General features: G+C 39.5%; 38 protein-coding genes. 22 read left to right on the top strand and 16 right to left on the bottom strand.

All coding sequences use genetic code 11. The features are described 5' to 3' along the window. Window positions 1-112: 112 nt before the first annotated feature. The 3 genes from PHV30_02610 to PHV30_02600 all read left to right on the top strand — a co-directional run bounded on the left by PHV30_02610 (window position 113) and on the right by PHV30_02600 (window position 2,930). Window positions 113-1,174, top strand: coding sequence for a hypothetical protein (locus PHV30_02610; protein ID MDD5455908.1), 1,062 nt, complete (start codon window positions 113-115; stop codon window positions 1,172-1,174). A 218-nt stretch (window positions 1,175-1,392) separates the two neighbouring features. Continuing rightward, a complete protein-coding gene (cmoA, locus tag PHV30_02605; GenBank protein MDD5455907.1) occupies window positions 1,393-2,100 on the top strand; it encodes a carboxy-S-adenosyl-L-methionine synthase CmoA in 708 nt (235 codons plus the stop codon). After that, window positions 2,100-2,930, top strand: coding sequence for a class I SAM-dependent methyltransferase (locus PHV30_02600; protein ID MDD5455906.1), 831 nt, complete (start codon window positions 2,100-2,102; stop codon window positions 2,928-2,930). Before cmoA ends, PHV30_02600 begins: the two co-directional genes overlap by 1 nt. A 78-nt stretch (window positions 2,931-3,008) precedes the next feature. Here the strand turns inward: PHV30_02600 and PHV30_02595 are convergent, their stop codons facing one another. Continuing rightward, window positions 3,009-3,635 carry a hypothetical protein gene (locus PHV30_02595; GenBank protein ID MDD5455905.1) on the bottom strand — a complete coding sequence of 209 codons (627 nt, stop codon included), beginning with the start codon at window positions 3,633-3,635 and terminating at the stop codon, window positions 3,009-3,011. Between the two features lie 152 nt (window positions 3,636-3,787). On the opposite strand from PHV30_02595, the gene PHV30_02590 reads away from it, so the two are divergent. The 15 genes from PHV30_02590 to PHV30_02520 all read left to right on the top strand — a co-directional run bounded on the left by PHV30_02590 (window position 3,788) and on the right by PHV30_02520 (window position 14,926). Then, window positions 3,788-4,657 (top strand): hypothetical protein, encoded by an 870-nt coding sequence (locus PHV30_02590; GenBank protein MDD5455904.1) that lies wholly within the window; start codon window positions 3,788-3,790, stop codon window positions 4,655-4,657. A 390-nt stretch (window positions 4,658-5,047) separates the two neighbouring features. Next, the gene (locus PHV30_02585; GenBank protein MDD5455903.1) at window positions 5,048-5,524 is read left to right on the top strand and encodes a flavodoxin; all 477 of its coding nucleotides are present in this window, start codon (window positions 5,048-5,050) and stop codon (window positions 5,522-5,524) included. A gap of 312 nt (window positions 5,525-5,836) precedes the next feature. Continuing rightward, the gene (locus PHV30_02580) at window positions 5,837-6,112 is read left to right on the top strand and encodes a type II toxin-antitoxin system RelB/DinJ family antitoxin (GenBank protein ID MDD5455902.1); all 276 of its coding nucleotides are present in this window, start codon (window positions 5,837-5,839) and stop codon (window positions 6,110-6,112) included. Further along, on the top strand, window positions 6,112-6,393 hold the full coding sequence (locus tag PHV30_02575) for a type II toxin-antitoxin system YafQ family toxin (GenBank protein MDD5455901.1): 282 nt from the start codon (window positions 6,112-6,114) through the stop codon (window positions 6,391-6,393). The genes PHV30_02580 and PHV30_02575 overlap by 1 nt, the downstream gene beginning before the upstream one ends. Before the next feature lie 373 nt (window positions 6,394-6,766). Next, window positions 6,767-7,915, top strand: coding sequence for an XRE family transcriptional regulator (locus PHV30_02570; GenBank protein MDD5455900.1), 1,149 nt, complete (start codon window positions 6,767-6,769; stop codon window positions 7,913-7,915). After that, entirely contained in the window at window positions 7,902-8,390 is a 489-nt protein-coding gene (locus PHV30_02565; protein ID MDD5455899.1) for a DUF4411 family protein, read from the top strand. Before PHV30_02570 ends, PHV30_02565 begins: the two co-directional genes overlap by 14 nt. Before the next feature lie 496 nt (window positions 8,391-8,886). Next, entirely contained in the window at window positions 8,887-9,585 is a 699-nt protein-coding gene (locus PHV30_02560) for a Bax inhibitor-1/YccA family protein (protein MDD5455898.1), read from the top strand. A gap of 143 nt (window positions 9,586-9,728) precedes the next feature. Continuing rightward, on the top strand, window positions 9,729-10,988 hold the full coding sequence (gene leuC / locus PHV30_02555) for a 3-isopropylmalate dehydratase large subunit (protein MDD5455897.1): 1,260 nt from the start codon (window positions 9,729-9,731) through the stop codon (window positions 10,986-10,988). Window positions 10,989-11,017: 29 nt separating this feature from the next. Next, complete coding sequence (gene leuD, locus PHV30_02550) at window positions 11,018-11,509, top strand: 3-isopropylmalate dehydratase small subunit (protein ID MDD5455896.1); 492 nt, start codon at window positions 11,018-11,020, stop codon at window positions 11,507-11,509. 192 nt (window positions 11,510-11,701) lie between these two features. Beyond that, window positions 11,702-12,172 carry a cyclic nucleotide-binding domain-containing protein gene (locus PHV30_02545; protein ID MDD5455895.1) on the top strand — a complete coding sequence of 157 codons (471 nt, stop codon included), beginning with the start codon at window positions 11,702-11,704 and terminating at the stop codon, window positions 12,170-12,172. 51 nt (window positions 12,173-12,223) lie between these two features. Further along, window positions 12,224-13,042, top strand: a complete 819-nt coding sequence (locus PHV30_02540; protein MDD5455894.1) for a MotA/TolQ/ExbB proton channel family protein — start codon at window positions 12,224-12,226, stop codon at window positions 13,040-13,042. Next, complete coding sequence (locus PHV30_02535) at window positions 13,042-13,719, top strand: flagellar motor protein MotB (protein ID MDD5455893.1); 678 nt, start codon at window positions 13,042-13,044, stop codon at window positions 13,717-13,719. Before PHV30_02540 ends, PHV30_02535 begins: the two co-directional genes overlap by 1 nt. 11 nt (window positions 13,720-13,730) lie before the next feature. Continuing rightward, window positions 13,731-14,531, top strand: coding sequence for a hypothetical protein (locus PHV30_02530; GenBank protein MDD5455892.1), 801 nt, complete (start codon window positions 13,731-13,733; stop codon window positions 14,529-14,531). A gap of 33 nt (window positions 14,532-14,564) precedes the next feature. Beyond that, entirely contained in the window at window positions 14,565-14,780 is a 216-nt protein-coding gene (locus PHV30_02525) for a hypothetical protein (protein MDD5455891.1), read from the top strand. Further along, the gene (locus PHV30_02520; protein MDD5455890.1) at window positions 14,777-14,926 is read left to right on the top strand and encodes a hypothetical protein; all 150 of its coding nucleotides are present in this window, start codon (window positions 14,777-14,779) and stop codon (window positions 14,924-14,926) included. Before PHV30_02525 ends, PHV30_02520 begins: the two co-directional genes overlap by 4 nt. Here the strand turns inward: PHV30_02520 and PHV30_02515 are convergent. The 3 genes from PHV30_02515 to PHV30_02505 are packed head-to-tail and all read right to left on the bottom strand — an operon-like array spanning window position 14,918 to window position 30,312. Further along, entirely contained in the window at window positions 14,918-16,033 is a 1,116-nt protein-coding gene (locus tag PHV30_02515; GenBank protein ID MDD5455889.1) for a hypothetical protein, read from the bottom strand. The two genes, PHV30_02520 and PHV30_02515, sit on opposite strands and share 9 nt — an antisense overlap. Beyond that, a complete protein-coding gene (locus PHV30_02510; GenBank protein ID MDD5455888.1) occupies window positions 16,030-17,532 on the bottom strand; it encodes a hypothetical protein in 1,503 nt (500 codons plus the stop codon). The genes PHV30_02515 and PHV30_02510 overlap by 4 nt, the downstream gene beginning before the upstream one ends. 3 nt (window positions 17,533-17,535) lie before the next feature. After that, window positions 17,536-30,312 (bottom strand): hypothetical protein, encoded by a 12,777-nt coding sequence (locus PHV30_02505; protein MDD5455887.1) that lies wholly within the window; start codon window positions 30,310-30,312, stop codon window positions 17,536-17,538. Window positions 30,313-30,479: 167 nt separating this feature from the next. Between PHV30_02505 and PHV30_02500 the strand changes: the two genes are divergently transcribed. Beyond that, window positions 30,480-31,991, top strand: a complete 1,512-nt coding sequence (locus PHV30_02500; protein MDD5455886.1) for a YcaO-like family protein — start codon at window positions 30,480-30,482, stop codon at window positions 31,989-31,991. Between the two features lie 5 nt (window positions 31,992-31,996). Here PHV30_02500 and PHV30_02495 read toward each other — a convergent pair whose 3' ends face one another. After that, entirely contained in the window at window positions 31,997-33,280 is a 1,284-nt protein-coding gene (locus tag PHV30_02495; GenBank protein MDD5455885.1) for an alpha-amylase family glycosyl hydrolase, read from the bottom strand. Between the two features lie 123 nt (window positions 33,281-33,403). Here PHV30_02495 and PHV30_02490 point away from each other — a divergent pair, with 123 nt between their 5' ends. Both PHV30_02490 and PHV30_02485 read left to right on the top strand, forming a co-directional pair. Then, window positions 33,404-34,240, top strand: coding sequence for a hypothetical protein (locus tag PHV30_02490; GenBank protein ID MDD5455884.1), 837 nt, complete (start codon window positions 33,404-33,406; stop codon window positions 34,238-34,240). A gap of 93 nt (window positions 34,241-34,333) precedes the next feature. Next, window positions 34,334-35,134, top strand: a complete 801-nt coding sequence (locus PHV30_02485; protein MDD5455883.1) for an undecaprenyl-diphosphate phosphatase — start codon at window positions 34,334-34,336, stop codon at window positions 35,132-35,134. 2 nt (window positions 35,135-35,136) lie between these two features. Here the strand turns inward: PHV30_02485 and PHV30_02480 are convergent, their stop codons facing one another. From PHV30_02480 to budA, 11 genes are all read right to left on the bottom strand, one after another. Next, the gene (locus tag PHV30_02480; protein ID MDD5455882.1) at window positions 35,137-36,183 is read right to left on the bottom strand and encodes an AI-2E family transporter; all 1,047 of its coding nucleotides are present in this window, start codon (window positions 36,181-36,183) and stop codon (window positions 35,137-35,139) included. A 39-nt stretch (window positions 36,184-36,222) separates the two neighbouring features. Beyond that, a complete protein-coding gene (gene secF / locus PHV30_02475; GenBank protein ID MDD5455881.1) occupies window positions 36,223-37,140 on the bottom strand; it encodes a protein translocase subunit SecF in 918 nt (305 codons plus the stop codon). A gap of 10 nt (window positions 37,141-37,150) precedes the next feature. Then, window positions 37,151-38,473, bottom strand: a complete 1,323-nt coding sequence (gene secD, locus PHV30_02470; protein ID MDD5455880.1) for a protein translocase subunit SecD — start codon at window positions 38,471-38,473, stop codon at window positions 37,151-37,153. A 21-nt stretch (window positions 38,474-38,494) separates the two neighbouring features. Beyond that, entirely contained in the window at window positions 38,495-39,583 is a 1,089-nt protein-coding gene (gene tgt / locus PHV30_02465; GenBank protein ID MDD5455879.1) for a tRNA guanosine(34) transglycosylase Tgt, read from the bottom strand. Further along, window positions 39,570-40,151 (bottom strand): hypothetical protein, encoded by a 582-nt coding sequence (locus tag PHV30_02460; protein MDD5455878.1) that lies wholly within the window; start codon window positions 40,149-40,151, stop codon window positions 39,570-39,572. Before PHV30_02460 ends, tgt begins: the two co-directional genes overlap by 14 nt. Continuing rightward, window positions 40,144-42,555 (bottom strand): DUF3536 domain-containing protein, encoded by a 2,412-nt coding sequence (locus PHV30_02455; protein MDD5455877.1) that lies wholly within the window; start codon window positions 42,553-42,555, stop codon window positions 40,144-40,146. The genes PHV30_02460 and PHV30_02455 overlap by 8 nt, the downstream gene beginning before the upstream one ends. Next, a complete protein-coding gene (locus tag PHV30_02450) occupies window positions 42,555-43,808 on the bottom strand; it encodes a homoserine dehydrogenase (protein MDD5455876.1) in 1,254 nt (417 codons plus the stop codon). The genes PHV30_02455 and PHV30_02450 overlap by 1 nt, the downstream gene beginning before the upstream one ends. Window positions 43,809-43,823: 15 nt before the next feature. Continuing rightward, on the bottom strand, window positions 43,824-46,073 hold the full coding sequence (locus PHV30_02445; protein MDD5455875.1) for a DNA translocase FtsK 4TM domain-containing protein: 2,250 nt from the start codon (window positions 46,071-46,073) through the stop codon (window positions 43,824-43,826). Window positions 46,074-46,179: 106 nt separating this feature from the next. Then, window positions 46,180-48,123: a radical SAM protein gene (locus tag PHV30_02440; GenBank protein MDD5455874.1), complete on the bottom strand. Its 1,944-nt coding sequence runs from the start codon at window positions 48,121-48,123 to the stop codon at window positions 46,180-46,182. Between the two features lie 335 nt (window positions 48,124-48,458). Beyond that, window positions 48,459-49,652, bottom strand: coding sequence for a hypothetical protein (locus PHV30_02435; protein MDD5455873.1), 1,194 nt, complete (start codon window positions 49,650-49,652; stop codon window positions 48,459-48,461). Between the two features lie 323 nt (window positions 49,653-49,975). After that, entirely contained in the window at window positions 49,976-50,683 is a 708-nt protein-coding gene (gene budA, locus PHV30_02430) for an acetolactate decarboxylase (GenBank protein MDD5455872.1), read from the bottom strand. Between the two features lie 112 nt (window positions 50,684-50,795). On the opposite strand from budA, the gene PHV30_02425 reads away from it, so the two are divergent. Beyond that, window positions 50,796-51,289 (top strand): LysM domain-containing protein (locus tag PHV30_02425; GenBank protein MDD5455871.1); only part of this gene is annotated, 494 nt, incomplete at its 3' end.

Below are 51,289 nucleotides of genomic sequence, written 5' to 3'. Positions count from 1 at the left end.
ACGCTTATCTGTAAATATATGTTAACGTAATAATTGTGTTTCTATTTTTTGCAACTAATAAAAATTGAGTTCGATAATTATAAGATTAAACTTTTCTGGAGTTATAACGCTAATGCAAACAAAACTCATATCCGTTGTTAATGAAATAAGAATTTCCATGCTGCTCAGGCGGGGGTTGGAAAGGCTGAAGCTGGGAGCCAACATTTTTACAGGACCTAATGCCAGAAAAATAATGGAAGAGTTTGTTGCGCTGGGACCGGATAAAACAAAATTGCTATTAAGCTGTATACAGTTTCCGGATACCTCAAGAAGTCTTTCCTTCCTTGCTTCGGGCAAACCTTTAATAGACAGGTCAAATCCTGAAGCTGAAGCGCGAACTTCAGCCATGGTTTCTATTCACAGTTGTCTGAGCAACTTGTCCGCGCAAGCCGGAAATATTATTGAGTATAAACTGGCGCGAGACTTTGAAAAGCTAGGTTTTAACGAAAATGTTCCGTTAAATGCTGCCCCCAACTTGAACCAGGATTTAATTTCTCCGCCCATAACAGAGGCAGAAGTATTAGCTGTTAATCAATCGGTAAACGCACCAATTGTTATCCCTGACTACTATCAAATTATTGTACCGGTAAAACCGGGCTTTGTAGATAAATTGCGGCCAATTATAGCAAGATGTAAAGTGTTTATCAAAGAAAATATGCCGTTTATAGACAGGTCCTTTTCTCCGGACACTACAAAATTTATTTTCAAAAAATTGACTTATGCTGACGAAAGACAATATTCCCCGGGCCGTGATATCAACAGGCCTCAACCAACGCCAAGCGAAATGCTGGACATGTTTATGAAAATATATAATGATGAACAATTGGCTGCTAAACTTGGCAAAAGCCTGCCACAACTACAAAAATATTTAAGGAACAAAAAAGCTGTTTATTACAGAGGCAGTTATTTCGGGGCGAATATGAAACCTATAGATGTTGGCAACAAAATCTCGATTCTCGGTCCGTCCTATGGAAATCATTCATCCTTTACAGCCAGAGGCCCGGTGATCATAATCGGCAATGGTTCCGGCAGTAAGGTTAAAAGTAAAAAATGGATCTATCTTTTAAATAGCAGAACTTATGGTTACACATTAGGCGCTAAATTTATTATCAATAATAACTCTGTAATTGATTGATAAAAATAAATTTCTAAGTCATTGCGAGCGAAGCGCGGCCCTCCCTCGCCCAAGGGCTTCGGCGGGCAGGCAATCCTCCTATTACTTTAGAGGATTGTTTACCAGCCCTAGCACTGCGACGGCTGGCCACGTCGCCAACGCTCCTCGCAATGACTATATTTTCAGACAGATGAGCAGGAACTTTACCCATAAGTTATTTTATGTTATAACCTTGAGCCATGAAACAGGACAAAATATACCGCAAGCCGCTGTCTGATATCCCGCCATTTTCCTTTAATCAGGAAGTCGCTGATGTGTTTGACGATATGATCAACCGATCCGTACCCTGCTATAAGGAACTGCAGTATTTGCTTGGCAAATTTGCTCTGAAATTTTATCAGGAAAAAACACAAATTTATGATCTTGGCTGTTCCACAGGTGAAACTTTGTACCGTATAGCATCACAGTCTCAGAAAAAAATGAAACTTACAGGAGTAGATTCCTCCGCGCAAATGCTGGCAAAAGCCGGGGTGAAATGCCGGAAATTTCCATTTATAAAATTTGTCGAAGCAGATCTCTTATCATTTGAGCCCGAACCCTGTTCGGTAATTATCATAACTTATGTATTACAGTTTATACCTCCGTCCAAAAGATTGAAACTTCTAAAAAAATTATTCGATTCTTTACTTCCCGGAGGCATAATACTGCTCAGTGAAAAAATTCTGGCCGACCATAATCAGCAGACATTTTTTAATCTTTATGCACAATTTAAGCTGGACAATAAATATACCGAACTGGAAATACGCCAGAAAAGAGAGGCATTGGAAAATGTACTAATAAGTTATACCATTAAGGAAAATATTGGTCTGCTGAAAAAAGCCGGATTTAAGACCGCTGAGCCTTTTTTTCAGTATCTTAATTTCTGCGCTATGCTGGCAGTAAAATAATGGACAAGGAATATATCGCTGCAAATTCTCATTTTTTAACACAAGACACCCGCGCCAAACGCTGGGCAGTTCCTTACACTTACGAAACAGTAAATGTCCGGGCAAAAATTTTACTGGACAATAACAAAAAATATATAAAAAACAAGCGCGTACTCGATCTGGGCTGCCACTTCGGCACTTTTGCTTATATAGCTTTGCAGTTGGGAGCCGGCTTTGTGCAAGGTGTGGATATTGAGCCAGTCTTACTGGAACAGGCCTGTGAATACTTTTCAGTATATAAAGTAAATAAAAGTAAATATGACTTTAAAGTCGGAAATATCATTGAATATCTGGAGACTCTGCCGGAAAAAAGTTTTGATACTGTCCTTTGTTTCGGCCTAATGTACTACATACCGGATAATTATCATCTGCTGTCATTATTAAAAAAAATAGCTAAAAAAGCCATAATTCTGGATACTTTTACTGCTTATTATTGCGCTGTGCAGGGCAAAGACAGCAAAGCTGTATTGAAATCTGTGACCGCGGATACTTTCAAACTGCCGCTTATGCTGCATAATCTTACCCAAACGGAAAAAAGTTCGTATGCACTGCCCGGAACAGTAACCAAAGGCAACAAACAACTCTCACTTCTATCCTGCCCTACCATAACTTTGCTGGAAACCTATTTCAAGTCACTTGGTTTTAACTATTCCGGAATAAGCTGGGACAAATATCTGGAAAATCCCGGACTAAACTGGCGGGTACTGAGCACCAATCAGGGCAAAAAAGAGTCGCACTGGACCGATGTCTATAGTAGCGAAATAAGGGTAAGCTACTTATTGGAAGTTTAGAGGATTGGAAGATTAGAAGTCTAGCTAAACCCTAAGTTCTTCTATTCTTCTTAATATCCTGAACACCGAACAAAAAGATTAAGCCGGAATAGTTATATTGTATTTCAATGCATTTTCTAAAAGCCACTGCAGATTGAATTCCGTATACATATCCTCTTTGTGATGCCCATCAATGGATTCCAGACCTTTTTTAAGTTCTTCCAGCAAACTTTTTGCGTCGCTCAAACTTACCACAACAGCGCCGCCTTCTTTGTATGTTGTCTTGGGAATCTGAATAACCAAACACCCGGAATCCTTAAGCAATATGAAATTTATTTGCCCTCTGGCGTAATAATGACGATCTACCCATTTCATCAAAGCTTCCACTTCTTCAATCGAGGCATCATCTCGGGTATTTGCCTTTTCGATCATATTCTGTAAATAGATCTCAGCCGCGTCTTCTTCGTGATGATGGCCGCCGGTAAAAGGTTCGATCTTATCTTTAAGTTCTTCTAACAAATTTTTTGCCGTACGAAGACTGACCAAAGCAGTACCACCTTCTCTATTACCGTTTTTATAAACTTCTATGGCCAGGTTTTTGGATTCTTTCAATAGGATAAAACTTATTCTGTCCTTAGTATAAAAATACCGGTTCGTCCAGTTCATTAATTTGTTCACTGCATCGAGCAGCATTTCGTCAGTCATGGCAATTATTTTGTTAAACATTTTTATCTCCTTAAATTTATTGATTTCTGTTTATCTATTTATCTATCGTTATGATTTTGAAAAAGTTGCATAAAAATTACCGATAGTGAAAATAAATTAGTGAAATAAATAAAACTCTCAATCGATAATTGGTTGATAGACAGGAGCATTATATGAAACTTTTAACAAAAATCATTTCAGTTACCGATAAGTTACAAATTTCCAAATTTTTACAGCAGGAACTTGATATGCTTGCCACAGGCCTTAATATTTTTACAGGTAATCACGCAAAAAAAGTATTGGGAGAACTTGTAGCGCTGGGGCCTGAAAAAACAAAATTATTGTTAAGCTGTTTAAAAACAACAGCTAAATCCAAAGACCTTTCATTTCTGGCTTTTGAAAAACCTTCAATAGACAAAACTTCTGCATTAAGGGAAGCCAAAACTTCAGCTATGGTCTCTATACACAGCTGCATCAGTAACCTGTCCTCATTGACGGGTGATATCATTCTGGAAAAACTGGCGCGCGATTTCGGGAAACTGGGATTCAGCGATAAAATAGATATAGAGATATTAGATAAGAAAAAAATAGACGATCTCAGGCTTAATCTGGCCAATACGGTCCGGGAGGCTTGTGCAGATTATCCCTCAAAATCTAATGCTATGTGGTATGTCTATATACAAGACAACTATATTAATAATGAACTTACAAAGATAAAGCAGTCTTTAATGAGCAGTCCAGCCTTAACTGACGGAAGTTCCATAAATGAAATAGAGATCATTAGAACAGTCAAAGGAGAAGTCTTAATTTTAACCAAGATTAAATTTGATAAAGATGAGACGGACCCTAATAAACTCAAAATAGCCAATGAATACGCCATGAGCGCAGCCAGAATGATAAAGGCGATCAATCCTCTGCTTAAAGTATCGGTGAGTGACAAATATACAAATTTGATAATCGGAGGCAATTACGATCATTTCGGCAGCAGTTTCAGCTTCTATTATGATGAGTGGTATGCCAGTACTATAGTTCTGGAACTGTAAAACATATCCAGTTCTTTTAAAAAGAATTCAAACTTTATACGAGAGGAACCGAGCTCATTGCCGCAGGTTCCTCTCGCTCTCTCTTCCTGGCTAGCACCTGTGCTTCTGCCTCTTAAATGGTGACGGCTCATTACACTGACGGGACAACTCGTCTTCCTGACTCGATGCCCCTGCAAAAACATCCTGTTTTTGCCACGCTTCATTTGCCGACCATTTTACGAGGCTTTTCGCAATGGTGCGTAAAAATGCGAATACAAAAAAAATTCTACGTTGTTCCAGCAATGCGCCTGGAAAAATGCAAAATTCTGGCATATATAAATAATGAGATATAAAACTTTAAGGTTTGGATATATTATAATATTGGAAATATCTATAATAAAAGGAGAAAAAATGAAAACATTAGTTGTTTATTATTCCAAAACAGGAACTACAAAAAAACTGGCTGAAAGGCTGGCCAAAGAGCTGAAAGCCGACATTGAAGGACTCATAGATAAAAAGAAAAGATCGGGAATAATGGGCTGGTTAATAGCCGGACGGGACGGAATGAAAAGGATAGCTACTGATATTGAGCCGATAAAAAACAAACCGGCGAATTACGACCTGGTGCTCATCGGCGGACCTCTATGGGGATTTACAGGAGTAGCTCCGGCCACCAGAACATATCTTTTGCAAAACAAAGATAAGATAAAAAAGGCTGCTTTCTTTATGACCAGAGGTGGCGGATCACCCAGTGATCCTGCCCTAAATGATCTGAAAAATGTTTATGGCAAAGCGGTTGCGGGGACATTGGATATCAAGCAAAGCAAAATCGACAGCCCAGAGACAGCTGAGCAGATCAAGGCTTTTGTGGGTGTTCTGACAAAATAACGAACCCCTCCGTCCGCCTACGAGGATAACTCATCCCCAGCCCTTCTCTTGCAAAGAGAAGGGAGCATACCTCCCCGTCATGCTGCGCATGCCACCCCTCCTTTTAAAGGAGGGGAAACTAAGGCTTTTGGAAAAGCATTAGGAATTCTTTTAAAAAAGATTCAAAACTCTATTCTCATTTCTTTGTCATTGCTACAAAGAAAAGAGAAAAAAGAAAATGCCGGTTGAATGAGAAAAATTACAAAAATAAAATGTTTACATGTACGCCATTTGGGGTACAATATAATATATAAAAGTTAAAGGAGAGCTATTATGACAAAAACAATAACACAAGCAAAATCGGCAAGGGTCAGTACCAGGATTGATCCCGAATTAAAATATGATACCGAAATAATTTTAAATGAGTTGGGCCTTACCCCATCTGAGGCCATCATATTGTTTTATAAACAAATATTGCTTAAAAAAGGTATCCCTTTTGAAATCAAATTGCCGGAAAAAACTCTAAAATCTATAATAAATATTGAAAAAGGTAAAAATCTTACGAAATACAAAAATAAGCAGGGAATGTACAAGAAACTAGGTATATAATGCTTGCACTTGTTGTTGAAAATACGTTCCAAAAAGATATTAAAAAACTAAAGAAAGCCGGCACCTATAACTTTAAAGAATTCGATAAAGTATTAGACTGCCTATTAAATAAAAAGTCATTGCCTGCTAAATATAAAAATCATAAGCTTTTAGGATATTACAATGGTTATTATGATTGTCATATCAAAGACAACTGGGTGCTATTGTATAAAATCGATACTAAACACAATCAATTAATTCTAGCCAGGACTGGAACGCATGCTGATGTGCTGGGAATGTAACTCATCCTGTCTATGCTAACCCCTCCGTCCGCCTATTCCGCCCAAAACGGATTCGGCGAGACACCTCCCCTTTTCAGGGGAGGAAACCGGGATTAAATTCTTTTAGGAAAAGAATCTTAAACCCGTCTGTCCTGACGGGCTTACGCTCCATTCGTTGACAATTCTACGGCTCTTTCGCAAGGCGCCCAGTTAAATGCGAGAAATTGATGAGTTTGAAGATATAAATTTAATAATGATATTTTTAACTTGTATTCAATACAAGATCAAATACCTAAATTCAGATAGCTATAGCATAAAAATATATCTAAATAAATCCGAACTATAAAAAATCATTAACAATTGTTATACTATATAATAATTTAAGGATTTCACAATGAATAAAAATCTTCCTGTTAATATAAATATTTTAAAATGGTCGAGAGAATCTATAGGACTAACAATAAAAGATGTTGCAAATATAATTAAAAAGGATATTCAATTAGTTGCAGCATGGGAAAATGGTGCTGAATCACCCACCTATTCACAACTTGAAAATCTTGCATATAATGTTTATAAAAGACCTGTTGCAGTTTTTTTCTTCCCAGAGATACCTGATGAAGATAATCCTAAAACTGACTTTCGAACTCTTCCCAGCACCATAGTTAACTCGCTACCACCAGAAATTATAAAACTTTACAGGAAGGCCAAAATTTTTCAATTAAATATTGAGGAACTTTATGAAGGAAATTCTTTAAATCAGAATAGAATTCTTGATAAATTCCATATTAGTGATGCTAAAAATATATCTAATTTTGTAGAAAATATTCGTGATTTTCTTGGGATTTCCTATGAGGAACAATTTTCGTGGCAATCTCACGATATAGCATTAAAAGAATGGAGAGAACTACTTGAAAGAAAAGGAATCTTTATTTTTAAAGATGCTTTTCATAATGAAGATTATTCTGGCTTTTGTTTATACGATAAACTTTACCCAATTATCTACATTAACAACAGCATGCCGTTTTCTCGTCAAATTTTCACTGTATTCCACGAACTTGCTCACCTTCTATTTCACAAGGGAGGGATAGATTTTAGAGAAAATAATCGATTAAATTTTATTGAAAATGAGTATGCTAATTATGAAACTGTCTGTAATAGATTCGCAAATGAGTTTCTAGTTCCTACCAAGGTATTTATCAATGAAAATTTAATCGTTTCAGAGAAAAATATAAGTATATTAGCCCAAAAATATAGTGTGAGTAGAGAAGTAATATTAAGAAATTTTCTGGATTTAAAACTCATAGACAATTCTTTTTATAAAAAAATGACAATGAAATGGATTGATGACCTTAAACTAATTAACCAGAAAAAAACACCTGGTGGTAATTATTATTACACCAATATAAGTTATTTAGGTGAAAACTATATTAACCTTGCATTTAGTAAGTACTACCAAAACAAAATAAGTATAGAAAACTTATCGGAATATTTAAATACTAAAGTAAAAAATATTGAAAGTTTCGAACATTATGTCTATAACTAACAGTATTTATGTATTTGATACATGTACATTATCTAATATTTTTAATCATTACTACTCTGCCAGATTCCCCACATTTTGGGCGAAATTTGACTTAATGTTGAAAACTAAGAGGATAACATCTGTAAGAGAAGTAAAAAATGAACTTGCTTTAATGAATCATATCGTTATGTTGGATGATTGGTTGAAAACAAATAAAGATTCCTTTCCTGCACCTACACCAGATGAGCTATCTTTTATAACAAAAATTTATTCGGTAAAACATTTCCAACAAAATCTTGAAAGAAAAAAATTGCTTCACGGTGGCCCTTTTGCAGATCCCTTTGTCATTGCAAGAGCAAAATCCATTAATGGTACTGTAGTTACTGAAGAAAAGAATAAAAAAAATGGAAGAAATATTCCTAACATTTGTGAACATTTTAAAATCCCTTGTATTAATTTTGAAGATTTTTTACGTAGAGAGAATTGGACATTTTAAGTTCTATATATCAAGTAAATATAACTTAAATTAACTGTTATCCAAATTAATTTTCAGCGATTCCCCCTGCACCGTTGCGAAAGCATCGTAAAATAGCCGACGAATGAAGCGTGGCAAAAACAGGAAGTTTTTGCAGGGTCACTGAGTCAGGAAGACGAGTTGACCCGTCAGCGGAATGAGACATTGCCATTTGAGAGGCTGAAGTATAGGTGCTAGCCAGGAAGAGAGCGAGAGGAACCTGCGGCAATGAGCTCGGTTCCTCTCGCATAAATTTGTGTTCTTTTTTAAAAAGAACTCCTTGATTTTCTCATTCAAAAAAAATCAATATCTGCTATAATTAAATTTACGTTTCTGTAGGCGCAGTTGCGAAATGATGATTTCAAGGAAATGAGGAAACGAGCGACGCAGTCGTATTAAGACATACGTCGAGGAGCGAGAGACGAAATTGACACAGAAAGCGCATTTTGCAACAAGCCAAAAATAAGGAGGAAAATATATGGTCAACAAATCCAACACTCAAGTGGCCACACTTGAACAAAAATTCTTCAACCGCGTATACAGCTGGATGACATTCGCTTTGATTCTCACCGGCGTTACCGCCCTTTATGTGACTGCCTCTCCCGGCATGCAGGCACTGGTGCTGGGTAACCCGATAATACTCTTCGGGCTGATTATACTGGAGCTGATTGCTGTAGCCAGTCTGGCAGGAGCCATCAATAAAATGTCCCTGGCAACAGCGACTTATGTTTTTGTAGGGTATTCAGTCCTAAACGGGTTGACCCTTTCGGGAATTTTTATGCTATATACCGGAGCGTCTATTGCTCTGGCTTTTTTTATTACAGCAGCTACTTTTGGAGTTATGACCGTCTATGGCTACACCACTAAGTCCGACCTGACCCAAATGGGCAAGCTAATGTTTATGGGACTTATCGGTATTATCATTGCTTCTCTGGTAAACATTTTCCTGCGCAGCCCGATGATGGACTGGATCATTTCTTATGTGGGCGTGGCAGTATTTATAGGGCTAACGGCATATGACACACAGAAAATTAAAGCCATGCTCAGCACCGTGGGCAACGATGAAGTGGCTTACCAGAAGTATTCCATTCTGGGCGCGCTTACGCTCTATCTGGACTTTATTAACCTGTTTATTATGATCCTCCGGATCGTAGGCAACAGGAATAGGGATTATTAACGCCTCACCCTGTCGCTAACGCGACATCCCTCTCCACCTGTGGAGAGGGAAAAACCTTTTAACCTTTCTCCGCTTGCGGAGAGAGGTGTCCGAAGGACGGAGAGAGGCGAGAAATGAATAGGGAATTAGGAGGAGTTGAAAAAATGGGGCAGACAATAACGCAAAAAATTTTAGCGGCACACGCAGGGAAAAAAACAGTTGCACCCGGAGAACTGATACAGGCTAAAGTTGATATAGTTCTAGGCAATGATATCACAGCACCGGTAGCAATTAAAGAATTTCGCAAAATCGGAGTAGACAAGGTTTTTGCTAAAGATCGTATTGCCTTGATACCTGACCATTTCGCGCCTAACAAAGATATCAAATCTGCCGAACAGGTGAAAATCCTCAGGGATTTTGCCCGGGAAATGGGCATTGTACATTTTTATGATGTCGGCGAAATGGGCGTGGAACACGCTCTGTTGCCCGAAAAAGGCATTGTAGGCCCCGGAGACCTGATCATCGGCGCTGACTCGCATACCTGCACTTATGGAGCACTTGGTGCTTTTTCCACTGGCGTAGGCAGTACGGATATGGCTGCGGCTATGGCCACCGGAGAAGCCTGGTTCAAAGTACCGGAAAGTATACTCTTTAATATAACCGGTAAAAAGAAAAAATGGATCACCGGCAAAGACTTGATCCTTTATATTATCGGGAAAATCGGCGTGGATGGAGCCCTGTACCAATCCATGGAATTCAGCGGCGAAGGGCTCAAGCAGCTGAGCATGGATGACCGCTTCACCATAGCCAATATGGCTATTGAAGCCGGGGCAAAAAACGGAATTTTCCCTGTTGACTATGTTACCCTGGGTTACGTAAGCGGCAGGACTTTGAGGCCGTATCAGGTATATGCCAGCGACCCTGACGCTCTGTATATAAAAAGTTATGAAATTAATATGGATGACATTGAACTGCAGGTTGCTTTTCCACATTTACCGGAAAACTCCAAAAATGTATCGGAAGCTGCCGATGTAAAAATAGATCAGGTAGTGATCGGCTCCTGTACCAATGGCCGCATAGAGGATTTGAGGATCGCGGCCGCGATTATGAAAGGCAAGAAAGTATCCAGGGATCTTCGCTGTATAGTGATCCCTGCCACACAGCTTATTTACAAACAAGCCTTAAAAGAAGGTCTGCTGGAGATATTTATTGATGCAAACGCCGCTGTTTCAACACCCACTTGCGGACCTTGTCTGGGAGGACACATGGGGATTCTGGCCAAAGGTGAAAAAGCGCTGGCCACTACCAACCGTAATTTTGTAGGCCGCATGGGAGACGCCGGAAGTGAAGTTTATCTGGCCGGACCTGCTGTAGCCGCAGCATCAGCTATTACCGGATATATTACAGACCCTGGTAAAATTTAATCCCGTTTCGGGAATATGGAGGAATAAATATGTTACTTAAAGGAAGTGCCTGGAAATTTGGTGACCATATAGATACTGATGTTATTATACCGGCCCGCTATCTGACCACTTCCGACCCTATGGAGCTGGCCAGATATTGCATGATAGACGCTGATAAAAACTTTGTACAAAAAATCAAAGCCGGGGATATTATGGTGGCCGGAGTTAATTTCGGCTGCGGTTCCAGCCGGGAACACGCTCCCATTGCCATTAAAGCCGCGGGAATAAGCGCGGTTATTGCCGAAACCTTTGCCCGCATATTTTACCGTAATGCCATAAATATCGGCCTACCTATTCTGGAAAGCCCTGAAGCTTCCGAAAAAATCAAGGAAGGCGACAAACTGGAAATAGACATTGCCAAAGGGGAAATAAAAAATCTGACCAGAAACGAAACTTACAAGGCTGCACCTTTCCCGGAATTTATGCAGGAACTTATCACAGCCGGTGGGCTTATTGAATACACTAAAAAGCCGAGCAAATAAAAACTTAACGTGGAGCGCGCGTCACCCTGAGCTTCGCCAGCTATGCGACTGGCGAATGGACGAAGGGTGAGCATCAAGTTTAGGTCATACTTCGTCAAGCTCAGTATGACAATTTCTCATTCACCATAAAACACCATACAAGTCGGGCTTTTTATTGACATTAAATTTACTATTTGTTGTAATAATATTGTAATGAATATCGAGCAGATACAGCAACAAATTCCTTTATATAATATATTTGAAGGACTTACCCCCCAAGACATTTGTGATGTGGCCAATATCATCCAATATAAGACATTCAGGGAACATGATGAAATAATCACTGAAGGTGATGAGCAAAACAAGGACCTGTATCTGATAGTCTCCGGAACAGTGGTAGCCAAAATTTCAACACAAAAGGAAGACAGCGCCAACATTAATGTAATGGGCAAGGGTCAGATTTTCGGAGAACTTTCGCTTTTAACTGATGTTAAGAGGTCTGCAACCATTGAAGCCACTTCAGTGGTGGAAATTTTCTGTCTGTCCAGGGAAAAACTTGAAAATGTGGCTGCTCATAATAATCATGTGGGTCTTATCATTTACAAAAATATAGCCAAAATCCTGGCGGATCGTATCAGAAATACCAACAAGTTACTAAAACACACCATTCTGTGGGGATGGTGAGCTGCCCCGCGGGCAAGTAGCTTGATGAACTAGAATATTTGGGGGAAGAGCATGGCGACTCAGAGCGGTTACGCAAACAGACAGTATTCCCGTGATTTTTTTACATTACTGGGTATTTTTTCCGGCTTTACTCTTCTTTTTTATGCAATCAACAACGGTGGAGGGATAGGTCAATTTTTAGACCTCAACTCTTTTCTCATTACTTTCGGCGGGACAATAGCCGCAACTTGTATAAGTTTTCCTCTTCATCAGGTAATCAAAGTTTTTAGTGTCTTTCTCAAAATTTTCAGTAAACGTGTGCGAAGCCTGGAAGAAATAATTGAAGCAATTGTTAAACTGTCATTTAAAGCAAAGCAGGGTGGCAACCTGGGACTGGGCAAAGAAGAAAACAAAATCGGCGATCAATTTTTAAAACGAGGTGTTTCAATGGTTGTAGACGGCCTGGAAGCGGAAATGATCGATGACCTGCTAAGCGCTGAAATTGAGGCACAAAAAGAACGTCATCTCGCAGGACAGCAAATATTTAATACAATGGCTAATTTCGCTCCGGCTTTCGGGCTCATTGGGACTATCATTGGACTGGTACAGATGCTTACAAGGCTCTCTGATCCGAAGTCTATAGGGCCGGCAATGGCTCTGGCTTTAATAACCACTTTTTATGGAGCGATAATGGCTAACCTGATTTTCTTACCTATAGTGGAAAAATTACGTACACGCATGAATGAAGAGCTCATGCTTATGAATGTTATTAAAGAAGGAATTATTGCTTTGAGACAAAATATAAGCGCACGTATTATAGAATCGAAACTTAATTCTTACCTGCCGATAAAAAACAGAGTTTCAATAAAATTTAATGAAGCTGAAAAATAATGAAAGCGTATAAAAATAAAAAAGTATCCATTCCTGTTCCCGTAGATCCCGGCGCTCCAAGATGGTCATTAATGTTCGGCGATCTGTTGTCTCAAATTCTGGTTTTTTTTGTTTTACTTTTCTCCATATCCAATACAAATATTGTTAAATACCAGCAATCCATTAAATCCATGCAGGAAACATTGCTCAGCAAAACCCAGCTGGCAAAACTGGCTAAAAATGATATCGAAAAATTGATGGATATAAAAAAAGAACTGGACAGTAATATTAAAAAATCTGATTACAGTTCGTCAATTTCTACTGATTTTGATAATAATGGTATTCGTATTATTATTAACGATTCACTTTTTTTTGACAGCGGGGACAGCGAATTATTATCATCTGCGGTTCCTGCCCTGAATACAATAATTAATGCCATCAATAAATCTTCTTACCCGGTTCTTGTTGAAGGACATACAGATAATATACCCATTGTAACGGACAAATATCCATCAAACTGGGAGCTTTCCACTGGCCGGGCCTGCAGTGTGGTCAAATATTTTATTGATACCGGTCATCTGGATCCTAAACGGCTGGTTGCTACAGGCTACGCGGATAATCGTCCTGTAGCCCAAAATATTTCAGAAGAAAACCGGGCCAAAAACCGGCGTGTAGAAATTAAAATATTGGAAAAATAAGGGAGAAATGAATGTTTAACGCTACGGAACTGGCCTTCTTTCTAATGGAGAATATCCTGGAAGGAATCTTGATTTTTAATGACAAGCTGGAAGTCGTTTATGCCAATAAAATAATTGAATTTTATCTTGGATTACAGCACCACGAAATTATGGGTAAAAAATGCGGCAATTTGTTGAACGGCCAGCTCTGTGCTGAAAATGGCTTAATGACCAAAGCCATGAACACCGGCATAATGGAAAAAGAATATTTTGAAATAAAGGACAAAAAATACCAGCTCCGCGCCTATTCCTTTAAAGGCAAGAAGGATGAGGCTTCTTACAAGACATTGCTTTTCCTGCCTACAACCCTTACTGAAACAGAAACCCCAACATGCACTGAAGAAGTTTTACAGAAAGAAGAGATCAACGCTATCGAATTCGGTAACAGAATCATTGAAAATATGCAGGACTTGTCCGAAGCCAAAAATATTCCGGTAAATCTTCTCGTTGATGAGCATACAGATGTTCTTTATATTAATCCCGGGCAAATGGAATTCGCGATAATGAACCTGATGAGCAAAGCTATTAAATTCTCGGAAAAAGGTAAGATTACCTTGCATATCATGGAACGAGAAACAGGTAACTCCAACCTGATAAAAATAGAAAACCCGGAAGAAAAAATAGCAGAGGATCATTATTCCGACCTGATAGCTTCTTTTTCCAAAGGTACTGATAAAGCTAAAAATATTGTTGAAGCGCATGGAGGAAAACTTTGGCTGGAAACTCAAGCTGGATTTGCCATAATTTTTTCCGTACCGAAAAAATTATTCTGAATAAACCGGAAAGATTTATGCTATAATATTGTTATGCTTGAAGGTTTCATAATTCGTTTACCTCTGGTGATTTTACTCTTAATTTCCATAGCACTGCTTGTGTTATTCGTTAAACAGGATAAACAAAACAAACGCTCTTTTATTCTGGACGTGGACAAGTTCAATCTAGCCCAAACTCTCACCGACAGCAAACAGACCAACGGTGATTCTAACAATTCCTACAAAAATAACAAAAAGAAGAAAAAATGATAATTGCCTTCTTAGTTATCTGGGCTCTGGCCATACTCGTTGTCGCATTTATTATCCGTCAATCATTTCTGGGTTATCTTTATTCCAAAAAAAAACAACTGGAAAGTGATATTAAAACACGGGAAGCAAAAAATATTTCAAATTGAACGTGACCCTTTGTGTTTTTGTTTGAGGTCCCTGACAACTTTTTCCTGATCATAGTGAATTTTATTCTCCGGCTTAAGCACTTCTTTCTTTACGGGTTGTAAATTCTGCGCAACTTTATCCTCATGCTGCTTCCGGACTGACTGTTCAGCAACAGGCTTTGTTTTTTGCAAATCCGGCGGCAGTTTGTCGATTTTTCTGTCAACCTGCCTGGTCAGATCTTTTTTTGTAACGTCTTTTCTGATCTCACTCATTTCTTTGTTTACAATATCCCGTGTAATTTTTTTGTTTTTCGCTTCATCTATATCTTTTAACTGATAACTTGCGGCCTCTTGCTGTTTCCCGACTTTTTCCGCTTTTATTTCTACTTTTTTTATAGGAACGGCTTTATTATAATCAAACAACTTTTCATCATCCAGCACCTTGATCCATTCCTCAACTGTGGCTTCATCAAAACGTCTTGTTGTTACATAAGCTGGCAGCTCGTTCGAATTCTTCAGAATTTCAGCATCCAGTTTTTTAAGGTCATCTTCCATTTTTTTTAATGTATCCCTGGTTAAAGGCAATACTTTATCTTTTAGTTTCTGTATGGTTTCAGCGACATAATCAATGGTCCTGTCAGAAATCCGGGAGAGATTTTCAGCGCTGAAAATCCGGTCTATTTCAGATTTGCCGCCATCAACATCAAACTCATCTGTGGCCGGCTCTTTTGCCATCTGCGTGTCCCACATGGAATTCAGGCCCTGTTCTATTTTCCGGAATTTTAAAATCACTTCCAGATCATCTGTGGGTTTCATATTTTGAATACCTTCTATAACATCCAGTGGATAAGCGAAAAGAATATTTTTAAATTCATCGGTTAAACCCATTTTTATCTCTTTTACAAAAAGATCGACAATTAAGTCTCTGACCATATTATATTTTCCAGAATCCGGAAAAACTTCTTCATAATAAGTAAAAAGAATTCCTGTAAGATGTCCTAAAAAAATCATATCATTAACAGAATATCCTCTTATTCCATCCTTAAGTTTTTTATACAGGTTTTCAAAAACCCAGTCTACATCTTTTTTATTCTGTACTTCTGCCAATTTCTCTAGAATTATTTTCATACCAATTTTCCCAGTTTCCCCAGTTCTTCTTCCAGATGGCTGCCGATAAATTTGGCAAACTGCTCAGGAAATTCATCCAGATTATATTTATCCATAAGTTTGTGTATTTCCTTTTCATATTTATTATACATGTCCTCAGCCATAGCTTCGCCGATAACTTTGGCTGCTTCCTGCAGCTGAGGATCAAGCGGCTTAAGCACCGGTATTTCCGGCGGCATTTCCCTGGGCATGTTTTGGGCAAGCTCCTCTACGAATTTGCTTCTAACAGCTTCGTCCATGGCTTCGTCTACATACAAAGTATAGTCAGAAAAAACAAGCAGGCTTATACGTCCGGCCAACTCTTTATCCAGCAGCAGAACATTATTAAAAATAGCGTCAGCGAATAAATGACTTCGTTTTTTGAAATATTCATCAGGCTGCTCTTTAAGGTATTTCAGAAGTTTTTCCTGATCTTCAGGTGTTTTATCATCTATAAAAGCAAAAAAATCCTCGACATTGTTCTTTTCCAAAGCCTCTTTTATAAGACCGAACTTATGTTTCTTCTCTTTTGCCGCATAAATACTTTGCATTTCTTTTTCGTTTTCTTCTAACTCCTTTTTTATCTGATTAAGTTTATTGCGAATCGTATATTTGGAAACCAGTTGTTTGAAATACTCCTGGACCTCCGGATGATGTTCCATTATATATGGTAAAGGATCATCCTCAGACTTGAAATAATCCTGGATAACAGACAACTGTTCATTCAAGATTTTATCTTTTATCTGCGGGTTTTTGGCAAGTGTGTCTGTAATAAATTTAAGAATATCATGTAAATCTTCTTCAGCCATTTTTTGCGCCAGTTCAGGGCCATAATATTTGTTTTTAAATTCTCTGGTTATTTCCTCAACATCCCTGTCTGAAAAATATAGCCTGTCCCCAAAGGGTCCCGTTTCAGGGAGTTTAAGCCCGTAAACCTGTTTCCAGTCCGGACGAAATTGATCCGCGACCTTTTTTATTTTTTCTATAAAAGCATCACAATTTTCCACTTCCTGTTTGGTGGCCAGCATACCGGACCGGAAAATCTGGAGTAAATTAATAACAGAGGACAGGTCATGGGATGTATGCAGAAAATATGACTGACGTACATCTTCATTCTCATAAACATATAAATATACCATCAAGTTCCTTTCCAGAACTATTTCGTGAACCTGTTTATCCAGCAGAAACTTAAAGGAATCACCTTGCGCTTCAGGCTGCATGGATAAAGGGCCGAGATTTGTTAACAAAGCATTAACCTGTTTGGTTACTTCTTCCATATCTTTAGGTTTTTCAAACAGCTTTAAAGCCTCATTCATAAGTTTATAAGCATTTTTCAGCTCCTGATCCACCGGAGCAACAAGCTTTTTATCCTCGGGCAACATTCCCACCGGCAGTTCAACTTCTCTAATGCCCATAGAAAATTCAAAAATTTCTTTGAGTTCCTGAATAATTATTTTTATTTTATCCGGGGAAATTGCCATAGCTTAACCTTTCACTTTCGGGATAACACCGATAATATTAATATTTTTTTTATCCTCTTTTTGTTTTTTATTCCAGAGCTGATTTACTACACTTGAGATCAGTTCCTGCACAGGCACACTAAGCATAGCGCTTAGTGAAACTATTTGCGCATTATTATGCTGTGCCGCTGACTCGCGCAATAGATTACGCAGTATTTGCAACCTGTCCTGAAATTTTTTGTCTTCTGTACCTGCCAGTACTTTTTCTAAATAAGCCTGAGCTATAGGTTCATACCCCTGATACTGCTTTATCAATTCTTTTATCTCATCACTGGGAACAAGAGTATATCTGTTATCAGCTGCAGCCGCTACCAAACGTTCGATAAAATAACGCGACTCAGGAATGATTTCATAAAACAATTCAATCTTGTCCATTTCCATGAACAACTGCTCAAAGTTCATACGGCTAGTCCGGTCGGAATAACTCCTGAGCTCTATCTGTTTCATAACAGCTCTGGCCATTTGTATGGAATTCACAAGATTTGCCGAATTAGTTTTTGCAGCAGGTAAAGAAATATCATAATAATTTGATAATTCCTTGATCTTGAACAAAAAATCACTTTGGAAAGCTGGAATTTGTCCCGGGTCCTGCTTCACCGAACTTCTGATATGAACACACAACTCTGTCAGGTCATGAATGGTTTGCATGGCCGGTTCCGAATAGGTCTGCGGATGCTGGCGTAAATCTTTAATAATCATTTTTGTTTCTTTGTCTGCGTTAATTTCCAGATAATTTAACAATTTTTCATAGCGGTTATCCTTCACATGACTATTAGTCATTTTATTCCCTGCTTCAAAGCTTGCTTTGCAGAGATTGAGTAAAATATGCTTCTTGGTTTCTGCCGGCATTTGATTTACGGTTGAAACCGCAGCACTCAATGACTGTGTCAGTATAAACTTTAATAAACCATGTGACAGTTTCTGGAAATTGCCAGCGAAATCAATAACGTTTTCCTGAGCTGAGTGTTGAATATAAACAATCTGCTTTATGCTCTGATTTGACTCTGAAACAGTTGATATATCTGCAGCTTTATTACTCAGTATTATTCCGGAAAACTGTTGTTTTTTGTCTTTAATGATTAAGAGATTCTTCATGAATTGTGCTATTTCTGCCGCTATTTCCGGATTATCATTGCATTGAAATACTTTTTCCAGATAATCAAAGATTATCGCACTGCTACGATCTGCCAGTTCGGAATTTCTCTGATAAAAATCCTTTACCTGAGATAGACCCTCTTTTGTATAATCTTCTCTGACTATCGCCTCAGGCAAGTTCAAGCTCTTGCCCAGATATTGATTAGTGGTATTGAGTACAGAAAAAATCTTTTGGGCCATAGCTGATGGTATCTTTTTATCCTGTTTGCAGACTTCCATTAGAATACTATTCAATCTGGAAATATCATTTTTACTCACAGTTTCTTTATCAAGCAGGGAATCCAATTCCTGGGCGAACTGCTCGTTATCAATGAGCCGGCTATCCCTCAGGCTTTGATATTTTGCTATCAAATCCTTATAATTTACATTCCTTTGTTCTGTTTTACTCACAGTATTTGCCCTGCTTTTGATATCGCTTTTAATGGACTCAAGTTTTTTTATTAACCCGGCTGCACGAACTCCCGCCAAATCTTCTTCTTCAATACCTGTTATACTACCTCCCGGTACACCTCTGCCTGTTTGAGGACCTTTTATATCAAATATGGCTGGTTTTGGGGCAACAGATTGTGCCTGCATCGAGCCTATTGCCGAATGCAAAAGACCGTTATTTTTAAAGTAATCCAGCAACTGTTCATAAAGATTGCCTTTTACCTTGCCAGAACCCTCTTTTTGACTTTTTTCATATAATTTAACGATGTTCCCCAACACTCTCTGCTGCATCTCTCCGGGCAACTGTTTCATAATAGTCAAAGCGTTTTCCTCGTCCAGACCGGTTACAAGTCCGGAAAACTTTTTGGCCAGTTCAAGTTTCTTCGGCTCAATCTGTGACCATTTTTGTGACTGTAACTGATCGCAAAGTAGTGCCTGTTTCAGGGCCACAGAAAAATCCTGCTGGCTGTCAATTCTTTCCGGAGTATTTTCCAGCAATTCATTTACGATCTTTTCTTTATTTATTGCCGATATTTTCATTTCACTAATAAACCGACTCATAAGTTGTACAAAACCAACATTCTTTTCATTATCAAAAACTTGCTGCAGAAACTGTTTAATATGGGGCAAATGATCTTCTATAAGCCCAGAATTTCTCTGGTAAAAATCAATTACCTCTTTTAATCCTGAATAACTGGCATCATTATCTTGTATAGCAGTTGGCAAAACAGGTTTAGCCTGCCCGATATTTTCTATTTTAATATTGGAATAAGCTATTGTGTTTTGTGAATTTTGTTGCGTTGCAGAGGCGGACAACGGCTGTATAATATCCAACTCATTTATCAATCGGTTATAGCTGGTCTTAACCTTTGTGTCCGCGTTGTTTCTAAGGTTTGCTACTTCCTGATATAAATTATTTTTTTCTTTATCCTCTAGCAGTTTCAATTTTTCTTTTATATTTATAACCAGATCCTTAATAAACGGTTCGCTACCCAGTATTTTTCGTCCCATGCCTTCCGCAACAAGAGACAACGTCGCAATTAGTTGTTGACGTTCCCTGTCCTGACCACCTAATTTGCTTGAAATTATTTCCTGCAGGATTTTCTGTTTCTCATCATTACTGATCTTCAGTTGTGTCAAAACATCAAGAATATCAGGGACCACTTTCCCCTGGTACTTATTTATGGTTTCTTTCATAAGATATTTTTCTACCAATCCTTTATTCGCGTTTGTAACCTCCGGGTTTGCCTTCATATATTTAATAACTTCTTCGGGGTTCTCCAACTCCAATAACTTCTCAACTTTTTCTTCAACCGTATCCACCTTGTTGCGGATTATCGTCTCTACTTTCCCGCCCTTCTTTGTAAGCTCTATACCATCTATGCTCTTGTTTATATCAACTATCCCCTCGGTCAGCTTTATCTTCTGCTCTCTACCCAGAGAACTCTTGTCCACAGACCGTTCCAAAGCTTCATTCAGCTTCTTAATATCTTCCAGCTTGATTGTTTCTTTCTGTTTCAACTCTGTTATCAATTTCGGCAGTTCCGGACTTACCAGAACCCCGCTCTTGGCTATATTCTCGTAATTATTCAGTACCATTTTTACTGCCTGGTCCATCTGCTGTGCGTTCATCTGGATTATCGGGCTGTAAATATTCTCTATATTACCTTTTATAACTTCCAGCTGTTTAGTAACTTCTCCCACCTTCAGTTCCTTGAACTGTTCTTCGCTAATACCTGTAATAGCAGCTTTAGGTACCTCTGTTCCTGATTTCTGCGCAGTTGCAGTGACCGGACTCATACCGGATGCGGATACCATCCCCGCCGCACCTATTGCCCCGCTTACGCTTTTGACCAACTCATCATTTTCCAAACTGCTTTGGCTTATTTCCTTAATAGCTTCCCGGTAGCAATTTCTTGCGCTGCCTTCTCTGGTATCCCGAATACTTACTATCTGCTCTATCGCTTCCCTTTTGGTCTCCCGGTCCTGACGGTCCAGCACTATAATCTGATTGTTTACAGCGTCCTTAAACTCATCTTCCTTGATTAACTCCTTGCTTAACGCTTCAGCTAAAATGCTGATATCTTTTACAATTATCTGCACAGCTTCTTTTTTATCCTTAAATTGCTGTCTGTCATCAATAATATTTATTACCATCTGTTTCTTTTCATTAGGCGTTAGCTTGATATCATCAATCAGTCCTGTTATTTCCTGTGCAGCTTTGCTCACATCTTTATATTTTTTTTCCTTTTTTAAATAGTTCACCAGCAGGTCCTTGTTCGCTTTCATTATTTCCGGGTTTGCCTTCATATATTTAATAACTTCTTCGGGGTTCTCCAACTCCAATAACTTCTCAACTTTTTCTTCAACCGTATCCACCTTGTTGCGGATTATCGTCTCTACTTTCCCGCCCTTCTTTGTAAGCTCTATACCATCTATGCTCTTGTTTATATCAACTATCCCCTCGGTCAGCTTTATCTTCTGCTCTCTACCCAGAGAACTCTTGTCCACAGACCGTTCCAAAGCTTCATTCAGCTTCTTAATATCTTCCAGCTTGATTGTTTCTTTCTGTTTCAACTCTGTTATCAATTTCGGCAGTTCCGGACTTACCAGAACCCCGCTCTTGGCTATATTCTCGTAATTATTCAGTACCATTTTTACTGCCTGGTCCATCTGCTGTGCGTTCATCTGGATTATCGGGCTGTAAATATTCTCTATATTACCTTTTATAACTTCCAGCTGTTTAGTAACTTCTCCCACCTTCAGTTCCTTGAATTGTTCATCACTTATGCCTGTAACAGCGGCTTTAGGCACCTCAACTCCAGTCTTCTGAGCAACCTGAGATGTAGCTTGAGTAACGGTTTGCGAAGCTGTAACCGGCATCATTTGCTGCATTTGTTCGTCTTTATTTTTTTCTATTTCTTCAATTTCCTGTTTGTCTTTTTGCACAATATTTAACATATCTCTCAACGAATCTTTGATATCCTGAGTTATATTGCTGGATGACGGTCTTACATTAAAATCCATTGCGGTCTCTTTCACTGCCTGGTTTAAAACTGCCTGCAACTGATAAGATATTTGATTAACCTGATCTTCGATAGCAGCCTTCTGTAGCTTATCATCCTGAGACTGCCTCATTATTTGCGTGTCCGGGCTGGCTGAAACTTCATGCTCTGCTGCGACCGGATTTTGAGAGATAATTTTGTCAGCCTGGCTAAGAGACGCTATCAAGGTAGCAGCGACTTTTTCTCTGAAATCCTTAAGCATATCTTCCTGTTTGATCTGCTGCTGGTCTTCATCAATTCTGGAAGTCGAGTTGTCGCGCCTGGAACTCATTTGCTGCATCAACTTTTCCATGAGCCTGGTCATTTTGGTCTCAATATTGTCCAGTCTATCGGTAACGGTTAATGCGCTTATACCGGTCTGCGCTGTTGCCTGCGGTGACAAAGCCTTTTCCGCTGGAACTGCCGAAGGAGTAAGAATACTAGGCACATTTATTGACGCCGCGGTAGCACTGATTTTTTGCTCTGTCTTTCCATCCACACGAAAACCTTTGGTTTTATCATCTGTGTCCAAAGTAGCCGAGGAAGACTTCAAAGCATCTTGAATTAATTTATTCGTTGGGTTCAATATTTGATTTTCTTTAATTACCCGACCGCTGACACCAATAACTCTGATGGTATCGGTTGAAGTATTATTATATTCTTCAGCCGATATCGAACTCAACTTCATTCCATCTTTGTTAAAATCCAATTTTTTGAGCTGACTATCATTCGGATCCTGAAATACTATGGAGGCATGAGCTTTTGTATCGTCTGCGGTCAGGTTCAACCTGGCATTTATACCCGCTGCTTTCATCACACCTAAAATGGCATACATGATCACGCAATCCTGATCTATTTTGCTATTTTCATTAATATTTTTAACCTGATCAAAAACTTTACTGATGTTTTGGGTTGAATCTTCTTTATAATTAAATATATTATTATTCTTCAGAATTATATCTAAAACCTTTTTAGCTGCATCCGGGCTCATTGCAGCCTTGTCCAATACATTAATATCATTAACCTGTTGAGCCCCGTCTCGAAATAAAAATTGAAGTTTTTCAGAAGAAGGCAATTTGGATATATCTGTAGTTGCCAGCAAGGCCTGCGCTGCCTCAGTTTCGTTCATTTTGGCAAGTGTGGGATATTCTCCACCTTTAATAGTTTTTTTCGCAATCTCCAGCATATCACTTTTGCATTGAGAAATAACCTGTTGATCATTACTATTAATCATTTTTTCCATAACCTGATTCAACTGTTTATTAAATGTAGAGTTCTGTCGCACCTTATCAAGTTCTTCCGCTGCACCTTTTGGCAGAGATACTGTTGGTTTCGGCTTAAGCATATCACCTATAAGTTCCTGCAATTTGGGATCATTAATAATCCTCTCCACCATGGATTCAAAATGCTTTACTATTCTTTCAGCGGCATCCTCCAGCCCGAGATCGCCGACACGTACATCGGACATAGTATCGCTGAGGCGCGGAGGTTGCAATTTAGGGTGGCTGGCATGAGGCATATTCTGCTTGATAGCGCTATCCAGCTGATGAGTAAGCCTGTCTATTTCTCCTGTAAGAGATTTTATACTGGATGTAATAGTTTGAGGAATCTCCGCAGCTATTGCGTAGGTTGCTACAAAATCATCAAGCCTTGTTTTATGATATTCGGGTGATATCTGGTTGGCGTTAAGATATGGGCATTTTTCGACAGTCATTGATCCATTATTTGGATTTTTATCAAGATATTTTCGTGCCTCAACAGCCCAGGCTTTATCATTGCTGGTAAACGGTTTTGAAAATAAACTTTTTAAAATATCCCATAAGCTCAAGCGGGCTGTTGCTGATGCTTTTCCATCCGGATTTGTTGTAGGTGACGACGGTGTAACTGGCGGCTGCTTACTATCAGGATTTATTGCAGGAGACTGTGACGTTTTTCCTGTTGTGTCAGCTGGCGGGGGCGTTGTTGGTGGCGGCTGCTTACTATCAGGATTTATTGCAGGAGATTGCGGCGTTTTTCCTGTTGCGTCAACTGGCGATGATGATGCCTGGGGAGCTTGCTTGCCATCAGGGTTTATCACGGGAGACTGAGACGTTTTTCCAGTCGCGTCAGCAAGTGGTGATGGTGCCTGTGGCGGCGGTGATACTGGTTCATTTTCCGTTTGACCAGAAGTTCCAGATTGATTAGGATTCTTCGGATTTTTTAAGTCAGCTTCCCCCTTCGTTATACTTTTAACAGCTTCGGAATTTATCGCGCTCTTGAAAAAATCAACCATACCTTGATAATCAGCACGGGTTACAGATTTCAAAATTCTATCCATAAGCTTGTCCAGCATTATTTCCAGTTCTGTTTTTCTATGCTGGAGAATGGATTCCGCGGCATTTTGCATCTGCATATCTCCCAGGACCATGCCCAAACGCATAGTCATTGCTTTCATACTTAACCCGGGATGGGCATGGACCGATGGCTGACCTCCGGGATGTTCGGCTTTGGCCCTGGCCTCTGCGTCCCTGGCAAACTTTTCTTTGGCTGCTTTTACTGCCATGTAAGTCAACAGTTGTTTCATAATGTCATAAAATAAAGACATAGGCCCACCTGGGTCCATGAGTTTACTTAACATATCCAATCCACTCATTTGATTAATTTTGTTGCTGTCATTAGTCCATATAGCAGCTATTTTGACCATTTGAGCCGCGATACTGATCATGGAAAACATTGTTGAAACGGAGGCTCTGGCTATTTCTACAGCCAGACGTTCCTCCGCTTGTACGCGTTTATTATAACGATCGACATAATCATGCACTGTTTGATTGGCATAGCCCAGCATCTGGTTTATAGCCTGTTCCCAGAAATTCAGGGCCATTTCCGAAATGGAGAATTGCTCGGCAGACGGCGGGATGCCCATGGTCATCTGGCGCACAAGGTCTCTGATCTCCGCTCTGGCCGAGTGTATCTCCAGAATAGCTTTACGGGTCTCAAAGGCGTTTTCTATCAGATACTGCATTTCAGTCATTATTCCCGAATTAAATCCCACCTGGCCGGCGGCAGTGGATTCCACCATACCTATATTTATGGATTTCAACGCTGCTTTTAATAATTGCAGGAACGGATCGTTAGTATCGCCGAATAACGAATCAAAAAAGCTCATAAGCATTTCCTGATACTTTTTCAGGTCCCCGGTGGTTTCCTTGGCCAGCTTGGCCCTAAGAATGTCTATCTGCTCCTGCTGCTGCATCATATTCATAAGCGTGCTTAATATTTTCATTAAAGCTACTACGGTTTGGAAAGCTTTATTCAAAGCACCTGCGGCTTGATCTACTCCAGGTGCTGTGGCACTAGCACCGACACTTGCCGCGAAAGAAATAATAGATATGGCAATATTGATAGCGGCGTATTTGCAGGCCAGCTCATACTGCTTTTGAGCGTCTTCCATTTGATGTTTGGCGTCTATCATGCGATTATAAGCCTGAATATCCAGGTTTAGTTGCTCAACCCTGGTTGTAAGGCTGCCGGCTGCGAAAGAACTTAAAATACGTATGGCCTGCATCATGTAATATGAGCCGGACCCTACCTGCACTCCCATACATATTTCCAATACTACGGCCCTGATTTCCTCCGCTGCTTTAAAAGCCGCGAACACTGCCAGCATGGCATTTAAAATTTTGGCCATTTCTTTGGATATTTCTGAAAGAAAAACAGGGTTAATGCCCATATATTCATTGCCAATATTTATTGTCGCGTCCGCAAAAGTAATGCTATTGATGCTCTGATAAAGCTTTTCCATTAAATGGAGTAAAGCGTTATGCACATTAATCCTGGCGCGCTGAGTGGGTGATTCGTCTTCCCGATGCGCTATTTCATAATCCTTGGCAGCGTATTCTAAAAGTACTTTCGCGGTTTCAGCGCTGAAATCTTTATAACGCTCATACATCTGCTCGGCAAACTTGTAATCATCCTTGGCAACCTGCATTTGCATGTATTGCCCTATTACGTTGACAGCTAGCGACAGCGCTGCTCCTAAAAGCGGCGAAACAACAGCAGTAAAAGCCGCGGCTATCGAAATAACACAAACCATAACGGCAATACCGAATTGCGCCTTGACCGAAGCTATCTGCTGGTTTACCCGGGCCAGGTCCAACTGCTGCTGCAAAGCACGGTTATATTCCTGCACTTGCGCGTACAACTGTTGGCACTGATAATTGGCCGCGTCGTTTATAATCTGAAAAATACCGTTCATAGCCCCTTGTAAGGCTTTCATCAACGGACCTTTTGTTTTGATCTGATAAAGGACTTGAATTACAATATCATGCGCGTCCTGAATTGCTTCCCCGATCATAATAAGCGCAGTCATCTGGTACTGAATAGCCATGATCTTTACCCGCATTTCAGCCAGTTTTGCCGCGTCAACTGTTTTAAATCCTCCACCTTTGTCCTTCCATAAATTTGTGCCGGACATCATCGCTACAAATTGCCACATGGCCGCTATCAGACGTCTAAAATTTTTCGCTATATTAGCCATGGTCTGTATATAGCTGTTGGATCCTGTTAACTGGCCTTGATCATATTTCATATCTATATCCTGTAATGCTTTTAAAAACTGACTGGAAAGAGAAGTAATCTTAAATGAAAAATCCTGAGACAGTCCTTCTTTAATAGCCTTTAGTACGTCCAACTGGCCCTTCATCTGAATGTAGGCGCTTGCTAAGGTTGCTAAGGCAGAGACCACTGAGGCAAGCACCACGTAAATGGTTGCGATATAAGGCGCTGCAAATACTACGAAGACAGCGGCGATGGCTACAAAACTTAAAAAACTACCCCAAAAACTTGATCTGTTCGCTGCCCGCACCATAGCGTCATAAACACGCTTGGCGTCCTGATAAGCTTTTTCCGCGTCTTTTATAGCATTATTTACCTGACGTAAGGTATCCAGCATAGAGGAATAACGGTGTATCCACATAGTCTCGATCTGCGTCATAGCATCCAGTAAAGTTAATAACGAGCTGCGCACATCGCTTCTGGTATCAATACCGAATAAAATTTTTATGATGATATCTTTTACGTTTTCAGCCGCGTCTTTGGTGAGTTCTGAACCCTGCTGTGTATATTTAAGGTTCATCATGTGCATTTGCATAGTCAAAGCAAATTCTTTGTCAAAATTCATTTTGCCGGTATTACCGCCATCACTGGAAAAATAATTATGTTCCAACGCTTGTCGCAAATATTCAGCGCGCTTTTTGTTAAAAGGATCTTTAGAATTTTCCAGCCGGGCAATGTGTATTTCTATAACAGATTTTATGCCTGCAATCATTTTTTCCTGAACTGCTTTCATCTGGTTAAGAAGAACAACAGTAAATTCCGCAACAAGCATTTGTTCATAGGCTGCGGCTTTTTTCTTCATACCCGCCGACATCTGCCTGGCCAGAGCTTTTGCTGCCTCAATCTTGATTTCCAGAACTCTGTTATTGTAGGCCTGCACTCTTTCCATCAAATCGTTGGAAACTTTATCTACATTGCTGAGTACCCCTGATAAAAATTCTATAAATCTGCCGGCTTTAAAGACTTCCAATTTTTTAAAATCTTCCAGCCCGAAAATAATCTGGATCACCGAACTGCGTATATCTGTAAGGGTTTCTCCGATCATGGCCAAGCCACAACCCCAGTCAATCGCCACTTCCAGTTTATGCATGCAGTCGTCAATCGCTTTAAAATTAAGTGTCTTAAAACAAACTCCTCCAAACCATGGGGAACCAACCTGCGGAGCATACTGACTGACCATTGTTGTTTCTGTATAATATTCCATCCAGGATGTATAGCTTACACCGCTTGCCCAGCTACTCAGACCGCTATCTCCTATAATATCACTGCGGTTTCCCAGGCCGATTTTTGTGCATTCCGTACCATAATCCTTTTTCCCACCCGTTACATACATATTGAACTCACTCGGGTTTCGCAACGCGTCCAGCAATATGCCGGCATTTGCGCCATTGATTAAAGCATTATAGACTGTCATACCTTTGTCCCAGTCTACTCTTCCATCCATCATGGCCTGACGCAAACTGTTCAGGATATCGACCATTTGTTCAGGTGTTATTCCCTGATTAAGAATGGTAAACACAGCGCATTGTATCAGCCACCAGGCCTTGCTCATGGCATTTGCTATTTTGTAAAATACACTCATGGCGTAATTATTTCCTGTGTACACCATTTGTCTCGGAGATCCATACACACCTTCAACTGTTGCCAACTTTATGTATACTCCTCTGCGTAAAGCGTTAATTACCGGCTGATCTAAACAAGGTGGATTTAATCCCAATGAGGTAACATGATAAGTAAATTTTTCTGTAATTTTGCCAGAAGCATCTAAATATCCCAAAGCAACCAGCTGATTAAAAATATCCGATGAAGACATACCCGACAATTGATTAATCGTACTTTGTAAGGAATCCAAATATCCCTGATCATATTCAGGAGGAGAAGTTATATAGTTACCATTACTGTCGTAATAACCACCCCCTTCACCGGCTTTTGAATTAAAATCATTTAAAGCACTCTGATAGTTGTTGTTATAATCGCTTATTAAACCTTGATAATAAGCGATCATCTGATTAATACAACCGCTAAAAGCATCAGCGCCCATGGACCCTCTGACAATCTGATCTTCTTCAGTGGCATCGAAACGCAAAATTATCCCCGAAGTATATAAACTGCTGGCGTTTGTCGGATCCTCAAAAACACCATAATCTTTACCGGTTGAACCATCATAAGAATCAATTGAATACTCGTTAAAACTGAAATCAAAAAGTGTGGCGTCAAGAAGCTTACAGTCATAAACGGAATTAATATCCTTTTTTGTTTGCACAGCTTCGGTAAGGTCCAGGTCCGCAATGGTATCATCAATTCTTTTAAAACCAACTACAACATGTCCCTGCTCTTTTTCTGTTCCAGCATCCACATAAACCTGCAATTTACTCTGGCTCACACCAGCGGCGTAACAAAGGTTGGCCAGAAGAATAGACAGGTCCTCACAATCTCCCCCACCTTCGGCTATTGTTTTATCTGCTTTTTGCCAACCTTCTCCTGTTTTATCCGTTATATAATTGAAATTATTCGTTAAATAGTTATAAAGGGCCGATATTATCTGTTCATCTGTCATATCTTCGGTTATTACTTTTTCATCTTTTAATTTTTGTAACAACTTCTGGACTTCGGCATTGTCAGGATCAATGAAATCTGTTACTTTAATGTCCTGCTGGCCATCATACGCATAAGCTTCGTTTATACCTCCGTTGACCTGCACATTCAGGGTTCGCTCATTTATAACATAATCTTTTACCTGCTCAACCCTTGCGTCTTGTTCAGGTATAGTTTTATCAAAATCGTGTCCAGCGATTTTCTGCTCCTTTTTTTCAAGATTTATATATAACCGTTCCTGGCAAACAGTTAACTGAGCGTTCATTTTTTCCGCTTGAGAAAACAAAATTTTTTCACCGGTAAAAATGCTTTCCTCTATAACCGGTTCTGCGATTTTTGTCTCTGGCGCAAAAGGCAATTCCCGATTTATAAAATCGGCTTCTTTTAAATCAGACTGAAAATCTGCCGTAATTTTCTGTATATCTTTGAGCAGAGTTTTCTCGCCATTTCCAGCATCTGTTTTAATTAGTTCATCTATTCGCGCCAGTATTTTATCAGTACCTTTGGCCAAATCATATTTTTCAAAAACTTCCAGGCTGTACTGCTTGAAATCCTGCACAAGCACATTTACTTGCCTGCCACGCCCCCTGGTAGTTTCCAGATAAGCGTTAAATTTTTCGTCTATTGCCGTGAAGCCCGTTTCCAGCGCGGCAAAGGTTTTATCGTTCAGTACATACCCCTGATTGTCTTTGACCTTTTCTAATGTTCTTCTAAAATCATTACCGATTTGCTGCTGGTTGGAATTATCAGCTGTGGCGCTCTTGCCTGAGAGAGCTACAACATCCTGGGCAGTATTGCCTTTCTGTGTCTCCTCTATATTCAGAATATATGAAGGTATAAATTGCCCGGCACCGGCATTTCCGTCAATACCAATACCTTCTAGGTTTTTAACCTCAGAAATTTGTGGCTGTATAATTTCAGTCATTATTTTTGTTATAAACCCTGCTGTTTAATAGCATACGTTCGTTATTTTCCCCGGTCAATATTTGGGCCTGAATTTTCAGAAAAACAGACTCTCCCGAACATTATTATCGTCAAAATTTTTGATAATTTTGTATGAGTTTTTTTTGGTTGATAATATAATAGATTTATATGGTTAACTTTATTCTTCGGGAACAAACCGGATTTGAGCTTGAGTCGGTTAAAAAAAGTTATATCTTTGATCAGGATAAATTTGTCCATCCCAAAGTTACTTTCAAAAAAGCATACAGGAACATCATGCGAAATATTACCGACCGTTCTCCTCATTTACTGGAAATTCGTGCTGATCACCCGATTTTTGTATATGACTTCGGCGACGGCACTGTGAATTCTCATGGCAAAGGGTTTACTATCGATCAAGCCAAAGCCAGCGCCATTATGGAATACAGCGAACGATATTCCTGGTTGAACTATGATTATAAAAATGTACCGGGGTACAAGCATCTGTCTTTCTCTGATCTGAATAAAGAATTTGATCTAAGCAGAATTAATAATTGTTTTTTTATACCCTACAGTGATAAAAAGGAATATCTGCTCGAATATTTAAGAAATATCAATATGGACTGGGTACCAGGATACTCATTGACACATAAATGCGCGGAATATTATCCCTTGAACTGGAACAATAATTATCAGACATCAAATGGTTTATGCACTGGCAATACCAAAGAAGAAGCTATTGTTCAGGGTATTTGTGAAGTTATTGAGAGGCACAATACCGGCTATGTGGTTATGAATAAAGAATATTCAGCTATAGAGCTTATTGATATAAATTCTATCAATCATCCGGCCATACATGATTTATACAATTACTATAAAAGGATCGGTATTGATATTTACCTCTTTAATGCTTCCAAATACATTAATGTACCGACAATTTTATGCAGCGGAATTGATCATAGGACAGACAAAGAAATTTTGCGTAAAGGTTTCGGCTATGGCTGTCATACAGACCCCAATAAAGCTATAATCAGGGCTATCACCGAATATACCCAGGGGCGGGAAGGAATTGTGTTGAAACAGGACATAGTTCCCAGCAAATTTAAACTTACCAAAGGACGCTGGCAATTTTGCCTGGATATGGATGTGGAGAAGTGCGCTAAAGAGTGTAAAGTAATCCCGGTTTCTGCGCTGAATAATTTGTCTTCTGATGACTTTCGGGAGGAAATATATAGTCTTATGGACCTGCTTAATGAACAAAACTTGAACACAATTGTCATAGACAAATCCCATCCCAAATTGAAGGTACCGGTATATCGGGTTTACATACCGGGTCTACTGCCAATCAATACAATCAGCAGCATGAACCAGAATGATGATCTGATTGTGCTCCAGCTGCTTGTGCAGGATAAAAAAATGAAAGAGGCTCAGCAGTACTACACAAAAAATTTCCGCAGTCTGCTAAAAAATATGGAATCTTTTTTAAGTCTGGGAATAAATATGTATATGGCGGAAACCGGGCAAAACTTCAGGCAAGCTGGAGATGAAGATGTAGTGCTGAATCTGGTAAACAGTATGATAACACCCGACAAATTACCATTGGAACAGGTTGTTCACCATGGTAATTATCTGGATCAGATAAAATATTACATGGCTGTGCTCAGAGGTGACATACCAGCTTAGCCGAGTCAGCAATATAAAATCATCATCTGACCGGGCTGCAAATTATACTCCAGTACATCAGGCATTTCAGTAAGCGGATTTTCTATGCTCAGACATTTGATCTTGAATGAGGAGCAGTTCATGATTTCAACAAGATCTATCGATAAATGTTCAGTGCCCTGCAAATTCTTATTAATAATAATCAGAGCTTTTTCTTTTTTGTCATGGGATATTTTAAGCATTACAAATACTTTTTTGTTTACTGTCTCGATAATCTCAATTGCGTTATCTTCGCTGAAAATTTTATACTGCAGTTTAAGCTGATTGGCTTTTCTTATAAATTCGGTCAGATCAAACTGCTGTGTTTCCCAATCCTGGGGCAAGGTATGCACCACATTAAGCCTTTTTTTAAAACCGTATTCCAGTCCCACAGGCATCATCACGCCACTGGAAAATATCGCTGAAAATAAATATCGCAATTTAACAGCCGCTTCCTCTCCTTTAAACTCTTCGGTCAGTCTGGGCGTATCATGTGATTCCGCAAATGATACTGAGGGAGAAACTTCAGCATTCTCTTTGTATTGCTTCAGGCACCAGGACTCTTCAAAATCCCACCATTTGGAACTGTTAAATGAATAATCAAAACCGGCTTTGGCCAGTTCAATTACATCTTCTATTTCACAGCCCAATGTTTCCGCGAAAAAAACAGTATCAGTCTTCCTTTGCTTAATATTAGAGATCAAATATTCCCATAACTCAGTTGTGACCTGATAAGCCGCGTCGCAGCGGAACCCGTCAACTCCAAAATCAATGTAATAAGAAGTCAGGTCCAGCCAATAGCGCCAGAGGTTATCTTTGTCCGGAGATTTTTCATTGTCTATTTCTGCCAGGTCACCCCAGGTCGTGATCAACTTATCGCCTTCCCACACCTGCGGATTTTTGATTTTCCCATGTTCATCTTTTTTATACCATTTATCATTAACGATTAATACCGAATCAATCGCTGTATGGTTGATAACCAGATCAAACATTATTTTGAGCCCCAGTTCATGGGCGTCCTGGATCATGGCCCTGACCTGCTCTTCTTCCGATCTGCCGGAATTATCCAAAAATAACGGATTAATTCTATAATAATCTTTAATGGAATATAAACTGCCTGAAAAGCCCGGATAACTGAGCGGATTAATATAAATCCAGTTAAAGCCCATATATTTCGCTCGTTCAAAATGTGACTTCCATCCTGACATAGGGCCAACAAGCCTTGGGAAAAGATTATAAATTATTGCCGGAGGTAGATGTTGTTTATTCATAAATTTGAAACCTCATTTATCTTAATAAATAGTTACGGTTTTTACAAGCGTAATAATTTGTGAAATTTAATGTTATTTATGGCGATAAATTGTTAGTACAAAAATAATCATAAGGAAAAGACGATGATACAAAAACCGGATATAACCCGTATAGGTGCTTATATAGAAAGCAGTTCAGGATTACATTATATTTGTCCCAGAGATATTGTCTGCCCCATAGCAGATCATCCACTTTGGCTAAAATTAAACGATAATTTATATTTTAACTTTGCTCAGAATAAATTATATCAATTTGATAAAAATGGTTTTAACTATAAACAAATAAATGTCCCCGCTTATGAATTACAAACAATTCAAAAAATTGCTGGTTATTACCTTATAAAAAATATTAAAATCAGTGGTATTATCCATGATACAGAGGGGGAGACATATTACATCCTGAATCATCCTTCTGCAAAATTTGTCTGCGATAAATCAGGTGAACTTTTTGTTGTTAAAAATAATCAGTTTGAAGAGATCAAATTAAATAACCGTAACCTGAAGCAACAGCTACAGAAGGTAAGCGCGCAATATGACCGATCGGGTAATCCCTATGGGCCCAACCGTGCATATCAAACAATTACTGCGGCATATAAAACAAGAGAAGAATATACTCTTAAGCTAACCGAAATTACAAAAAATGATGAACCTCAAACTGAGGGCACCCACTATCCTCAAAAAATTGAGATAATAAAAGGGATGGAAACCAAACATAGTCAAGTAAACGCGATTAATCCTTCATACCATATTGAAGTTATCAAAGGAACTAATCGTCAAACAATTAATCGGAAAATAGCTTACGCCAAACCCAAACATATACAGGTAATCAGGGGAACATCTGAAAGTACGCACCAAAAACCTGCAGGTAAATCAAGGGGTATTGAAGTCATCAGGGGCTTACAGCGGACATATCAAGAATAATACCGTCAAAAAAATCCAGCTAATATTTTCGATATAATCAGTGTTCTATTAATTGTTTAACTTTTATGTTTTGTGTTATCCTGTTTAATTAGAATGCTAACAGATCTTTTTAATTCTATAATTCTCGGTATTACCGAGGGGCTTACAGAGTTCCTGCCTGTTTCCTCTACCGGCCATCTTATTCTGATTAACAAATGGTTCTATTTTGAAGATTCTTTTACCAAAATGTTCGACATTGTTATCCAGGTCGGCGCAATTCTGGCTGTTGTCTTTTATTTCTGGAAACGTTTATTTCCTTTCGGCAAATTCAAAACACTGGCAGAAAAAAAAGATATATGGCAGTTATGGAGGAAAACACTGGTTGGCGTTATTCCCGCGATAATAATAGGTGCGACCGTAGGTAAAATTATTGAAGAAAAACTGTTTAATTCTCTGGTAGTTTCATTAGCACTGCTTATCGGCGGTCTGATCCTGATTTATATAGAGGGCAGAAAACACAGGGCCTCGCTTATATCCATAAAACAACTTTCCTACACAACGGCGTTTCTCATAGGGCTCATTCAGTGTATCGCTATGATACCGGGAACATCACGTTCTGCGGCTACAATTATCGGAGCCATGCTTCTGGGGACATCCAGACAACTGGCAGTAGAATTCTCTTTTTTTCTGGCTATTCCTACATTGATCGCCGCTTCCGGTTATGCTTTATTGAAACACGGTATCAGTTTCAGCGGAAACGAGATCTTAATTCTTGCCGCAGGTTTCATTACTTCATTCATTGTCGCTCTGGCCGTTGTTGCAGGGCTGATGAAATTCATTGCTAAACACGATCTTAAAATTTTCGGTTATTATCGGATAATTCTGGCAGTTATAATTCTTTTAATAATTCGTTGACTTTATATTTCCCGAAAAACTTCAAAGGCGACTTCGGTAAGTGTAAGGATAATAGGACCTAGAAAAACCCCGGGAATACCAAAAAGCATGAATCCTCCGATAAATCCTACCAAAACAATTGCCGGATTAATCTTCGCTACATCGGAAAGAATAATGGGGCGAAGGATATTATCGATTGTACTCACTAGAAAAGTCCCATATAAAAACATAAACACAGGATGCCATAAAGGAACATGCCCGTTAACGAATTGAATTACTAAATATACTGTTATTAATATCCAAACCACTGCAGCCCCCAGAAAAGGTATAACGGCAATGACCAGAGTAAGTAAAACAAATAATAAAATATGCTTAAAACCCAGGATAAATGTAGCTATGCCCATAAGCAAAGCCTGAGATACAGCAATAATCAGCTGACTGGCAAGAAGCCCTCTACAAAGATAATTAAATCTTTCTAAAGATTTCCCCTTAATCTCCTTATTTAGAGGAAGCCATTTTTCTATAGTAATGATTATGGTCTCGGAACTTTTCAATAAATAATAAACAATAAAAAGGGTAATAAAAGAACCTAACAAAAATAAAGGTACTTGTGCAAAAAGTGACTGGATTGTTTTCAATATACTTACCGAAAAAGAAGTCATTAATTGTGACAGATTTACATTGATATCCCCGAAGTTCAACTGATCGCGTATAACCGGGATAATATCTGTAAAAAAAGATGATGCGGCAGGTATAAAATAACCTATAAATTGTTTTATCTCCTTAAAATTTAAGAATAAAAGCCCGAATAGCAAACTGACCGGTATTAAAAAAATAAATATTATCAGAATAACAATACTGAATGCACCTAAAGCCTGACCTTTATGCGGATTATTAAATCCCCATATCTTCTTAAAAAATTTATATACCGGAAAGAATAAATAAGCCAAAACAATGCTGGATAATATTGAGGTCAGCAGAGGTTTTATTATTAAAAAAGCTGCAATAAAAACGACACCAGCTAATATGGCCAAAAGTGGTTTGTTCGTTAATTTTTGCGTATCAGCCAATTATTTTCCCTTTTATTTAACGCGGATAAATGGCTTATTTTACTCACTCCACTTTTTAAACATTACCAGTAATGGGCTGGCAATGAATATGGACGAATAACAACCGAAAAATATTCCTATTAGTAAAACCAGAGAAAAATCCTTTAAAGATACACCGCCAAAAAAATGAATGGCGGCTAAAACTATTAATACTGTCGTAACAGTGTTAATAGACCTGGTTAAGGTCTGCCAGATACTTGTTTCCGCAATTTTTGCGAAATCTTCTTTTAGAATTTTAGTGTTTTCTCTGACCCTGTCAAAAATAACTATTGTATCATTTATAGAATAACCTAGAATTGTTAAAATGGCTGCGACATAAGCAGCATCAACTTGTATCTTTAGAATTGATGTTAATCCCAGCGTTATTAAAGAATCGTGTACCAGAGCGATAATAGCCGCTACCGCTGCCCAGAATTCAAATCTAAATGTAATATAAATAAGTAATAAAAAAATAGCCACAAAAATAATTGTCAAAGCTTGTTTTTGCAGTTCATGCCCTATTGTGGGTCCAATAAAATCAGATTCCAGAACATTTACCGAACCGAGAGATGTCTTAAGTTCATTGATAATAGAATCCATTTTTTCCTTACTCATTGGTTCTGTGCGGATGGAGAAATATTTTTTATCCAGTGTTGTGAGTTGTACGTTTGTCACACCGGCATTGTGTAAAGTCCTGCGAATAGAGTCCTGGGTTTTATTACGAATTTCGGCCGGTAATTCCCCTTTAGAATTGATGCTTTTTTCAACAGACTGTACCTGGAGCAGCATGCTGGTACCACCGGTAAAATCAATACCCAGATTAAAGGCTGAGCCGGTCTTTGAAAAATTTAAGAACATGGAGATTATACCGACAATAATTAGAGTGCTGGAAAAAGTGTACCAAATTATTCTATTTTTTATAAAAAATTCTTTTTTCATTAATCTCTCCTTAGAATCTAATTAAAGAGCTCTCGCGAATAGCTCTCATATTCAACGTGGCAAACAATAAAAACTTGGTCAGGTAAAGAGCTGTTATCATACTAAGCACAATACCTATGGACAAAGTAACCGCAAAACCTTTGATACTACCCGTACCGAACCAGAACAAAACAATAGCTGTTATCAATGTTGTCACGTTTGAATCGATAATAGTTACTGAAGCTCTCTTGAACCCGTTTTCCAGAGAATTCATTACAGTATTTCCTGATCTTAACTCCTCCAAATATCTCGCGTAGATTAGAATGTTGGCATCAACTGCCATACCTAAACCAAGGATTATTCCAGCTATACCTGGAAGGGTCAGAGTTACGTGAAATAAATTTAATACTGCTATATTCAAAAATAAATAAAAGAGCAAGGCAATGACAGCAACAAATCCCAAATATCTGTAAAACAATATCATAAAGATAGCAACCAGGATGTAACCGATAATTCCTGCTATTATACTTTTATTAATTGAATCTTTACCCAGTGTCGGGCCTACTTCTTTCTTTTCTAATATTTTCACCGGTACAGGCAAAGAACCGGCTTTGAGTTTTATAACCAGGTCCTGAACTTCCTGAACTGTAAACGAACCGGATATCTGGGCTTTCCCTCCTAAAATCGGCTCACTGATATTCGGCGCTGATATTATATTGCCGTCTAATAGGATAGCCAACGGTTTACCTACATTTCTCGCAGTGACATCAGCAAATTTTCTGGCTCCTTCAGGAGTAAATTCGATACTTACAACAGATTTTCCATACTGATCTACGGATGGGCCTGCCCACTTGAGATCACTTCCGGTCATTACGCTTTTTTTAAGAATAATAGGAAGTTCCTTGGTGATATTGCCGTTATTGTCCCGAATAATGTAAGTAGATAATTTGGCTCCTTCTCCGCCAATAATCTGCAAATCCTGTGTCGAAATATTAGGCGCGTTGCCAGGCAGCCACTCAGCTTCAATGAACTCCATAAGCGCGGTATCCCCAATTAAGGCCAGCGCGTGTTTCGGGTCCTTGATACCGGGGAGTTCAACGACCACCTGTCTTTTACCTTTTATGGCAATCAAAGGCTCGCTCACACCCAGTCCGTCTACCCGGTTACGAATTACCGAAACCACTCCCAGCATGGCATTTTCATCCACCTTAACCGTTGGGGTATCCTCGGCTTCCAGCACCAGACGCATACCGCCCTGCAGATCCAAACCCAGATTTACCGGGACTTTCTGCAGCACTAAAACGATTGCCGCTATGCTAAGTAACCACAAAAAAAAGCGAATCTTATTTGTCATCTTTTACTCCTCTCGCCACTTCTATTCATTAATTATTTGTTCTTTAATGCCCTGAATCATCTTTATCAGATATCTTATGTTATGGATCGATATCAGGGTCATAGCGTTAAATTCTTTATTTCTCCACAAATGCCGCAAATATGCTCTCGAATAATTTGCACATGTGTAACAATCACAACCCACTTCCAAGGGTTGTGAATCGAATTCAAATTCTTTTTTCTTGATACTGAGATTACCTTCTTTCGAAAAAAAGGCTCCATGACGGGCGATCCTGGTAGGTAAGACACAATCGAACATATCATAACCTTGTTTTATAGCAAATTCTACATCCTGCGGAGAGCCCACACCCATTAAATATCTGGGCTTAGCGACCGGGATATGCTGAACAGTCTCCGCAGACAGGCTATACAGTGTTTCTTTATCTTCACCAACACTTAATCCCCCTACTGAGTATCCAAAAAAATCCAAATCAAGTAACTGTTCCGCTGATTCCGCTCTCAAGTCAGGGAACATGCCACCCTGGATTATACCAAACATGGCTTGAGCGTGTCGACCCGGATTTTCTTGCATATAGCGCTGACAACGTTTTTCCCAGTTGAAAGTCCGTTTGATAGAAACAGCGGTTCTTTTTTTATCAGCATCATGCGGCAGACACTCGTCCAGCGGCATGATAATATCCGCACCAATGCTCTGTTGAATGGCGACCACCTTTTCCGGCGTAAATTCCATTAAGGAACCATCCAGATGCGACTTGAAAATAACTCCCTTGTCTGTAATTTTATTTAAATCACTGAGACTGAACACCTGAAAACCTCCGCTATCCGTGAGTATAGGCTTGTGCCAGTTCATGAAATTGTGCAGTCCCTGAAATTTCTCCAGCACTTCTGTGCCGGGCCTTAAAAAAAGATGATAAGTATTGGCCAGAATTATCTCCGTACCTTCTGCCAGCAGCATTTCCGGTAGAACAGCCTTTACCGAGCCCAACGTCCCAACCGGCATAAATACAGGTGTCTGTATATCACCATGAGGTGTATGCAGGATTCCCAGCCGACCCTTATGTTTATGGCTTTGTTTAGTTATTTTAAAGGTAAAATCGTTAGTGTAACTCATCATTACTCCAATTCAATGGATTATTCTTTATATATCCCCGTATCCTGGTTAATTCCAATTCATTTCGGATAATATGTTCGTAGTAGTTGCGCAGCCATATTTTTTCAAATGCTTTGTTTTCCTTTGCCCATTTAGTAACGCCAATTTTATATCCTCTTACGATTGCTCCTATTGTCCTTGACGTGCCTTTTGGATTGGACGAGACGTCAGGTTGAGGCCATCCTGGTTGGGGCCATCCTGGTTGGGGCCATCCTGGTTGGGGCGAATAATTATTCGCCCTTACTATGGGGCTGAGCTCTTCTCTTGAAGAAAAGCTCTCCCCTACTATCAGTATGCCGTGGATATGATTCGGCATTATGATATATTCATCAAGTTGTACCTTGGGATAGTGGACAGGGATCTCCAGCCAGCACCTAGCTGCAATAACCCCCAAGTCGTTCAGCTTAATCTCATGATTCACTATCTCTCCAAACAAGTGTTTCCGATCTTGCGTACAGAGTGTAATAAAGTATGCCCCGGATTGAGTATAGTCATAACCTTTTAGACGAATAGAGCGCCGATTATACATGCTCCGCTATATTCAGCATCAGGGCCAGCGTTGCGACTTCTTTGCCGACTTTAGTTATTTTCGGATAGGAATTATTTTTCAGGTCCTGATACAATTTGAAGGCAATATTCTCGGAAACTGTTTTATTCAGTGTAATATCCATATAATCCAGTATCGCTATAAACTGGATCGCTTTTTCAATATCTTCTTTTTTCAAACTTTCAGCTAAAGCTTTGAGTTGATGGTTCAAGGTTTCTTCCAGATAAGCCTTGGCCCTGTTTTTATTAAGGTTCAGGTTCATTTTTTTGCTCATGTTAATAACATCTGTCACTCCCACTACGTTTTCCTGCTTATAAACATCAATTTTCTTTATTTCCTCCAGATATCTGGCGCTCATAATAATTTCCATGATGGATTTAATCTCATGCGGTAAAAATCCACCCATATAAACTGTAGACATTATCAGGTCCCGGAAGGTAACAAATATCAGGTCCAGAGAATGAATAAGCTGATTATATTTTTTCTCCCATAAAAAGCTCATAATCGAGGAACTTGCCTCAAAATTCAGATCATTCATGGTTTTCAGGATTGGAAAATACCGGCTGATCAACTCTTCTTTTTTAGCGGATTTTTTATGGAACAGGCCCATAATCTCCGCGAGGTCCTGATAAATTTTCTCACTGATAAAAAGCCTGTAATTTTTTTCATGATTTTGCAGGATTACAGAAAACTGCTTGTGGTCGCCGGTAAGAGTGTGCGTAGCGTCCAGATTAGCCAGGATATAATAAACGCCATCCTGCTCAAAGCGAGCTACTTGCTCTGTTTTAATGTCAAAAAGATAGACCTGTCTGGGTTTAAACTGGTGGAACAGTTCGCCTTCTATCATGTACTGGTTCGTAGCTTTATAGGCATCCAACTCATACGGTTTGATCCATTTATTATAGATGCTGTCGCCATTGTAATCCGGCCCGACATTACTGTAAGCCAGCTTCAGGCAGTTTAACAATTCATTTTCCAGTTCATGATCGGAATATGTCTGGGCATGCTTGATGGCCATATTGGCATATTTGATAATTTGTACTGTTTCTATGCCTGAAATATCCGCGAAAAACCATCCGCAGCTGGTAAACATAAGCTGACTGTTACGCTGACTTTCCAGCAGGTTTAATATGCCCACCATTTTTTGTTCATCTATATTCTTTTTTTTCAAATGCTTCTTGAAATATTCATCTCTGGTAACTAATCCCTTGAATAAACGATAATAATCATGCCGGGCTTCCAGCGGATCATGGAATATACTCTGGGTGTGACGCAGATAAATTTCCCACAACCTGTCGCGTAATGTTTCCAATCCTTTAAGCAAAGGTGAACGCCACTTCTGGTTCCAACCGGGCGCGGCATAAGTGGAACAACCGCAGTCTTCTTTCCAGCGGCCCACACCATGCGAGCAACTCCAGGCCGTGCCCAGATTATCCTTGCCGGTTTTTAAAACAACTTCAGAGATAGGCGGGTACAATTCCAAAAAATGACCATAGTTAATGATGCGAAACCTGTATTCATGAACCAGATATTTGAAAAAATAAGCCAGACACATATCGCCGAAAGGTTCATGATGCCCGTAACTTTCCCCATCTGTGGCAATATTGATTAAAGTAGGCCGTTCCTCTTTGGATAACGCGGCCAGGTTCAATCGGTCCGCGAAAACCCTGGAGTCTCGCAGTATATGCTCAAAACTTACAGCTGTGGAAATTGGCGCGTCATAAAAAAAGATATCCAGATATTTGGTTTTCTCCTCGTCCACAAAAAGACGATAAGGCTGAGTTGGGTCAATAGTGCCGCCTGATACATCCAGCCAGGTATTGGAAAAAAAGTTGCGGGTTTTTTCAGCCTGAAAAGGAGAAAGTATGGTAAATTTTATATTATTCTCCACAAGAACTTTCGCGGTCTCCATATTAATAGCGGTTTCAGCCAGCCATAAACCTTCAGGCTCACGGCCGAAATGTTTTTTGAAATCCTCAATTCCCCAACGAACTTGTGTAACTTTGTCCCTGTAGGGAGCCAGAGGCATGATCAGGTGGTTGTATACCTGGGCAATAGCATTGCCATGTCCGTGATTTTTTTCCTTGCTTTTTTCATCTGCTTCGACAATTTTGCTATAGGTGTCTTTATCATTCTCGGCTAGCCAGTTCATAAGTGTCGGCCCGATATTAAAGCTCAAATATTCATAATTATTAATAACGTCCAAAATTTTGCCACGCTCGTTCAGTACTCTGGAACAGGTGTTGGGTCGATAACACTGCTCATTTATCCGCTCATTCCAGTCATGGTTGGGATAGGCGCTTTCCTGCATCTCTATTTTTCCCAGATAGGGATTTTCGCGCGGAGGCTGGTAAAAATGTCCGTGGATCGTTATATATTTAGGCACTAAATTCCTACCCGTATTACGCTGCTGACTTTCTTTACACTGCTCAGATTCTTGATTTCCCCCACAGCCAGATTTTTATATTTTTCCTGTATCACATGCGAGATAATAACCAGTTCGGCGCCATCGCCAAGCCCTTTTTGCATGGCGTTTTTTATGCTGATCTCATATTTGGCGAATACTCCGCTGATCTCGGCCAGCACGCCGGGTTTATCTTTTACCCTGAAACGAAAATAATATTCGGATTTTATATCATCATGCGCCTTGATTTTTATTTTCTGAATTCTACCGGTTTTATAGGGAGTATCATTAACAATATCCAGAATATCGGCCCAAACTGAAGAAGCTGTAGGTATTCCGCCAGCGCCCTGTCCTGAAAACATTATATCTCCAACCGCGTCGCCAACCACATAAATGGCGTTATAAACATCGTTGACCGAAGCCAGCGGATGTTTGCGGTTTAAGGCCACTGGATGAACGCGTAGCTCAAGCTGACCATTGTCCATTCTGGCAATAGCGACTAATTTAATGACAAGATCGAACTCTCTGATATAGAGAATATCGTTGGGCGAAACATCAGTAATACCTTCAACCAGTATGTCCTGATAATTAATTTCAGCTTGGAAAGCCACAGATGACAAAATAGCCAGTTTGTACTGAGAATCAAATCCGCCCACGTCCGAAGTAGGATCGGCTTCGGCATAGCCCAGCTTCTGCGCGTCTTTTAAGACCTCGTGATAGCGGGCGTTTTTCTCATGCATCTTGGTCAGGATATAATTTGTTGTACCGTTTACTATCCCATATATACCCATAATATTATTGGGCACCAAGGTCCTTTTTAAAGGAGAAATAATCGGGATCGCGCCTCCCACGGAAGCCTCGTAGAGAATGTCCACGCCGTTGGCCACGGCCAACTCCAGCAATTCTTTGCCATATTTAGCCAATACCAGCTTATTGGCTGTAACAACACTTTTATGATTTTGCAAGGCTGCTTTGATAATACTTTTGGCCGGCTCTTCTCCACCAATCAATTCCACAACAATTTGTATATCGGGATCAGCAACCACTTCCTTCCAGTCTTTGCTTAATTTGAATGAACTCAAATCATGTGGACATTTATTGAAGTCCAGGTCACATATGGTCTTCAAAACAATCTCTTTTTTGGCATTTTCCCTGAGCTTCTGGAAATTATGTTTGTAGATATGAATTACTCCGGAACCCACTATCCCGGACCCGATCAGAGCTATATTTACCATATTGACCCCCTCTCGTTAAACTATCACTTTGCGGTTCTTACCATCCGCGTCAGCCGAAGAAACTATCCCCGCTTCCTCCAACTGTTCCATTATACGTGCTGCTCTATTATACCCAATTCTCAGCTTTCTTTGAATATAAGAGATAGAAGCCACTTTACTTTGTATCACAATTTCCCTGGCTTCATTATAAAATTCGTCGAAATCCCCGCCGTTAGCACCGGACTCTGCGCTTTTCTTCAAATCTTCCAGGTCCTCTGCTTTCAGGTTTACAACTTCCTGTAGATATTCAGGTTTACCTTGAGACTTAACAAACTTGACGATAGAATGAACTTCCTTGTCTGAAATATATACTCCCTGAGCCCTTGTCGGCTGCATAGAACCCACCGGTTTATAGAGCATATCCCCTTTTCCCAGAAGTTTTTCCGCGCCCATGGAATCCAGTATGGTGCGGCTGTCTATCTGGCTGGATACGGCAAAGGCTATTCGCGACGGCACATTGGCTTTAATCAGCCCGGTGATAACATCCACTGACGGACGCTGCGTGGCTATAACCAAGTGTATACCTACTGCTCTGGCCATCTGTGAAATGCGGGCAATGCTGGTTTCCACTTCCGAGGCGGCTGCCAGCATCAAGTCCGCGAGTTCATCGATGATAACGACTATATAAGTATGTTTCTGCGGTATGAAAAATTCTTTCTGTTGTTCTTCGTTCATCTTTTCTTTTTGAATATGCAGTTCATCTATCTTTTCGTTAAATCCGTCAATATTCCTGACACCTAACGTGGCCAGTTCCTCGTAGCGTCTTTCCATCTCGCGCACACACCAGCGTAAAGTTACAGCCGCTTTTTTGGGGTCGGTCACCACCGGTGCTATAAGATGCGGGATATCATCATAAACACTGAGTTCCACCTTCTTGGGGTCAATCATGATGAAGCGTACAGTTGACGGTGTGTTGCGTAACAACAAGCTTATGACAATAGAATTGATACATACCGACTTACCGGAGCCGGTAGCGCCGGCCACCAGCAAATGTGGCATTTTTGTAAGGTCAATATATGTAGACTTGCCTTCCAGATCTTTACCCAGCGCTATAAACAAAGGTGAAGAAGAATATAAAAACTTTTCATCTCTGGCCAGCGGCAGCATGGTTACCATCTGCATAATATTATTGGGTATTTCAATTCCTACCACGGACTTGCCTGGAATAGGCGCTTCAATCCTCACTCCACGCGCTGCCAGGTTTAGTGCTATATCATCAGCCAGACCTACAATCTTACTGACTTTAACTCCGAAACCCGGCTGAATTTCATAACGGGTTACAGACGGCCCCTGGCTCGTGGCCACTACTCTGGCGTTTACCTTAAAACTTTCCAGGGTTTCTTCCAGTTTTCTGATGGTCAGTTTGATTTCTTCTTCAACTTTTTTGATGTTGTCTCTGGGTACGGTAATATCAGCGAGAAGTTTCAGGTCCGGAAGCTCAAAATCATCATCAAATTTGTCGATCCGCTGAGCCCTGTCCAGATCAAGTTCTTTTTCTTCCTCTACAGCTTTTTTCTTTTTTACGACAACTTCTTCAATAATTTTCGGTTCCACAACTTTTTTCTTTTTTTCAATATCTGCCTGAATTTCTTCTGTTTTGGCCTGGACAGCTTTGGGGTTTTCTTTCGCTTCTTCTGTTGACGGCCGTTTGTAAAAAATAATAGCTCTTATGAAATCCACGACTTTCTTAACCGAAAACATTAGCACGGCTATGGCTTCAGCCAAAGTTACATTAAAAATAAGCATCATCGCAATGAAAACCGAAGCAATGAGGACAATTTTAAGCCCGGAAAACCCTACTATTTTGTGTAATAAAAAAGCGAATAAATAACCGATAATTCCACCGGCATGCTCAGCAATCGGCAATAATTGAAAGGCAGAGAATGTTCTGCCGCTTTCGACTTCCAGATAAATGAGATAAACCAGATAGCCGTAGAAAATACCCGGCACTGTGGTTTTCTCCCGGGTAAAATCACGTCCAAAAAGTATCAGCAATCCGGTAATACCTATAAAATAAGGCAGAATAAGCTTGCCATGACCGATAAAAATGTTAAATAACGTCCCGAATATAAACCCGCCTATTATTCCGGTAGATTGTTCGTAAGTATTGCCCAGGAATAGAAATACAGCCAAAGCCAGAGTAATAATGCCGATTATTTCTCGTTTTACCAGATCATCCTTGGAATGCTGCTCAAAGCGTTCGGGGGAATTTTTCTTAGCAGCCATAAGCTAACACCAGGCAGCGTATTTTTTTCATTTTTTAATTGTAACATAAAAATTAAAACCGGTCATGGCAGGCCGTTTAATTTAGGCTTTGCAGATAAACTGATGCCTATTTGCCGCCACAAAGAAGATCCGTTAAATCCTTGCTTATAGGATAATCTGTAACATTTTCCACATGCATGAACATGGGACTGGGATTGGCTTCCAGAAAAAAATAATTTCCATTTTTGTCCTGTTTGATATCAATTGCCGTAAACACATATCCTGAAACCTGTGCAGCTGTCCAGCACTGCTGAGCCAAGACTTCTGGTATATCTATACGTTCCAGTTTATGCTGTTTGTCGTTACGAAAGTCCACAGCATCAGTCACTATTTTCACGGCATAAAGTTTTTGGCCGATTATGTAAACCCGGATATCTGATCCTTCAATATATTCCTGAATAGTGACCGGTAACGTTTTTAAATTTTGGGCAAATTCTTCCTCTTCCTGTGTGCTGTATAGTTGAGTGTGATATCCACCCTGTACCGGCTTATGAATAATTGAAGTTTTATAGGTTCCCAAAAATTCCCTGATATCTCCTAAATTATTGGTAATAAGAGTTTTTGGCAATGGTAGACCTGCTTCTCTGAACTTTGTCAGCTGCAAAGGTTTGCACCAATGCAGATAGTAGCTGTCCGGCGGATTAACCCAAAGACAGTCCAGTTGTCCCATAAACCCTTTTATAGCAGCTTCAGCATTCTTTAAGTCAATCTGATAATCGGGCCCGCTTGTATGAACGACAGGGCTGTGATACCAGCGCCAGAATACACTTTTAACGTCTATTTCAGAATTATCGATAATAAGTCCGCTGCGAAAACTCTGAGTAGGTGAATATGATAGCTGAATATTTTCAGGAAACTGTCTCCAGTCAAGAAAGTATGATTCTTCCCCTTTTTCTTCCAATAATTTTTTAATGTGCCGGGCATGCTGTTCGTCTTTATGGCTTAAAACTATTATTGATTTTCTTACGGATTTTTTTATATCATTATTATTTACGGCTTGCACCTCTTTGTTTTCTGATTGTTTTACATAAAAAGAACAAAAAGGATTGGATAAATACAGTCTTTTGGAAAAAGCATAGATAAGCCCCGGGCAACCACCGCTGCAGGAATCATTAGCGCACTTGCCGCACTTGCCTTTTTTGTCTTTTTTCGTAACTGTCTGCCTGAACTCAACACCTTTGTTTAAAATTTCTCCCAGCGAGCCGTTTAAGACATTACCGAACGAAAACTCATCGAAAGCCAGGGTTGAGCAGGGAAAAACTTCACCTTTCGCATTAACATAAACCGAATGTTTGCCGGCTGTACAATAATGTTTCTGCCCTTCCCATACTGGGCCGCAGGGGCAGTCCAGCAAAATCCTTACTTTTTTTTGAGAAACATTTCGAACATATTCGTAAAAACGTTTTTGCTGCTCAATGTCAGGTAAAATAGCATTATAATCTTTTTTTAATTCCTTATAATAAACCGGAATTATTGCCGAGTAACGTAGATAATGCACACCCAGCGCTTCGGCCAAAGCCAGAAATTCCGGGACCCTGTCCAATGTGAGTTTGTGTTGAAGAACCCCCATTGTCACTGTATATCCCAGATCACGAGCCATTCTCATAGCTTTAATTGCCAGGTAATAGTCAATTTCCGAATTACCCCTGATTTGCAAATTAGTGGTTTTATCCGGCCCGTCCAGACTGATTTGGATGCTTCGTATGCCGATTCTTTTTAGTTCCTGAAGGATTTCTTCTGTGCAAAGCACCCCATTAGTCGCTAAAGAAAAAGATAGTCCCAAAGATTTTCCAAAACCTAGAATTTCCAGAATATCTTTACGTAACAGAGGTTCGCCACCGGTAAGTGAAACATGTTTTATCCCGGCATCTGCGACTTGTTGTAAAAAAATTTTTGATTGTTCAAGGCTGAACTCTTTTTGTTCGTCATTCGGCGAAGCTTTAAAGTAGCAATGTTTACAGCTGAAATTACAGCGAGAAGTGATATCCCAGATGATACGGAGATTGGTCATGACCGTAAATCAGTATAACATAATATCTGTTTATTTCAGATCATTTGACCAAAATCCGTATCTAAAAAATCTGTCAGTATCTAATTGTTAGTCTTGTAATCCACCGTATCAGTTTTAACCGTATTTTTTGGTACTATCACATCAGCCTTTTTTACCACATCCTGCTTTTTTGTTTCATCATTAGCTGTAGAGTCTGTGCTTGTACTTGTCGAAAAAACCGCAGTTCTGAGATTGGTGACCAGGTCTCTTTTAGCCTGATTAATAAGAATTTCAGTTATAACATCCTTGTACTCACCTGCAGCACTTGTTGAGTCGTTAACAGCTATTGTGGCTGTTCAATCTGTTTTTAATAGTATATAAGCATCGTCCACCTTGTCCATTTCTTCAAGCATGGTGTCGAGTTCACCAATGGGAATTCCACCGGTAAACTCATGTTCCGCGGCTTTAGCGCCATAAATTTTCATGACGTCTTTAGCGCCTGTTGACAAATGGTCCTGGTATTCCCAGTAAAATTTATTAAAATCTGAAAATTCTGTACTTGCGCCTTTTCCATCCAGATCGGAAATCCCGTTTTTAATAGCCAGATACATTTCATCGGCAGTTATAGTTTCACCGTTATTAATTTTAGTGATTAGTTTCAAAATCTCCGCTTTAGCTGTATCGTCCTGATATACGGTTGTCCCATCCGGTGCTTCGTGTGTTAATGGCGGGGTATGAGTTTCTACCCCTCCGCCTTCTTCATTCAAGCCCGCGGTTGTAGCAACAGGATCAGAAATTTGGGACATTTCCTCAAACATCGTATTGGCTTCACTTTCAGTGATTCCGCCGCTGTATGCGTGTTTCTCAGCATAAATATTGTAAATTTCCATCACTTTTTTAGCGCCGTCAGATAAATGATCGGAATATCTGCCAAAAAAAGTATTAAAATCAACGTTTTCCAGGCTTGCTCCGTGAGCGTCAAGATCCGAAATACCGTTCTTTATAGCCAGATACATTTCTTCCGCGGTTATAGTCTCACCATTATTAATTTTAGTGATTAGTTTCAAAATTTCTACTTCTGCCGAATAATCCTGATATGAAGTTCCGTCTGGGGCCTTATGGGTCTCAACAGGATTTTCATGAGTTAATATCGGGCCCATATGAGTTTCGATACCACCACCCTCTTCACCATATGCCATAGTTGTTATCGGCGATTCATGTGTCCGAAGACCTCCCCCTTCTTCGTTTAAGGAATTCGTTGTGGCATAAGGAGATTCGTGCGTTTTTATCCCTCCTCCACTTTCACTCCTGGAATCTGTAAAGCCTCCACCTTCCTCGCTGTAAGCCATAGTGCTAACATCTCCATCACCGCTTTCATTAAGAGAAAGTGTAGACACCGCAGGTGTGCCATAAGAAGAAGGCAGTTCCACGCTACCTGAACGGCTACTAATCAAGCTGCCTTCGCCAGAGGATGAAGCACTGTCTGCTTGTGATGTTCCACTTGCTTGTGATACTCTGTTTGAGCCCATTATTACATCATTTGTTGTCATATCTATCCCCCAAGATTTATTTACTTTGCTATAAATATCGTGCTTTAAGTCTCTTATTTTGTATTGAAAAAAAATGTTGCTTTTTTAAAAAAAACTTTTGTAAAGTTTATGTCCAAAAGATATTTTTGACATTGAGATGACATCATACCAACGTCATCCCGACTGGAGCGCAGCGTAATGGAGGGATCTGTATATTTAAAAATACTGTCTTTTATCATCTAAAGATTCCTCGACTACGCTCGGAATGACGATATATCCTTGACACAGCATGAATTTCAATCTGTTCGATCGAAATGGACGTTTTTGCAAACAACCTAAACCTACTAATTTAAAGTAATTTTGATCTTTTTAATCGGTTCTATCTCTACTTTTACCTTCGCTATTTTCATATCCAGCACATGACCGCCATTTTTTTTGTCTTTGGAAATAAAATGGAAATGGAAACCGGGCGCGTTCACCCCTCCGATATATTTAGGCATTTTAAAGCCTACAACCGTACCCTGGATATTATCAAAATCAAAAACAGACTGTTTTTTGACAACTTCTGCCAGACCCGGATAGGGCTTTTCCTGTTTGGGCACGCTTCTGGTTTTCATGGTAGAAAAAAGTCCGGTTATCTTGATAACATAAAAAGAATTTTCAGCTTTGGTTTCTTTTTCCAGCTTATCTGTAAACTGCTTTAAGGTCATTGATTCTGAGACATTTTGCTCCTGGACCGGATGAAAATAAATAACCGTAGCAAAAGGAGTTTTTAATGTATCTTTTACTTTGTTCACACTGCCGTCTGCTTTGATCTGATAAAAATGGTTATCCAACTCGATCATCTCACCGTCCAGACCTTCAAAAGTTCCCATGCCTGTATTGCCGTGTTTCTTAAGCTCTTTAAAACTCAGCTTGCCTTCCAGCTGACCGTTCATCAGCGCTTGTATGGTGGAAAACTGATAGATTACAGGAATTTTAGCCTGCCTGCCTGAACAGCTGATTAAGCTTATACATAAAACTAAAATAAGACCTGTTTTTAAAATTTTCATAAAGTCCTCCTTTTTGATGCTGTAACAATTATAGGCCAACATGTTTTAGCAGACCATGATTTTTTCAAAGACGGGTTTAATAAAATTAAAAACAGGGCATATTTAATTTATCATGTGTGCTTTACAGGTATCAGAAAAATCAGCAATTAAAAATAAGTCAGGCACTCTAGTAAATTATGCAATTAATCCTGGAGAACAGTATGAAGTACACAAAAATGATTCTTTATGGAAAATAGCTAAGCGGCTCAAAAAAGAACATCCCGGATTACAAACTACCAGCATTATTGATATTGTTGATAGTCTGGATAGTGCCAACAAGCTGGAGAATAGAAATAAACTGCGCATCGGGCAAAGTCTGAATATTCCGACAATTGAAGTTTTCCAGGGGAAAGCTCAGCCTGAACCCAAAAAAACTCCAAAACCTGCAGATGAAGTCACACAAAATTTAATGAAGTTAAATTTCTCTGCCCTGCAAAAAGATTTAAAAGTAAAAAAAGGTGATACCTTGAGCCAAATACTTTTTAACGCCATTAGCATCAAAGGTAATCCGGAAAATAAAGAAATCTGGGAAAATTTTCTTGAAACTAATGGTCTGACAAGAACCCA

The sequence above is a fragment of the Candidatus Margulisiibacteriota bacterium genome, from assembly GCA_028715625.1.
Classification (GTDB): domain Bacteria; phylum Margulisbacteria; class Riflemargulisbacteria; order GWF2-35-9; family GWF2-35-9; genus JAQURL01.
The sequence above is the reverse complement of the archived record's forward strand: the minus strand, read 5'-3'. Positions and strand labels throughout refer to the sequence as shown.

What these genes read in the sequence shown, in the direction of transcription:
- PHV30_02490 (MDD5455884.1), top strand. Translation starts at nt 33,404, where the DNA reads ATGATACAAAAACCGGATATAACCCGTATAGGTGCTTATATAGAAAGC.
- PHV30_02510 (MDD5455888.1), bottom strand. Translation starts at nt 17,532, where the DNA reads ATGGCAATTTCCCCGGATAAAATAAAAATAATTATTCAGGAACTCAAA.
- PHV30_02530 (MDD5455892.1), top strand. Translation starts at nt 13,731, where the DNA reads ATGTTTAACGCTACGGAACTGGCCTTCTTTCTAATGGAGAATATCCTG.
- PHV30_02435 (MDD5455873.1), bottom strand. Translation starts at nt 49,652, where the DNA reads ATGACAACAAATGATGTAATAATGGGCTCAAACAGAGTATCACAAGCA.
- PHV30_02495 (MDD5455885.1), bottom strand. Translation starts at nt 33,280, where the DNA reads ATGAATAAACAACATCTACCTCCGGCAATAATTTATAATCTTTTCCCA.
- PHV30_02540 (MDD5455894.1), top strand. Translation starts at nt 12,224, where the DNA reads ATGGCGACTCAGAGCGGTTACGCAAACAGACAGTATTCCCGTGATTTT.
- secF (MDD5455881.1), bottom strand. Translation starts at nt 37,140, where the DNA reads ATGAAAAAAGAATTTTTTATAAAAAATAGAATAATTTGGTACACTTTT.
- PHV30_02600 (MDD5455906.1), top strand. Translation starts at nt 2,100, where the DNA reads ATGGACAAGGAATATATCGCTGCAAATTCTCATTTTTTAACACAAGAC.
- PHV30_02460 (MDD5455878.1), bottom strand. Translation starts at nt 40,151, where the DNA reads ATGTATAATCGGCGCTCTATTCGTCTAAAAGGTTATGACTATACTCAA.
- secD (MDD5455880.1), bottom strand. Translation starts at nt 38,473, where the DNA reads ATGACAAATAAGATTCGCTTTTTTTTGTGGTTACTTAGCATAGCGGCA.
- tgt (MDD5455879.1), bottom strand. Translation starts at nt 39,583, where the DNA reads ATGAGTTACACTAACGATTTTACCTTTAAAATAACTAAACAAAGCCAT.
- PHV30_02585 (MDD5455903.1), top strand. Translation starts at nt 5,048, where the DNA reads ATGAAAACATTAGTTGTTTATTATTCCAAAACAGGAACTACAAAAAAA.
- leuC (MDD5455897.1), top strand. Translation starts at nt 9,729, where the DNA reads ATGGGGCAGACAATAACGCAAAAAATTTTAGCGGCACACGCAGGGAAA.
- leuD (MDD5455896.1), top strand. Translation starts at nt 11,018, where the DNA reads ATGTTACTTAAAGGAAGTGCCTGGAAATTTGGTGACCATATAGATACT.
- PHV30_02525 (MDD5455891.1), top strand. Translation starts at nt 14,565, where the DNA reads ATGCTTGAAGGTTTCATAATTCGTTTACCTCTGGTGATTTTACTCTTA.
- PHV30_02440 (MDD5455874.1), bottom strand. Translation starts at nt 48,123, where the DNA reads ATGACCAATCTCCGTATCATCTGGGATATCACTTCTCGCTGTAATTTC.
- PHV30_02560 (MDD5455898.1), top strand. Translation starts at nt 8,887, where the DNA reads ATGGTCAACAAATCCAACACTCAAGTGGCCACACTTGAACAAAAATTC.
- PHV30_02570 (MDD5455900.1), top strand. Translation starts at nt 6,767, where the DNA reads ATGAATAAAAATCTTCCTGTTAATATAAATATTTTAAAATGGTCGAGA.
- PHV30_02580 (MDD5455902.1), top strand. Translation starts at nt 5,837, where the DNA reads ATGACAAAAACAATAACACAAGCAAAATCGGCAAGGGTCAGTACCAGG.
- PHV30_02610 (MDD5455908.1), top strand. Translation starts at nt 113, where the DNA reads ATGCAAACAAAACTCATATCCGTTGTTAATGAAATAAGAATTTCCATG.
- PHV30_02515 (MDD5455889.1), bottom strand. Translation starts at nt 16,033, where the DNA reads ATGAAAATAATTCTAGAGAAATTGGCAGAAGTACAGAATAAAAAAGAT.
- PHV30_02545 (MDD5455895.1), top strand. Translation starts at nt 11,702, where the DNA reads ATGAATATCGAGCAGATACAGCAACAAATTCCTTTATATAATATATTT.
- budA (MDD5455872.1), bottom strand. Translation starts at nt 50,683, where the DNA reads ATGAAAATTTTAAAAACAGGTCTTATTTTAGTTTTATGTATAAGCTTA.
- cmoA (MDD5455907.1), top strand. Translation starts at nt 1,393, where the DNA reads ATGAAACAGGACAAAATATACCGCAAGCCGCTGTCTGATATCCCGCCA.
- PHV30_02505 (MDD5455887.1), bottom strand. Translation starts at nt 30,312, where the DNA reads ATGACTGAAATTATACAGCCACAAATTTCTGAGGTTAAAAACCTAGAA.
- PHV30_02590 (MDD5455904.1), top strand. Translation starts at nt 3,788, where the DNA reads ATGAAACTTTTAACAAAAATCATTTCAGTTACCGATAAGTTACAAATT.
- PHV30_02445 (MDD5455875.1), bottom strand. Translation starts at nt 46,073, where the DNA reads ATGGCTGCTAAGAAAAATTCCCCCGAACGCTTTGAGCAGCATTCCAAG.
- PHV30_02595 (MDD5455905.1), bottom strand. Translation starts at nt 3,635, where the DNA reads ATGTTTAACAAAATAATTGCCATGACTGACGAAATGCTGCTCGATGCA.
- PHV30_02535 (MDD5455893.1), top strand. Translation starts at nt 13,042, where the DNA reads ATGAAAGCGTATAAAAATAAAAAAGTATCCATTCCTGTTCCCGTAGAT.
- PHV30_02485 (MDD5455883.1), top strand. Translation starts at nt 34,334, where the DNA reads ATGCTAACAGATCTTTTTAATTCTATAATTCTCGGTATTACCGAGGGG.
- PHV30_02450 (MDD5455876.1), bottom strand. Translation starts at nt 43,808, where the DNA reads ATGGTAAATATAGCTCTGATCGGGTCCGGGATAGTGGGTTCCGGAGTA.
- PHV30_02565 (MDD5455899.1), top strand. Translation starts at nt 7,902, where the DNA reads ATGTCTATAACTAACAGTATTTATGTATTTGATACATGTACATTATCT.
- PHV30_02575 (MDD5455901.1), top strand. Translation starts at nt 6,112, where the DNA reads ATGCTTGCACTTGTTGTTGAAAATACGTTCCAAAAAGATATTAAAAAA.
- PHV30_02500 (MDD5455886.1), top strand. Translation starts at nt 30,480, where the DNA reads ATGGTTAACTTTATTCTTCGGGAACAAACCGGATTTGAGCTTGAGTCG.
- PHV30_02520 (MDD5455890.1), top strand. Translation starts at nt 14,777, where the DNA reads ATGATAATTGCCTTCTTAGTTATCTGGGCTCTGGCCATACTCGTTGTC.